52 protein-coding genes and 7 tRNA genes (1 of these 59 running past the window's edge) are annotated in these 56,354 nt (G+C 61.8%); 46 read left to right on the forward strand and 13 right to left on the reverse strand.

The window, feature by feature from the left end; all coding sequences use genetic code 11:
• The first annotated feature begins 45 nt into the window (after positions 1-45).
• A tRNA-Arg gene (locus tag QYS36_RS05415) sits at positions 46-122 on the forward strand.
• 55 nt (positions 123-177) lie between these two features.
• On the opposite strand, the gene bamE is transcribed toward QYS36_RS05415, so the two are convergent.
• Positions 178-675 carry an outer membrane protein assembly factor BamE gene (gene bamE / locus QYS36_RS05420; RefSeq protein ID WP_308838530.1) on the reverse strand — a complete coding sequence of 166 codons (498 nt, stop codon included), beginning with the start codon at positions 673-675 and terminating at the stop codon, positions 178-180.
• 307 nt (positions 676-982) lie between these two features.
• Here bamE and mgtE point away from each other — a divergent pair, with 307 nt between their 5' ends.
• Positions 983-2,431 (forward strand): magnesium transporter, encoded by a 1,449-nt coding sequence (gene mgtE, locus QYS36_RS05425; protein WP_308838531.1) that lies wholly within the window; start codon positions 983-985, stop codon positions 2,429-2,431.
• A 100-nt stretch (positions 2,432-2,531) separates the two neighbouring features.
• On the opposite strand, the gene QYS36_RS05430 is transcribed toward mgtE, so the two are convergent.
• Positions 2,532-2,864, reverse strand: coding sequence for an Arc family DNA-binding protein (locus tag QYS36_RS05430; RefSeq protein ID WP_308838532.1), 333 nt, complete (start codon positions 2,862-2,864; stop codon positions 2,532-2,534).
• Positions 2,865-3,297: 433 nt separating this feature from the next.
• On the opposite strand from QYS36_RS05430, the gene phnN reads away from it, so the two are divergent.
• Positions 3,298-3,873: a phosphonate metabolism protein/1,5-bisphosphokinase (PRPP-forming) PhnN gene (phnN, locus tag QYS36_RS05435; protein WP_308838533.1), complete on the forward strand. Its 576-nt coding sequence runs from the start codon at positions 3,298-3,300 to the stop codon at positions 3,871-3,873.
• Positions 3,874-3,890: 17 nt separating this feature from the next.
• On the opposite strand, the gene QYS36_RS05440 is transcribed toward phnN, so the two are convergent.
• The 3 genes from QYS36_RS05440 to QYS36_RS05450 form a co-directional block, all read right to left on the reverse strand.
• Positions 3,891-4,076: a PA3371 family protein gene (locus QYS36_RS05440; protein ID WP_308838534.1), complete on the reverse strand. Its 186-nt coding sequence runs from the start codon at positions 4,074-4,076 to the stop codon at positions 3,891-3,893.
• A 185-nt stretch (positions 4,077-4,261) separates the two neighbouring features.
• Positions 4,262-4,498, reverse strand: a complete 237-nt coding sequence (locus tag QYS36_RS05445; RefSeq protein WP_308838535.1) for a hypothetical protein — start codon at positions 4,496-4,498, stop codon at positions 4,262-4,264.
• 178 nt (positions 4,499-4,676) lie between these two features.
• A complete protein-coding gene (locus QYS36_RS05450; protein ID WP_111463237.1) occupies positions 4,677-5,144 on the reverse strand; it encodes an Lrp/AsnC family transcriptional regulator in 468 nt (155 codons plus the stop codon).
• A gap of 465 nt (positions 5,145-5,609) precedes the next feature.
• On the opposite strand from QYS36_RS05450, the gene QYS36_RS05455 reads away from it, so the two are divergent.
• The 4 genes from QYS36_RS05455 (at position 5,610) to QYS36_RS05470 (ending at position 11,747) form a co-directional block, all read left to right on the forward strand.
• Positions 5,610-9,077: an indolepyruvate ferredoxin oxidoreductase family protein gene (locus tag QYS36_RS05455; protein ID WP_308838536.1), complete on the forward strand. Its 3,468-nt coding sequence runs from the start codon at positions 5,610-5,612 to the stop codon at positions 9,075-9,077.
• Positions 9,078-9,155: 78 nt separating this feature from the next.
• Positions 9,156-9,230, forward strand: a tRNA-Arg gene (locus QYS36_RS05460).
• A 361-nt stretch (positions 9,231-9,591) separates the two neighbouring features.
• Positions 9,592-10,248, forward strand: a complete 657-nt coding sequence (locus tag QYS36_RS05465; RefSeq protein ID WP_308838537.1) for a DUF480 domain-containing protein — start codon at positions 9,592-9,594, stop codon at positions 10,246-10,248.
• A 170-nt stretch (positions 10,249-10,418) separates the two neighbouring features.
• Entirely contained in the window at positions 10,419-11,747 is a 1,329-nt protein-coding gene (locus QYS36_RS05470; RefSeq protein WP_308838538.1) for an MFS transporter, read from the forward strand.
• 3 nt (positions 11,748-11,750) lie between these two features.
• On the opposite strand, the gene QYS36_RS05475 is transcribed toward QYS36_RS05470, so the two are convergent.
• The 4 genes from QYS36_RS05475 to flgA all read right to left on the reverse strand — a co-directional run bounded on the left by QYS36_RS05475 (position 11,751) and on the right by flgA (position 14,388).
• Positions 11,751-12,557: a flagellar regulator YcgR PilZN domain-containing protein gene (locus tag QYS36_RS05475; RefSeq protein WP_308838539.1), complete on the reverse strand. Its 807-nt coding sequence runs from the start codon at positions 12,555-12,557 to the stop codon at positions 11,751-11,753.
• A 22-nt stretch (positions 12,558-12,579) separates the two neighbouring features.
• Positions 12,580-13,047, reverse strand: a complete 468-nt coding sequence (locus QYS36_RS05480) for a flagellar protein FlgN (RefSeq protein WP_308838540.1) — start codon at positions 13,045-13,047, stop codon at positions 12,580-12,582.
• 102 nt (positions 13,048-13,149) lie between these two features.
• Positions 13,150-13,485 carry a flagellar biosynthesis anti-sigma factor FlgM gene (gene flgM / locus QYS36_RS05485; RefSeq protein WP_308838541.1) on the reverse strand — a complete coding sequence of 112 codons (336 nt, stop codon included), beginning with the start codon at positions 13,483-13,485 and terminating at the stop codon, positions 13,150-13,152.
• Positions 13,486-13,629: 144 nt separating this feature from the next.
• Positions 13,630-14,388: a flagellar basal body P-ring formation chaperone FlgA gene (gene flgA / locus QYS36_RS05490; protein WP_308838542.1), complete on the reverse strand. Its 759-nt coding sequence runs from the start codon at positions 14,386-14,388 to the stop codon at positions 13,630-13,632.
• A 79-nt stretch (positions 14,389-14,467) separates the two neighbouring features.
• Here flgA and QYS36_RS05495 point away from each other — a divergent pair, with 79 nt between their 5' ends.
• From QYS36_RS05495 to QYS36_RS05640, 30 genes are all read left to right on the forward strand, one after another.
• Positions 14,468-15,391, forward strand: a complete 924-nt coding sequence (locus QYS36_RS05495; RefSeq protein ID WP_308838543.1) for a chemotaxis protein CheV — start codon at positions 14,468-14,470, stop codon at positions 15,389-15,391.
• A gap of 103 nt (positions 15,392-15,494) precedes the next feature.
• Positions 15,495-16,322 carry a protein-glutamate O-methyltransferase CheR gene (gene cheR / locus QYS36_RS05500; protein ID WP_308838544.1) on the forward strand — a complete coding sequence of 276 codons (828 nt, stop codon included), beginning with the start codon at positions 15,495-15,497 and terminating at the stop codon, positions 16,320-16,322.
• Positions 16,323-16,611: 289 nt separating this feature from the next.
• Entirely contained in the window at positions 16,612-17,022 is a 411-nt protein-coding gene (flgB, locus tag QYS36_RS05505; protein ID WP_308838545.1) for a flagellar basal body rod protein FlgB, read from the forward strand.
• An 11-nt stretch (positions 17,023-17,033) separates the two neighbouring features.
• On the forward strand, positions 17,034-17,477 hold the full coding sequence (gene flgC / locus QYS36_RS05510) for a flagellar basal body rod protein FlgC (protein WP_308838546.1): 444 nt from the start codon (positions 17,034-17,036) through the stop codon (positions 17,475-17,477).
• A gap of 14 nt (positions 17,478-17,491) precedes the next feature.
• On the forward strand, positions 17,492-18,163 hold the full coding sequence (flgD, locus tag QYS36_RS05515) for a flagellar hook assembly protein FlgD (RefSeq protein WP_192423226.1): 672 nt from the start codon (positions 17,492-17,494) through the stop codon (positions 18,161-18,163).
• Between the two features lie 43 nt (positions 18,164-18,206).
• Positions 18,207-19,688, forward strand: a complete 1,482-nt coding sequence (locus QYS36_RS05520) for a flagellar hook protein FlgE (protein ID WP_308838547.1) — start codon at positions 18,207-18,209, stop codon at positions 19,686-19,688.
• Between the two features lie 193 nt (positions 19,689-19,881).
• Positions 19,882-20,622 carry a flagellar basal body rod protein FlgF gene (locus tag QYS36_RS05525; RefSeq protein WP_027906147.1) on the forward strand — a complete coding sequence of 247 codons (741 nt, stop codon included), beginning with the start codon at positions 19,882-19,884 and terminating at the stop codon, positions 20,620-20,622.
• A gap of 45 nt (positions 20,623-20,667) precedes the next feature.
• Positions 20,668-21,453 carry a flagellar basal-body rod protein FlgG gene (gene flgG / locus QYS36_RS05530; protein ID WP_308838548.1) on the forward strand — a complete coding sequence of 262 codons (786 nt, stop codon included), beginning with the start codon at positions 20,668-20,670 and terminating at the stop codon, positions 21,451-21,453.
• Between the two features lie 61 nt (positions 21,454-21,514).
• Positions 21,515-22,228: a flagellar basal body L-ring protein FlgH gene (flgH, locus tag QYS36_RS05535; RefSeq protein WP_308838549.1), complete on the forward strand. Its 714-nt coding sequence runs from the start codon at positions 21,515-21,517 to the stop codon at positions 22,226-22,228.
• Between the two features lie 11 nt (positions 22,229-22,239).
• Positions 22,240-23,337 carry a flagellar basal body P-ring protein FlgI gene (locus QYS36_RS05540; protein WP_042553173.1) on the forward strand — a complete coding sequence of 366 codons (1,098 nt, stop codon included), beginning with the start codon at positions 22,240-22,242 and terminating at the stop codon, positions 23,335-23,337.
• A gap of 12 nt (positions 23,338-23,349) precedes the next feature.
• Positions 23,350-24,573 (forward strand): flagellar assembly peptidoglycan hydrolase FlgJ, encoded by a 1,224-nt coding sequence (gene flgJ, locus QYS36_RS05545; RefSeq protein ID WP_308838551.1) that lies wholly within the window; start codon positions 23,350-23,352, stop codon positions 24,571-24,573.
• Between the two features lie 6 nt (positions 24,574-24,579).
• A complete protein-coding gene (flgK, locus tag QYS36_RS05550; RefSeq protein WP_308838552.1) occupies positions 24,580-26,619 on the forward strand; it encodes a flagellar hook-associated protein FlgK in 2,040 nt (679 codons plus the stop codon).
• Positions 26,620-26,766: 147 nt separating this feature from the next.
• Positions 26,767-28,011 (forward strand): flagellar hook-associated protein FlgL, encoded by a 1,245-nt coding sequence (gene flgL, locus QYS36_RS05555; RefSeq protein ID WP_308838553.1) that lies wholly within the window; start codon positions 26,767-26,769, stop codon positions 28,009-28,011.
• Between the two features lie 164 nt (positions 28,012-28,175).
• Complete coding sequence (locus QYS36_RS05560) at positions 28,176-28,934, forward strand: class I SAM-dependent methyltransferase (protein WP_308838554.1); 759 nt, start codon at positions 28,176-28,178, stop codon at positions 28,932-28,934.
• 5 nt (positions 28,935-28,939) lie between these two features.
• A complete protein-coding gene (locus QYS36_RS05565; protein WP_308838555.1) occupies positions 28,940-29,542 on the forward strand; it encodes an HAD family phosphatase in 603 nt (200 codons plus the stop codon).
• A complete protein-coding gene (locus tag QYS36_RS05570; protein ID WP_308838556.1) occupies positions 29,518-30,189 on the forward strand; it encodes an NTP transferase domain-containing protein in 672 nt (223 codons plus the stop codon). The genes QYS36_RS05565 and QYS36_RS05570 overlap by 25 nt, the downstream gene beginning before the upstream one ends.
• Complete coding sequence (locus tag QYS36_RS05575; RefSeq protein ID WP_308838557.1) at positions 30,158-31,330, forward strand: CDP-glycerol glycerophosphotransferase family protein; 1,173 nt, start codon at positions 30,158-30,160, stop codon at positions 31,328-31,330. The genes QYS36_RS05570 and QYS36_RS05575 overlap by 32 nt, the downstream gene beginning before the upstream one ends.
• On the forward strand, positions 31,327-31,809 hold the full coding sequence (locus QYS36_RS05580) for an acyltransferase (RefSeq protein WP_308838558.1): 483 nt from the start codon (positions 31,327-31,329) through the stop codon (positions 31,807-31,809). Before QYS36_RS05575 ends, QYS36_RS05580 begins: the two co-directional genes overlap by 4 nt.
• Entirely contained in the window at positions 31,793-32,929 is a 1,137-nt protein-coding gene (locus tag QYS36_RS05585; RefSeq protein WP_308838559.1) for a DegT/DnrJ/EryC1/StrS family aminotransferase, read from the forward strand. Before QYS36_RS05580 ends, QYS36_RS05585 begins: the two co-directional genes overlap by 17 nt.
• Positions 32,920-33,336, forward strand: coding sequence for an FdtA/QdtA family cupin domain-containing protein (locus tag QYS36_RS05590; protein WP_308838560.1), 417 nt, complete (start codon positions 32,920-32,922; stop codon positions 33,334-33,336). Before QYS36_RS05585 ends, QYS36_RS05590 begins: the two co-directional genes overlap by 10 nt.
• Positions 33,333-37,757, forward strand: coding sequence for a glycosyltransferase (locus QYS36_RS05595; RefSeq protein WP_308838561.1), 4,425 nt, complete (start codon positions 33,333-33,335; stop codon positions 37,755-37,757). Before QYS36_RS05590 ends, QYS36_RS05595 begins: the two co-directional genes overlap by 4 nt.
• Before the next feature lie 256 nt (positions 37,758-38,013).
• Positions 38,014-39,174 (forward strand): flagellin, encoded by a 1,161-nt coding sequence (locus QYS36_RS05600; protein WP_308838562.1) that lies wholly within the window; start codon positions 38,014-38,016, stop codon positions 39,172-39,174.
• An 80-nt stretch (positions 39,175-39,254) separates the two neighbouring features.
• Positions 39,255-39,635, forward strand: coding sequence for a flagellar protein FlaG (locus QYS36_RS05605; protein ID WP_308838563.1), 381 nt, complete (start codon positions 39,255-39,257; stop codon positions 39,633-39,635).
• Between the two features lie 80 nt (positions 39,636-39,715).
• The gene (gene fliD / locus QYS36_RS05610; protein ID WP_308838564.1) at positions 39,716-41,134 is read left to right on the forward strand and encodes a flagellar filament capping protein FliD; all 1,419 of its coding nucleotides are present in this window, start codon (positions 39,716-39,718) and stop codon (positions 41,132-41,134) included.
• On the forward strand, positions 41,135-41,521 hold the full coding sequence (fliS, locus tag QYS36_RS05615; protein WP_230123699.1) for a flagellar export chaperone FliS: 387 nt from the start codon (positions 41,135-41,137) through the stop codon (positions 41,519-41,521). It abuts the gene before it with no gap.
• Positions 41,522-41,730: 209 nt separating this feature from the next.
• Entirely contained in the window at positions 41,731-42,111 is a 381-nt protein-coding gene (fliS, locus tag QYS36_RS05620) for a flagellar export chaperone FliS (protein ID WP_111463270.1), read from the forward strand.
• A gap of 24 nt (positions 42,112-42,135) precedes the next feature.
• Positions 42,136-42,432: a flagellar protein FliT gene (locus QYS36_RS05625; RefSeq protein ID WP_070886728.1), complete on the forward strand. Its 297-nt coding sequence runs from the start codon at positions 42,136-42,138 to the stop codon at positions 42,430-42,432.
• Positions 42,433-42,659: 227 nt separating this feature from the next.
• On the forward strand, positions 42,660-44,132 hold the full coding sequence (locus tag QYS36_RS05630) for a sigma-54 dependent transcriptional regulator (RefSeq protein WP_230123700.1): 1,473 nt from the start codon (positions 42,660-42,662) through the stop codon (positions 44,130-44,132).
• Between the two features lie 188 nt (positions 44,133-44,320).
• Positions 44,321-45,526, forward strand: coding sequence for an ATP-binding protein (locus QYS36_RS05635; RefSeq protein WP_308838565.1), 1,206 nt, complete (start codon positions 44,321-44,323; stop codon positions 45,524-45,526).
• Positions 45,527-45,529: 3 nt separating this feature from the next.
• Positions 45,530-46,930: a sigma-54 dependent transcriptional regulator gene (locus tag QYS36_RS05640; RefSeq protein WP_308838566.1), complete on the forward strand. Its 1,401-nt coding sequence runs from the start codon at positions 45,530-45,532 to the stop codon at positions 46,928-46,930.
• Between the two features lie 450 nt (positions 46,931-47,380).
• Here the strand turns inward: QYS36_RS05640 and QYS36_RS05645 are convergent.
• Positions 47,381-47,456, reverse strand: a tRNA-Asn gene (locus QYS36_RS05645).
• A gap of 65 nt (positions 47,457-47,521) precedes the next feature.
• A complete protein-coding gene (locus QYS36_RS05650) occupies positions 47,522-48,718 on the reverse strand; it encodes an amino acid aminotransferase (protein ID WP_308838567.1) in 1,197 nt (398 codons plus the stop codon).
• A 166-nt stretch (positions 48,719-48,884) separates the two neighbouring features.
• Between QYS36_RS05650 and uvrB the strand changes: the two genes are divergently transcribed.
• From uvrB to QYS36_RS05690, 8 genes are all read left to right on the forward strand, one after another.
• The gene (uvrB, locus tag QYS36_RS05655; protein WP_308838568.1) at positions 48,885-50,900 is read left to right on the forward strand and encodes an excinuclease ABC subunit UvrB; all 2,016 of its coding nucleotides are present in this window, start codon (positions 48,885-48,887) and stop codon (positions 50,898-50,900) included.
• Positions 50,897-51,412, forward strand: a complete 516-nt coding sequence (locus QYS36_RS05660) for a nucleoside 2-deoxyribosyltransferase (RefSeq protein ID WP_308838569.1) — start codon at positions 50,897-50,899, stop codon at positions 51,410-51,412. The genes uvrB and QYS36_RS05660 overlap by 4 nt, the downstream gene beginning before the upstream one ends.
• 180 nt (positions 51,413-51,592) lie before the next feature.
• The gene (gene gltX, locus QYS36_RS05665) at positions 51,593-53,074 is read left to right on the forward strand and encodes a glutamate--tRNA ligase (RefSeq protein WP_308838570.1); all 1,482 of its coding nucleotides are present in this window, start codon (positions 51,593-51,595) and stop codon (positions 53,072-53,074) included.
• A gap of 157 nt (positions 53,075-53,231) precedes the next feature.
• Positions 53,232-53,307, forward strand: a tRNA-Ala gene (locus tag QYS36_RS05670).
• Between the two features lie 59 nt (positions 53,308-53,366).
• Positions 53,367-53,442: transfer RNA gene (locus tag QYS36_RS05675), tRNA-Glu, on the forward strand.
• A 49-nt stretch (positions 53,443-53,491) separates the two neighbouring features.
• A tRNA-Ala gene (locus tag QYS36_RS05680) sits at positions 53,492-53,567 on the forward strand.
• A gap of 47 nt (positions 53,568-53,614) precedes the next feature.
• Positions 53,615-53,690, forward strand: a tRNA-Glu gene (locus QYS36_RS05685).
• Between the two features lie 220 nt (positions 53,691-53,910).
• Positions 53,911-54,345, forward strand: a complete 435-nt coding sequence (locus QYS36_RS05690) for a thioesterase family protein (protein ID WP_308838571.1) — start codon at positions 53,911-53,913, stop codon at positions 54,343-54,345.
• A 4-nt stretch (positions 54,346-54,349) separates the two neighbouring features.
• On the opposite strand, the gene QYS36_RS05695 is transcribed toward QYS36_RS05690, so the two are convergent.
• A complete protein-coding gene (locus QYS36_RS05695) occupies positions 54,350-54,739 on the reverse strand; it encodes a hypothetical protein (protein WP_308838572.1) in 390 nt (129 codons plus the stop codon).
• A 155-nt stretch (positions 54,740-54,894) separates the two neighbouring features.
• On the opposite strand from QYS36_RS05695, the gene QYS36_RS05700 reads away from it, so the two are divergent.
• Complete coding sequence (locus tag QYS36_RS05700) at positions 54,895-55,908, forward strand: tRNA-dihydrouridine synthase family protein (RefSeq protein WP_308838573.1); 1,014 nt, start codon at positions 54,895-54,897, stop codon at positions 55,906-55,908.
• On the opposite strand, the gene QYS36_RS05705 is transcribed toward QYS36_RS05700, so the two are convergent.
• On the reverse strand, positions 55,892-56,354 hold the 3' portion of the coding sequence (locus QYS36_RS05705) for an SDR family oxidoreductase (protein WP_308838574.1). The gene runs 284 nt beyond the window's last position; the window shows 463 of its 747 coding nt (coding positions 285-747); its start codon lies off the right edge, out of view; its stop codon occupies positions 55,892-55,894. The genes QYS36_RS05700 and QYS36_RS05705 overlap by 17 nt on opposite strands.

A 56,354-nucleotide genomic window follows, 5' to 3' on the forward strand; every position in this document is an offset into this window, starting at 1 on the left:
CCATGTTGTTTCAACCAGCGGTGATCTGGTCTAAAAGCGCCAAACGGACTCATAGCTCAGCTGGATAGAGTACTCGGCTACGAACCGAGCGGTCGGAGGTTCGAATCCTCCTGAGTCCGCCATATCAAAAGGGCCTGCAGCGATGCAGGCCCTTTTTCTTTGCCTGGCGTTCCTCCCCTAGCGTTTACCGGTCACGCAGTCGTTCTGGTCGAAGGTGACGGTGCGCCGCTCGTTGTTGTGCCTGCTGGCGTAGTGGTAGGTGGTCTGGCCGTTACGCGTGCTGATGCGTTCGGGCTTGCCCAGGGCACTTTCCACGTCGCTGCGTGTCATGCCGGCGCGCACCTGCTTTCTGATGATCGCCTCGCGCCTGGCGTTGCCGGTAACGGCGTTGTCGCAGCCGTCCTGCCGGCCGCCAACCACGGTCAGGCTGTTGTCGCTGCTGCTGATCCTGGGGGCGCCATCGTCGCTTCGCGGTGTTGCCAGCGGAACGGCTGCGCCGCTTCCGGGTCTTGGATTATGGGCACGCTGCTCGCGCTGTTGCTGATTTTCGCTGCAGCCATGGCGGGTGAAGGAAACATGGCCGTCGCTGTCCTCGCAACGAAACACGCTCGAGGCGGGTGAGGGGGTAGGGCAGAGCAAGATGGCGCAGATAGCTGCGCCGTGCATCCAGTGCATGGTGGCGTCCTCCTTGGCCTGTGCGGACAAGCTTAGCGGATGTCTTCGCAGCTGCCAGGTGTGGCAGCGTCGCAGCAATCGGACTCGCAAAAGCATCTCAGGAAAATGCTGCAAGCGCTTGTCTTGCCATGCCTTTGTCACTTACGTGGTCGATTGGCATGCTATTATTCGCGCCGTCAGCCCCGCCGGGGCTTGTGGATCCCTTCCATGGACTTACCCAGTAGTAACTCAGAATTCCAAGTGTGCAATCACGTATTGACTGATTGACCCTCGCTGGCGCGCGCCGCCGCTGGGGGCGGAGTGTGCCATGACCGAAGTAGAAGCCAAGAAGCCGCAAGAAAGCCTGCAGGATCGACTCGCTCAGGTCGTCGAACTGTTGCAGCGGCATCGGCTGGTCGAAGACCTGACCCATCGCCAGGACGGCCCGCACCACGACCGCGTCGAGGGTCTGGTGCACCGGCAGAATCTCGCCGAGCTGCAGCGCAAGCTCGACGAGCTGCACTCTGCCGACGTTGCCTACATCCTCGAAGCCCTGCCGCTGGAAGATCGTCTGGCCATCTGGCAGCTGGTCAAAGCCGACCGCGACGGCGATATCCTCCTCGAAGTATCCGATGCCGTCCGTGAAACCCTGCTGGCCGACATGGAGGATCACGAGATCCTCGCGGCTGCCAAGGAGATGGATGCCGACGAACTCGCCGACCTGGCCTCGGAGCTGCCGCGCGATGTCGTGCACGAGCTCATGGAAACCCTCGATGCGCAGCAGCGTGAGCGGGTGCGCTCGGCGCTCTCCTACGAGGAGGAGCAGGTCGGTGCGCTGATGGACTTCGAGATGGTCACCATCCGCGAGGACGTGAGCCTCGAAGTGGTGCTGCGCTATCTGCGTCGCCTCAAGGAGCTGCCAGGGCATACCGACAAGCTGTTCGTGGTCGATTACGACGGTGTGCTAAAAGGGGTACTGTCGATCAAGCGTCTGCTGGTCAATGACCCGGAGAAGCAGGTCGCCGAGGTCATGGCCAATGACCCGGTGAGCTTCCACCCTGACGAGGATGCCTACGACGCTGCCCAGGCCTTCGAGCGTTACGACTTGATCTCGGCGCCAGTGGTGGACAAGAACGGCAAGCTCATCGGTCGTCTGACCATCGATGAGATGGTCGACCTGATTCGTGAGGAAAGCGAAAGCGAAGTCCTCAATATGGCGGGTCTGCGCGAAGAAGAAGATATCTTCGCCTCGGTCTGGAAGTCGGTGCGCAACCGTTGGGCCTGGCTGGCCGTCAATCTGGTCACGGCGTTCATGGCCTCGCGGGTCATTGGTCTGTTCGAGGGTTCCATCGAGAAGCTGGTGGCCCTGGCCGCGCTGATGCCTATCGTGGCCGGTATCGGTGGCAACTCCGGCAACCAGACCATCACCATGATCGTGCGTGCCATGGCGCTCGATCAGGTCAGTACCGGCAATGGCAATACCTCACGGCTGATCCGCAAGGAGCTGGGCGTGGCATTGATCAACGGTCTGGTCTGGGGTGGGGTGATCGGGGTCGTGGCCTACGGCCTGTATGACAGCTGGTCGCTGGGAGTGGTGATGACTGCGGCGATGACCCTCAACCTGTTGCTTGCCGCCTTGATGGGCGTGCTGATTCCCATGACCCTGATGCGCATGGGGCGTGACCCGGCGATGGGCGCCAGTGTGATGATCACTGCGGTGACCGACAGTGGCGGCTTCTTTATTTTCCTGGGCCTGGCGTCGCTGTTTCTGCTCTAGGGGTCTGTTGGCTGCCAACAAAAAAACCGGCCTTGAGCCGGTTTTTTTCATCGCCCGCAAGTGGCGTCAGGGGCGTTCCCCGAGTGGTGCCGGTGCCGAGCTAGTCGTCGTTGCCGGCGGCCATCTCGGCGTCGTGCGCGATCAGGGCGACGAGGGCGTTCTGCTGGCGGCGCGACAGCTGTCGAAAACGCTGCAGCAGCTCTCGCTCGTGCAGCGACAGTTCGGGGCTGTCGAGGCGGACGCCGAGCTCATCATCATCCAGGGCACCTTCCTGAAGCATGCTCTGCTCCAGGCGAGCGATGATTTCGGAGTTCATGCTGCGATGGTGTTGGCGAGCCACATCAGCGATGCGTTCGCGCATGCCGTCGGGCAACCGAACGACGAATTTGTCAGCCGTGCGGCTGGAGTAGATAGCCTGTTTCATAGGGCGCATACATCAACCAAATTAGTTCAGGGAAACGAAGCTGTAATGGCATATAGCTACGGAAGGTCTGGGTTCTGACCATCTTTCGCGCCTGCCGTTCAACGACGTCGGCATTTTGTCTGGTGATCGTACATCTTTACATCGGATATTTGACGCCAATTACGTGTCGTATTCTGGCCTGTGTACCGGCTTATTGCCAGCACAACTTATCGAAATTGATTCCGATTGCGCGCAGCGTCGCATTTCTTGTGGATGGCAGTGGGCCGCACTTGGCAAATTTCGCGCGTTATCGAGATAAAAAATTCGTTTTTATGCAGGTGAGTGCGCTGTCAGCTCTTGTGCCGGCGAACTGGGTATCATCGATGGCGCCGTGTCGATCATCGCCAGCGGCGATGCAGGCGGTTCGATGCAGGTGAATTTTCGCTCGAGATGAGGTGTGCGCATGAACGAGGGCAGGCTGGTCTACCTGATGGGACCTTCCGGTGCCGGCAAGGACAGTGTGCTTCAAGGTTTGCAGCAGCATCTGCATGGGCGCCGCTGCCGGATTGCGCGCCGCGTCATCACACGGTCGGCCGAGGCGGCGGGCGAAGAAGCGCTTGCCGTTTCAGCGCAGGCCTTCGACGACCTGGAATCGGCTGGAGCATTCGCCATGGTGTGGCGTGCCAATGGCTTGGCCTATGGCATTCCCAGGGAAATCGATACCTGGCTGCTGGAGGGTTATCAGGTGGTGGTCAATGGATCACGGGGCTACCTGGAGCAAGCGCGCAAGCGCTATTGGACCCTGCTACCAGTCCTGCTGGAGGTCGAACCCGCCATCCTCAGGGCCAGGCTCAATGCGCGCGCCCGTGAGAGCGCCGATCAGATCGAGGCGCGGTTGGCGCGTAGCGCTGCGTTCACCGATGACCGCTCGCTACGTGAGGATCCGGGCATCGTTCGGGTTGATAATTCGGCAAGCCTCGAGGTCACGGTGAGGCGGCTGCTGGAGATCATCGAAAGCCACCCGACCGCTGAGGGATAAGCCGGATGGTGCGCTTTTCAGCGCAGCACAGGGTCGAACTTGACGCGCTTGCCAATCAGCAAGGCCACTGCCAGTGCCACGCCGCTCACCGCCAGGGTGATCTTGGCGGCGGCCATGAGCCATTGAGCTTGATCGGGTACGGCCAGCAATCCGGCGGATAGAAACGCGATCAGCAGAAACGCTACAGCGGGTTTAGACATCATGTGCTCTCCTCGCGCGGCAGGGTTGCCATCTAGAAAAAGGGATCGTGGGGGCCATTGTGCTCATCGTTCGAGTTGTGCGGTGGGACGCCATCCGCGAGCCCATCGATCAGCCAGATGGCAGCACAGGTAATGGTGGCCAGTAGCAGGACGAAACCAGGGAAGAATACGCTCCACATGATCAGTGCTCAGAACGTGAAGCGCTGTTGTGGACGAGGCTGCCATTCACCGGTGGTCAGCGGCTTGGCCGCGAACTGGCCGGGCTCGACCGTGGTGGCGTGCTCGAATTGCACCGGGGTGGCGCGCATCTGCTGCACCAGCTGCATGGCGGTTGCCTGTTGCTGATTGTTCTGGAAGTTGGCGAATGCGGCCCCTGCAAGCAAGGTCAGGGCGATGGCGGTGGCCAGGGCGATGAGGCTGTTCATGGGGTGGGTTCTCGCATTCGAATTCTATGCAAGTGAAATAGCAGTTCCCGTGCCAGGAATTTAATTAAAAAATATCCTTTAAAATCAATATCTTGTAATTGTTTGGGGTGGCTGTCTCCGTGCATCTTGCAAGGTGGCCGAATTGCCGCATTGCAAAATGCAAGATGGGCCGGACAGCTCAATCCAGAGGCAGTTCAGTGGTGCGCTTGACTTCGCTCATCGCGATGCCTGAATGGGCCTCTTGAACGTGGGGTCGTTGCAGTAGCTGGTCGCGCAGAAACCGCTCGTAACTGGCGATATCCCGCGCTATCACCTTGAGCAGGTAGTCCGAGCTGCCGGCCATGGTGTAGCACTCGATGACCTGAGGGTACCCGGCAATCGCGCGCTCGAATTCATCGAGGTTGCTGCGCCCGTGGGCCGACAGTTTGATGCTGACGAATACCGTGATGGTGAAGCCGAGACGCTTGTGGCTGAGCAGCGCCACCTTGCGCTCGATGAAGCCCTCTTCCTGCAGGCGATTGATCCGGCGCCAGCACGGCGACTGGGAGAGCTCGACCTTCTTGGCGATTTCCGCCGCACTGAGATCGGCGTTGCGTTGCATCAGGCGAAGGATGCGGCGGTCGATGACGCTCAGGGAGTCATGCATGTTCGTTTCCTATTTTTGCTTATTTTCGAAACGTTCATGTGCAGTATTGGCATTGACGGCATAAATGGGAAAGAAAAAATCATCCTGCTCCGGTCTATGCTTAAGACAGCCATCCACACAGTGATACTAGGGTCTGTTGACGTTTCACGCACGGCCGCGCCGGAGCCCGTTTTTGCGCGAGGCAAGGCACGAGATGCGAAGTTTGGTGGGCCAAATGAGCCATCGAGTAACGCCGCATCGCGCAAAAACGGGCCCGGCCCTTCGGGTTGCGCGAGAAATCTCGCCATGCGTTGTTGGAGGACTTGGCAAGGGAACAACCATTGCCTGCGTCCTCCGCCTAGCCTGGCGAGATTTCTCGCGGCAACGCGGCTCGCGTTGAAACGTCAACAGACCCTAATGGATGCGGGCAGGTGATTAACCGTGTCACCTGACAGGTCGCTATAAAAACAACAGGAGCGCCGTCTTATGTCTCTGGCCGAAATCCGTCTGGACGACAAATACCGTCTCGCGACGGGTCATTTGTACCTCACCGGCACCCAGGCGCTCACGCGTCTGCCCATGCTGCAGAAGCAGCGGGACGCGGCCGCCGGATTGAACACCGCCTGTTTCATCTCCGGCTATCGCGGCTCACCCCTGGGTGGGCTGGACAAGAGCCTGTGGGAGGCCCGCGAGTTTCTGCAGCAGAACGCCATTCATTTCCAGCCGGGGGTCAACGAGGAGCTCGGGGCCACGGCGGTGTGGGGCAGCCAGCAGACCAATCTGTTTCCCGGCGCTCGCTACGACGGCGTATTCGCCATGTGGTACGGCAAGGGCCCAGGTGTGGACCGCAGCGGCGACGTGTTCAAACACGGCAACTCCGCTGGCGTATCGCCCCATGGTGGCGTGCTGGTGTTGGCCGGTGACGACCATGGCTGCAAGTCCTCGACCATCGCACACCAGAGCGAGCACGCCTTTATCGCCGCCTCGATGCCGGTGCTCAACCCGGCCAACGTTCAGGAAATTCTCGATTACGGCATCATCGGCTGGGAACTGTCGCGCTACAGCGGCTGCTGGGTGGCGCTGAAAACCATCGCCGAAAACGTCGACTCTTCGGCGGTGGTGGATGTCGACCCGCAACGTATTCAGGTCACTCTGCCAGATGACTTCGAGCTGCCCGAAGACGGCGTGCACATTCGCTGGCCCGATCCGCCCCTGGCGCAGGAAAAGCGTCTCAACGTCTACAAGATCTACGCGGCCCGGGCCTTTGCCCGTGCCAATGGCCTGAACAAGGTGATGCTCGATTCGCCCAACCCGCGGCTGGGGATCATCACCACCGGCAAGTCCTACCTGGACGTACGCCAGGCGCTCGACGACCTGGGACTGGACGAGGCGCTCTGCGCGCAGATTGGCCTGCGGGTATTGAAGGTCGGCATGAGCTGGCCGCTGGAGCCGGTGTCGGTGCACGGCTTTGCCGAGGGCCTGGACGAGATTCTCGTCGTCGAGGAAAAACGCAGCATCATCGAGGATCAGCTGACCGGGCAGCTCTATAACTGGCCGGTGGGCAAGCGGCCCAGGGTGGTCGGTGAGTTCGACGAGCAGGGCCAGTCCCTGCTGCCCAACCTCGGTGAGCTGACCCCGGCGATGATCGCCCGGGTCATTGCCCGGCGCCTGGCGCCGATCTACACCAGCGCCGCGATCGAAGCGCGCCTGGGCTTTCTCGAGGCCAAGGAAAAGGCCCTGGCGGCGCGCAGTTACAACACCGTGCGCACGCCGCATTTCTGTTCCGGCTGCCCGCACAACAGCTCCACCAAGGTGCCCGAAGGCAGTCGCGCGATGGGTGGCATCGGTTGCCACTACATGACCCAGTGGATGGACCGCAGCACCGAAACCTTCACCCAGATGGGCGGCGAAGGGGTGACCTGGATCGGCCAGGCACCGTTCACCGATACCCCCCACGTGTTCCAGAACCTCGGCGATGGCACCTACTTCCATTCCGGGCACCTGGCGCTGCGCGCCGCCGTCGCGGCGGGGGTGAACATCACCTACAAGATTCTCTACAACGATGCGGTGGCCATGACCGGCGGGCAGCCCGTGGATGGCGAGCTGCGTGTCGACCAGCTCAGCCAGCAGGTGTTCGCCGAGGGGGTCAAGCGCATTGCGGTGGTCAGCGACGAGCCGGACAAGTACCCGAGTCGCTCGACCTTCGCGCCGATCACCAGCTTTCATCATCGCCGCGAGCTCGACGCCGTGCAGCGCGAGCTGCGCGAGTTCAAGGGCGTGTCGGTGATCATCTACGACCAGACCTGCGCGACCGAGAAACGTCGCCGTCGCAAGCGTGGCAAGCTGGTCGATCCTGCGCGCCGCGCATTCATCAATGCCGCGGTGTGCGAAGGCTGCGGCGACTGCAGCGTGAAGTCCAACTGCCTGTCGGTGCTGCCGCTGGAAACCGAATTGGGGCGCAAGCGGGAAATCGACCAGAACGCCTGCAACAAGGATTTCAGCTGCCTGGATGGTTTCTGCCCGAGCTTCGTCACCGTGCACGGCGGCCAGCTGCGCCAGCCCCAGGCGCTCGGCGCCGGGGCGCTGTTCGTGGCCTTGCCGGAGCCGCGGCAGCCGTCCCTGGAGCGGCCCTGGAACATCCTGCTGCCCGGTGTCGGCGGCAGCGGCGTGACCACCGTGGGTGCGCTGCTGGGCATGGCCGCGCACCTGGAAAGCAAAGGCTGCACCGTGCTCGACCAGGCCGGCCTGGCGCAGAAGTTCGGTCCGGTGAACACCCATGTGCGCATCGCCGCCCGGCAGGCGGATATCTACGCCGTGCGTATAGCGGCCGGGGAGGCCGACCTGCTGATCGGCTGTGACCTGGTGGTGGCCGCCGGTGAAGACGCCTTGGCCAAGCTCAACGAGAAGGTCTCCCACGCGGTGATCAATGAGCACGAAGCCGCCACCGCGGAATTCACCCGTAACCCTGACGCCCAGGTGCCCGGGCCGGCCATGCGCCAGGCACTGATCGACGCCGTCGGGGCGGAGAAGACCTGGTTCGTCGATGCCACCAACCTGGCAACCCGTTTGCTTGGCGACAGTATCGCCACCAACCTGTTCATGCTCGGCTACGCCTATCAGAAGGGCCTGGTGCCCCTCAGTGCACAGGCCATCGACAAGGCCATCGAGCTGAACAACGTGGCGGTCGAGTTCAACCAGCAGGCCTTTCTGTGGGGCCGCCGTGCCGCCTATGACGCTGCCGCCATCGAGCGCCTGGTGCGCCCGCAGGGGGCCGAGAGCAAGCGTTGCAGCACGCTCGATGCGATCATCGAAGATCGCGTGGTGCGTCTGACGGCTTACCAGAACGCCCGCTATGCCGAGCGCTATCGGCAGTTGGTCGGGCGCGTCCGCGCCCGCGACAATGATCCGCAGCAGCGTCTGAGCGAGGCGGTGGCGCGCTATTACTTCAAGCTTCTGGCCTACAAGGACGAGTACGAGGTGGCGCGCCTGTACAGCGATGCGGCATTCAGCGAGGCACTGCATGCGCAGTTCCAGGGTGATTTCCGCCTGCAGTTCCACCTGGCACCGTCCTGGCTGAGTCGCACCGATCCGGTCACGGGAGAACCCCGCAAACGCAGCTTCGGCCCCTGGATGCTCAGTGCCTTCAAGGTACTGGCCAAGTTGCGCGTACTGCGAGGCACCTGGCTGGATCCGTTCGGGCATAGCGAGGAGCGCAAGCTGGAGCAGGCGTTGATCGGCAACTACGAGCGCAGCATCGGTCAGTTGCTGGAGGCGCTGGATGCCAGCAATTATGAAACCGCGCTGGCCATCGCCGAGCTTCCGGAGCAGATCCGTGGCTATGGCCACGTGAAGGAGAAGGCGGTGCAGCGCATGCGCACGCAGGAGCAACAGTTGCAGGCGAGGCTCGCGAGCGGCAAGGCAGTGGTCGTGAAGCTGTTCGAGCCCGCCGCCTGAGTTACTGCACTGACATGACAAATCCGGCTGCGCTGGGTAACATGCCGGCCGGCGCCCTAAGGGCGCCGGATCGATCGGGTCTCCTTAGTTCAACGGATAGAATAAGCCCCTCCTAAGGGCTAGATGCTGGTTCGATTCCAGCAGGGGACGCCATGATCCGCATGCCCGACCTCAATGGCGGTCGTGTCGCCAGTTTGCGTTAGCCTGAAAAAAAGCAAAAAAAGACCCGGCAAAAAGCCGGGTCAATAACCGTGATTAGCCTGATGAGGAGATAAACTGGAAGCAACCGACCAGGAAGCATTCAGATTATCAACCAGCCTCGCGGCTGGTGATGTAGATAATACTCATTCTCGATTGATAGTCAATAAAAATAGTTCTCATTTATTCTTTTCCTTGCCGTTGATTTTTTGTGTATTGAAAATCAGCGACTTGCATGCGCACTAAATCCGCTTCGTGCATGTCAACTTCACCGCACTCAGGCTACGCTAGGGCAATCCCCAGCCTGGTGAACGACATGAGCGAAGACAGCGACGACACTTCCCGCCCCGAACCGTTGACTGCCGCTGAAGCGCGCATCCTGGGCTGCCTGATCGAAAAGCAGGCCACCACCCCTGAAGCGTACCCGCTGACCCTGAATGCGCTGGTGCTCGCCTGTAACCAGAAAACCAGCCGTGACCCGCTGATGAACCTTACCCAGGGTGCAGTAGGCCAGGGGCTGCGGAACCTGGAGGAGCGCGGTTTCGTGCGCCTGGTCATGGGCAGCCGTGCCGATCGCTGGGAGCATCGGATCGACAAGGCGCTCGAACTGGTGGCGCCGCAGGTGACCTTGCTCGGTCTGTTGCTGCTACGGGGGCCGCAGACCACCGGTGAGCTGTTGACGCGCAGCAGCCGCCAGTATGATTTCGACGACACCCAGCAGGTGCAGCACAACCTCGAGCGAATGATCGGTCGACAGCTGGTGGCCCTGGTCAGTCGTCAGGCGGGGCAGCGTGAGGATCGTTATGCCCAGCTGCTCGGTGATCCCGAGCAACTGCAGGCGCAACTGCAGGAACGGGCGCAGCGCCAGGAGCCGTCGAGTGCTGGCTCGACGGAGCGCCTTGAGGGCCTCGAAGCGCGTATCAGTGCCCTGGAGGCGCGCCTGGCGATGCTGGAAAGCAAGGCTGCCGACTGAGCCGTGGCCAATTGCTCGCACGGTGCTTGAAATGAGTGAACTGTGCCCGGCGGGCACCATCCATATGGCACAGCGGCAGCTTGGTAGCCCTGGATGCTGGGCGGCTTGCCAGCGCGCCCGTCGAACATAGGCCTGCTCTCAAAGCGGGTACAAGGAGTTGTTGCAGCCCAATGCGCCTGATCTGGAAATCCTTCAGTTCCCTCTATATCGCCACCGTCCTGATGTTGCTGGGCTCCGGCCTGTTGAGCACCTATCTGGCGTTGCGCCTGGCCGAATCCGGTGAAGGGGTATGGGCCGGTGCGCTGATGGCGGCCAATTATTTCGGCCTGGTGCTGGGCGGCAAGATCGGCCACCGGTTGATCGCCCGGGTCGGTCATATTCGCGCCTACGTCGCCTGTGCCGGCGTGGTGACGGCGGCAGTGCTTGGCCATGGCCTGCTCGACTGGTTGCCCGCGTGGCTGGTACTGCGGGTACTGGTCGGCCTGGGCATGATGTGCCAGTACATGGTGATCGAGAGCTGGCTCAACGAGCAGGCGGAAACCAAGCAGCGTGGCCTGGTGTTCGCCGGTTACATGGCGGCGTCCTATCTGGGTCTGGTGCTCGGCCAGCTGGTCCTGGTGGTGCATCCGACCCTGGGGCTGGAGCTGCTGATGCTGGTGGCGTTGGCGTTCGCCCTGTGTCTGGTTCCGGTGGCGCTGACCCGACGCCTGCACCCTGCGGCCTTGCACCCGGCACCTTTGGAGATGCGCTTCTTCTTCAAGCGAGTGCCGCTGTCGCTGACCACCATCGGTGTGGCGGGCCTTATGATTGGCTCCTTCTATGGCCTGGCGCCGCTCTACGCGGCCGAGATGGGGCTGGCGACCGAGCAGGTCGGTATCTTCATGGGGTGCTGCATTCTCGCCGGCCTGATCGTTCAGGCACCGCTTGGCTGGCTGTCCGATCGCTTCGACAGGGTCAAGCTGATCCGCGGTATGGCAGGGATCATGGTGGTGGTCGCCGCACCACTGGCCCTATTGTCCGAGGCTCCCTTGTTGTTGCTGATTTCGGTGGGTTTCACCGTCAGCATGCTGCAGTTCAGCCTCTATCCGCTGGCCGTGGCGTTCGCCAACGACCACGTCGAGACCGATCGGCGCGTGTCGCTGACCGCCATGCTGCTGGTGACCTTCGGCGTCGGTGCCTGTATCGGGCCGTTGCTGGTTGGCGTGCTGATGCGCTTTTTCGGCGCCAACATGCTGTATGCCTTCTTCTGCGTCTGCGGGCTGTTCCTGGTCTGGCGGGTGCGTTCGAACATCGTTACCCACCTGCACCAGGTCGACGATGCGCCGCTGCACCACGTGGCCATGCCGGTGAACATGACGGCCTCGCCATTGATTGCTGCGCTGGACCCACGCGTCGACGAGCTGGACGTGCAGGAGCAGATGCAGGAGCCCGTGGCAACCGAGCATGCCGAGGGCGAAGAGAGCGCATCGGAGCCGCCAGCAGCAGCTCCTCAGGCTTGATTCCTAGAGAAAGGTATCGCTCTCGAAGCGCCGTGCCTCGCGTTGCAGCTGGTAAACGAAGCGTTCGATCAGCCGTTGCTGCAGGCCGCTGAGGTTGTCGAAATGCAGGCCGGCAAAGGTGACGTCGAGCTTGTCGTCGTAACGCACGTGGCGCAGTTCGATGGCCGTTTCCAGCTTGCCGACCGGCAGTTGTGCACAGAACGTCTCGTAGATCTGCCCGGGCTGCAGCTGCTTGCTGACGTCGCCGGCGAAGCGAGCCTTGCAGCCCGATGCCGAGATATCCAGCATCAGGCCGTCGAGGGGCGTGCGCAGGCGTGTTCCGCCGAGCTGCACCTTGACCTGTTCCGACTGCTTGAGGGGGGCACGAAAGGCGTTGCGGCGCTGGTGGTAAAGCACCTCGCCAGGGATGGCGCCAACGTAGCAGCGTTCTCCCTGGTGCTCACCTTTACGCATGCCGGCCGGGCAATCCCAGGCGATGCGTACGCCGTCATGTTGCGACTCGACGCTGAAGGCTTCGCCATTTTGCAGATAGCGTTCGCCATCGCTGGGAATCATCTCATCGAGAACCAGCAGGTTACGCTCTCGATCAATCTCGATCACGTAGCTCTGGAAGCGCTGGTTGCGCTCATGGAATGTAAGGGTCAGCGGGTCATGGTGTTGTTGCAGGATACGGAGGTTGGCAATGATCTCCACGGGCGCCTTGAGCACCTTGGGAGGTTGCGGCCCACTGTCCTGAGCGAAGGGGTTGGACACGGTCCAGTGATCTCCGGGGGCAAGGTACTGCAGCGTTAGGTGAAGCACTGTGTGCATCACCGCGCATCTTGTCGTTATGTCAGGCCTGACTGAGCGGGCGCTTGTTGCCGATCTTAGCGGTACTGCCGCTGCTGTCATAGAGGGACGGCGTTTCGGCGCCACGCAGAATGCCGAGCATGCCGGCCGTGGACTTCTGGCTGGAGCGAATGACTCGGCCATTGCGCAGGTTGGCTTCCTGGCAGCGTTCGAGCAATTCGCTCAACCGCTCGCTGAGCTGGAGCAGCTCGTCACCCTTATCCGAGCGCTCGGCGAGCGCTTGCAGGCCTGCCCGATCAGGGCTCAATTGCAGGCTGAGCAGCGCTTGGCTGCGGTTCCTGCCGTGTTGCTCGAGCGTGGCCAGCAACGGTTGTTTGCTGGCCAGAATGTCCTGCAGTTTGCTCAGGTCATGTTCGCCAAGGGCGTCATATTCGGCGTCGATCAACTCAAGCAGTTGCGCTGCGTGGCCGATATCCTCGTTGAACAGGTCGAGCAGGGGCGTGATGTTCATGATTCAGGCTCTCTGGGGTGAAACCTCCAGGCGCGTCTACATGGCAGCAGACTGGCGTCAGGTTGGTTTCCGGGCGTCCAACACCCCAGAGCGAGCCGAAGACTAGCGCTGGGATTCGAAGTTGAGCAGCTTGCTGGCGACGCGCTGGCTGTCGACCTGGTAACTGCCGTCAGCGACCGCCTGTTTCAGCTTGGCCACTCGATCACTGTCGACGGTAGGCTGGTCACGCAGCTTGTCGACGGTTTTCTGCAACTGTTGTGCTTCGCTGCTCAGCTGCACGGACTCGCCGCTCTTGCTGCCTGCAGCTGTCGGCTGAGCCGCAGCGGTGCTGCCGGCGGCCTTGTTGTCGATGGCTTCGTTCTTGCCGCCCTGGGTGCTGCCTGCACGGGTCGTGCTGGCTGGCGTGGAGCTGTTGAGTCGGTTGAAGTCGATGACCATGATGCAAAACCTCTGACGGTGTGTGGACGCTTGCCTAGTGTGTCGGCTGTGCCTGGAAAAACTTTAGGCAAAAAAATTCGCGTCGCTGACACAGTCTAAAGCAGCCTTGTCCGCTCGTCAGCCAGTGCGTTGCGCGAGCCGTTCTCACATCGATACTTCCACCTGCCCGGGGCCCACCACGCGCGCGCGCACCACCCGTTGCGAACGCTGGTTGCGCACGCTGATCTGCTTGCCCACCGTGCCATCGGAAAGCGCTTCGCCGGGCATGCGCACGCTGATTCCGCCGCTGCGTGCGCTGATCACCACCTGATCGCCACGGCGGATGACCTCCGCCTGGCGGATGAAGGTGGGTGACAGTACCTGATCGGGCTGCAGCGGGCGGGTGGTCTTGCGGCCAAGCGCCTGCTCCAGGTCGATCAGATAACCCTGGTTGAGCAGGCCGACGTCGCGCTCGGCGAGCGTCAGGTCGCCTTCGCCGAGTACCCCTTCACGCTTGACTGGGCGTACCACGGTGACCACCTCGCGGTACAGGCGCACCTGGCCGGGAACGAATACGGTCCAGGGGGAGGTGCCATCACAGCGCACCCGCACCGTGACCCGACCAACGGGTTCGGCCGGTGTTTCCAGGGTGGGCGTCAGCGGCTTGTCGCACAGCGGCAGGCGCAGGCGCGGGTCGAGGCGATTGATCTGCACCTCGTGGCGCGCCTGGATACTGCTGCGCTGCAAATAGTCTGCAACTGCCTGCTCAAGAAAGCGCTGGGTCTCGCCGATAAGCTGATCGGGCAGGGTGACGGAGGCAGTTGTCAGCGTGCTATAGCCGAGCGCCAGCAAAGCAGGTAAAACTGCCAGGCAACGAAGGCTCTTGGCTTTCGCGCGTCGGATAATTGTCATTTGTGCATTCATGTCTGGTTCGAAGCAAGGCGCGTGCCGCCTGCTACGCTAACCAAATCTGATGTGTTACTGGAATCTTGGGAGCCCGTACATGGCCGGTGTGATGGATTCGGTCAACCAGCGAACTCAGCTGGTTGGGCAAAATCGCCTCGAACTGCTGCTGTTTCGTCTCGACGGCTCTCAGCTGTACGGGATCAACGTCTTCAAGGTGAAGGAGGTGTTGCAGTGTCCGAAACTCACCATCATGCCCAAGTCGAGCCCGGTGGTGCGCGGCGTGGCCAATATTCGCGGCGGCACGATTCCGATCCTGGATCTGTCCATCGCCACTGGCAAGCGGCCGCTGGCTGACCTCAATGGCAGCTTCGTGATCATTACCGAATACAACACCAAGGTGCAGGGTTTCCTGGTGCGCTCGGTGGAGCGCATCGTCAACATGAACTGGGAAGAGATCCACCCGCCACCCAAGGGCACCGGGCGTGATCACTACCTGACGGCGGTTACCCGGCTGGATGACAAGCTGGTCGAGATCATCGATGTCGAGAAGATTCTCGCCGAGGTGGCGCCTACCTCCGAGGCGATTTCGGCAGGTGTGATCGATGACGAAGTGCAGACCAAGGCCGTCAGCCAGCACGTGCTGATCGTCGATGATTCTTCGGTCGCCCGTAAGCAGGTGATGCGCTGCCTGCAGACCGTTGGCGTCGAGGTCACGGCGCTCAACGACGGACGCCAGGCGCTGGAGTTCCTGCGCACGATGGTCGAGGAGGGCAAGGCGCCGGAGCAGGAATTGCTGATGATCATTTCCGATATCGAGATGCCGGAAATGGACGGCTATACCCTGACCGCGGCGATCCGATCCGATCCGCGCATGCAGAAGCTGCACATTCTCCTGCATACTTCACTGTCTGGCGTATTCAACCAGGCCATGGTGAAGAAAGTGGGGGCCGACGACTTCCTGGCGAAGTTCCGCCCGGATGACCTGGCTTCCCGCGTGGTGGAGCGCATCAAGGCTGGCTGAGGTTTTAGCGTTATCAGGGCTGGCGTTTAGCGTCAGCCAAACCGGCGAGCGTTTCATGGAGCGTTCGTCGTATCCGATTCAGTAGATGGGCGAGGCCTCACGAGTGTCTTCAGGTAATTTGGATTTTGAGCAATTCCGGATCTTTCTGGAAAAGGCCTGTGGCATCGTGCTGGGCAGCAACAAGCAGTACCTGGTCTCCAGCCGGCTGAACAAGCTTATGGAGACCGCCGGCATCAAGTCCCTGGGCGAGCTGGTGCAGCGCATGCAGAACCAGCCGCGCAGTGGTTTGCGCGAGCAGGTGGTCGATGCCATGACCACCAACGAAACCCTGTGGTTTCGCGACACCTATCCCTTCGAAGTGTTGAAGAATCGCGTGTTGCCCGAGCTTATCAAGGCGTATCCCGGGCAGCGCCTGCGCATCTGGTCGGCCGCCTGCTCGTCGGGGCAGGAGCCCTATTCGCTGTCGATGAGCATCGATGAATTCGAACGCAGCAATATCGGCCAGCTCAAGGCGGGCATCCAGATCGTGGCCACCGACCTGTCGCCCACCATGCTGAACAACTGCAAGTCAGGCGAATATGACAGCCTGGCCATGGGCAGGGGCCTTGCCCAGGAGCGTCTGCAGCGTTATTTCGACCCCAAGGGGCCGGGGCGCTGGGTGGTCAAGCCGGCCGTCAAGAGCCGTGTGGAATTCCGGCCGCTCAACCTGCTCGACAGCTACGCCAGCCTTGGCAAGTTCGACATCGTGTTCTGCCGCAACGTGTTGATCTACTTCTCGGCCGAAGTGAAGAAGGACATCCTCACGCGTATTCACGCCATGCTCAAACCGGGTGGTTACCTGTTCCTTGGTGCCTCGGAGGCGCTTAACGGCCTGCCCGAGAAGTATCAGATGGTGCAGTGCAGCCCAGGCATCATCTACAAGGCCAAGTGATCTAGCTGCAGCGTGAAAAAACGGGAGGCCTTGGCCTCCCGTTTTGTTTGGCTCACGTGCAGTTCGGCTGACAGTGTTCTGTCGCCGCCGCGTCAGAAAAGCGGCAAGTCCTCGTTGATTTTGCCGCTCCCTCCTTGCCAAACGGCGGAAAAGCTTTGCCGCCTGGCCTCTCGAAGCCGCCTGTTTTTCAGCGAACAGCCTGATTTACAAGTAAAAAAATAAATTGGCACGTGCCTTGCTGTGGTGTTTGCACGAAAACAGGCGAGCCGCTACGGCAAAGGTTCCTGAGATGAGCATCAGTTTCGATAAGGCACTTGGCATCCACGAGAAGGCATTGGGCTTCCGCGCCCAGCGTGCCGAGGTATTGGCCAACAACATGGCCAACGCCGACACCCCCAACTACAAGGCCCGCGACCTGGATTTCGCCTCGGTGCTGGCACAGCAGGCAGCCAAGGGCAGCAGCACTGGCAATTCCGGGCTGCAAACCACCAACAGTCGGCATATCGCAGCAGAAGGCGTGCCAATGGGCGATGCGGCCCTGGCTTATCGCATCCCTACTGCTCCATCGATCGACCAGAACACCGTCGATGCACAGGTGGAGCAGGCCAATTACGCCGAGAACGCGGTGGCCTTCCAGACCAGCTTCACGCTGCTCAACAGTAAATTCAAAGGGCTCATCAGTGCCCTGCGTGGTGAATAAAGGAGCCTGATATGTCCCTGACCAGTGTGTTCAATATCGCCGGAACCGGCATGAGTGCCCAAAGTACGCGCCTCAATACCATTTCCAGCAACATTGCCAACGCCGAAACCGTCTCGTCGAGCATCGACCAGACCTATCGCGCCCGCCATCCGGTGTTCGCCACGGTTTTCCAGAATGCCCAGGGCGGTAACAACGGTTCGCTGTTCGCCGATCAGGATCAGTCCGGTGCCGGCGTGCAGGTGCTGGGCATCGTCGAGGATCAGAGCAGCCTGATGCCGCGCTACGAGCCCAATCATCCGGCGGCCGATGAGGCGGGCTACGTGTACTACCCCAACGTCAACGTGGTCGAGGAGATGGCGGACATGATCTCCGCCAGTCGTGCCTTCCAGACCAACGTGGAAATGATGAATACCGCCAAACAGATGATGCAGCGCGTGCTGACCTTGGGTCAGTGAGCCGGGAGTGAACGATGAGCACCGTTGATGGCGTAGGCTCCAGTTCCGTACTGGACAAGTACCAGGTCAAGCAGGACAGCACGCAGAACAAGGAGCTGGGCAAGGACCAGTTCCTCAACCTGCTGGTGGCCCAGCTGAACAACCAGAACCCGCTGGAGCCCCAGGGCAACGGCGAGTTCATCGCGCAGCTGGCGCAGTTCAGCACCGTGGAGGGGGTCGAGAAGCTCAATTCGAGCATGGAGACCATCCTGTCCGGGTACCAGTCTTCCCAGGCGCTGCAGGCGTCCTCGCTGGTCGGTCGCAAGGTGATCGTGCCGGTCGACAAGGCCGTCGTCGATACCAGCGAGAGCTTCAAGGCCAGCGCCGTGCTGCCGACCAGCAGCAGCAACGTGTACGTCAACGTTTACGACAGTGCCGGAACGGTGGTCAATCGCATCAACCTGGGCGAGCAAAAGGCCGGCAACGTCAGCTTCATCTGGGACGGCAAGGACTCCAGCGGCAACGTGATGAAGCCGGGTACCTACAAGTTCGAGGCCCAGGCCACGTACGGCAACGAAACCAAGGGGCTGTACACCATGCTGCCGGCCAACGTCGACAGCGTCACCCTGGGTGGCAACGAATTGATGCTCAACCTGGCGGGGATCGGCAACGTGCCGTTGTCGCAGGTGCAGGTCATTGGTCAGTAACTAACAGGCTGTAACTGCCGGGTTTTCGGCAAGGAGAATTTTCATGTCGTTCAATATCGGTCTTAGCGGCCTGCGTGCTGCGACCAGTGACCTCAACGTGACGGGTAACAACATCGCCAACGCCGGCACTGCGGGCTTCAAACAGTCGCGTGCCGAGTTTGCCGACCTTTATGCTTCGTCGATGCTCAGCAGCGGCTCCAACCCGATCGGTAGTGGTGTGCTGCTCAGTGACGTTTCCCAGCTGTTCAGTCAGGGCAACATCAACTACACGAAGAACTCGCTGGATCTGGCCATCAACGGCAGCGGTTTCTTCCGCACCAGCAACAACGGCGATATCAGCTACACCCGTGCCGGCTATTTCGGCACCGACCGTGAAGGCTTCATCGTCAACAACTTCGGGCACAACCTGCAGGGTTACGGGGTGGATGCCAATGGCAACCTGCAGAACGGCATCATCGGCGACCTGCGGGTGGAAACCTCCAGCCAGGCGCCGCGCTCGACCAGCACCATTACCCAGCCGTTCAACCTGAACTCGACCGAGACCGTGCCGGTACTGCGCCAGAGCGCGTATGACGGTGCCTACCAGACGGCGTTCAACGGTTCGCTGTTGCCAGGCAACCCCAACCCGACGCCGGCGGAAATTGCCGCAGCGACCGCGGCGGCTACCCCGGCACAGCTGGCAGCTGCCAATGCGGCGGGTGCTGCAGCGGGCACCACGGCGGCCAACGCTTCGTTCAATCCAGCGGACCCGACCAGTTACAACCGCTCCACCTCGGTGAACATCTATGACGCCCAGGGTAATGCGCATTCCTTCACCCAGTATTTCGTCAAGACCGGGGCCAACAACTGGGACGTGAAGATTCTGGTCGACGGCCGTAACCCGCTGAACCCAGCCAATACCCAGCCGCTCTCGGCCAACATCAGCTTCGACGCTGCTGGCAAGTTGCAGACCGTCGATCCGGCTGGCCTGAGCGCCGGGCTGAGTGTCAATCCGGACGGCACCATCAGCATGAACGGCTGGATTCCGGCGGCGCCCACCAATGCCGAAGGCACCACCTGGGCCGCCAACGGCTCCGAAGCCAGTGACGCGGTGAAGTTCGACTTCCGCGGCTCCTCCCAGTACAACAGCACCTTCTCGGTGGCCAAGGTCGTCCAGGACGGCTACAGCACGGGTGAGCTGGCGGGCCTGGAAATCGACGAGAGCGGTGTTCTTTTCGCTCGCTACACCAACGGCCAGACCAAGGTGCAGGGCCAGCTGGTGCTGGCCAATTTCGCCAACATGCAGGGCTTGACCCCGGTCGGCAAGACCGCCTGGGTGCAATCCTCGGAATCCGGCGAGCCGGTGGTTGGCACACCGCGGAGCGGCACCCTGGGTAGCCTGCAATCGGGCGCGCTGGAGGACTCCAACGTCGAGCTGTCAGACCAGTTGGTCAACCTGATCGTGGCGCAGCGCAACTACCAGGCCAACGCCAAGACCATCGAAACCGAAAGCGCCATTACGCAAACCATCATCAACTTGCGCTGATAGCGTCAGGGAGCCGTTGCCGGAACCGGCAACGGCTCGCCGAACGACAAATTACAGGCTCCCTCGGGAGCCTTTTTGTTTTATTGAATTCCTTTTAATTCAGCTGCTTAGCTTTATTTTTGCGATGTGGCACGTGTATTGCTTTTGAGGTGTGGACAGAGCCGCGGGCACGTTGCCCACCTCGGAGGAAAACATGGACAAGATGCTGTACGTCTCCATGACTGGTGCCCACAACAATACGTTGGCCCAGCGTGCCCACGCCAACAATCTGGCGAACATCTCCACCACCGGTTTTCGCCGTGATTTCGAGCAGGCGCGTTCGATGCCGATTTTTGGCGAGACCCAGCCTTCCCGTGTATTCGCCATGAGCGAGCGGCCAGGCACCGACTTCACGCCGGGTACGCTGCAGGAAACCGGGCGTGACCTGGACGTGGCCATCGGTGGCAAGGGCTGGTTGGCCGTGCAGGCGCCGGATGGCACCGAAGCCTACGTGCGCACCGCGAGCCTGAACGTTGACGCCCAGGGCATGCTGCGCACCGGCAATGGCATGCCGGTGATGGGCAATGCCGGGCCGATCGCCGTGCCGCCGGAGCAGAAGATCGAGATCGGCCAGGACGGCACCATCAGCATCCGTGCCCTGGGCGAGGCGCCCCGCGTGCTGGCCGAGGTCGACCGCCTGCGGCTGGTCAATCCCGATCTCAAGCAGATGCAAAAGGGTACCGACGGCATGATCCGCTTCAACGGCCCGCAGCCGCCGGAAGCAGATGCCACGGTGCAGATCACCTCGGGTTTTCTCGAGTCGAGCAACGTCAATGCGGTCGAGGAGATGACCTCGATCCTGGCGCTGTCCCGGCAATTCGAGCTGTCCGTCAAGATGATGCGCACGGCAGAAGATAATGACACCGCCATGGCGCGCGTCTTGCAAATGAGCTGATAACCAACACGCGGTGCCATGAATCCGGCACCCGAGGAGAACGCTATGCTTCCGGCACTTTGGGTCGCCAAGACGGGCCTGTCTGCTCAGGACATGAACCTGACGACCATTTCCAACAACCTGGCCAACGTGTCCACCACGGGCTTCAAGCGCGATCGTGCCGAGTTCGAGGACCTGCTGTACCAGATCCGTCGTCAGCCAGGCGGCCAGTCCAGCCAGGACAGCCAACTGCCGTCCGGCCTGCAGCTGGGTACCGGTGTGCGTATCAACGGCACCCAGAAGATCTTCACCGCCGGCAGCCTGCAGACCACCGAGCAACCGATGGACATGGCCGTCAATGGCCGTGGCTTCTTCCAGGTACTGATGCCCGATGGCACGGTGTCCTACACCCGTGATGGCAGCTTCCACCTCAATTCCAACGGCCAGGTGGTCACCTCCCAGGGTTTTGCCCTGGAGCCCGCCATCGTGCTGCCGCCGGAAGTGCGTACCTTCACCGTTGGCGAGGACGGCACCGCGTCGGTCACCACCACCGGTAACCCGCAGCCGCAGGTCGTCGGCAACCTGCAGATCGCCGACTTCATCAACCCTGGTGGTCTGGAAGCGATCGGCAACAACCTGTTCCTGGAAACCGCTTCCAGCGGTGCGCCGCAGGTCGGTACGCCGGGCCTCAACGGCCTCGGTACCACCCTGCAGAACACCCTGGAAAATTCCAACGTCAGCGTGGTCGAGGAGATGGTCAACATGATCACCACCCAGCGCGCCTACGAGATGAACTCCAAGGTCATCTCCACCGCTGACCAGATGCTGTCCTTCGTTACCCAGAATCTTTAAGACCCCGGGGTAGGGCACCGGCCCGCCCTCTGATACGCCTGAACGCTGTGAGGTAGTGGTTATGAACCGCTTGGTGTGTGTGTTCTCGATGCTCGGCAGCGTAGTGCTGAGTGGTTGCGTGGCGCCTGTCGCCAAGCCCAACGATCCCTACTACGCACCCGTTCTGCCGCGTACGCCATTGCCGGCCGCGCAGAACAATGGCTCGATCTTCCAGTCCGGGTTCGAAAACAACCTGTACGGCGATCGCAAGGCCTTTCGCGTGGGTGACGTGATTACCATCAGCCTCAGCGAGCGGATGCAGGCCAGCAAGAACGCCAGCTCGCAGATATCCAAGGACAGCAACGCCAACATCGGCCTGACCTCGTTGTTCGGCGGTGGCGTATCGATCGACAACCCGAGCTCCGGCCTCAACCCGCTGAAGGCCGAGAACCTCGGGCTCAGCGCCCAGTACGGCGCGCAGCGCGACACCAACGGCTCCGGCCAGGCGGGGCAGAGCAACAGCCTGACCGGCTCGATCACCGTGACCGTGGCCGAAGTGCTGCCCAACGGCCTGCTGGTGGTGCGCGGCGAGAAGTGGATGACCCTCAATACCGGCGACGAGCTGGTGCGTATCGCCGGCCTGGTGCGCTCCGATGACGTGGCTCGCGACAACACCGTGGCCTCGACCCGTATCGCCGATGCGCGCATCACCTATTCCGGTACCGGCGCCTTTGCCGATGCCAGCCAGCCAGGTTGGCTGGACCGCTTTTTCGCCAGCCCGCTGTTTCCGTTCTGAGGTTCATGACCATGCGTAAATGGATCATCACCGTTGCTGCGCTGTTGCTGGCCTCGACCGCTCAAGCCGAGCGGCTCAAGGATCTGGCCAGCATCCAGGGCGTGCGCAGTAACCAGTTGATCGGCTACGGCCTGGTGGTCGGCCTCAATGGCAGCGGCGACCAGACCACCCAGACGCCGTTCACCGTACAGACCTTCAACAACATGATGGCGCAGTTCGGCATCAAGGTGCCGGAAGGCGGCAACGTGCAGCTGAAGAACGTCGCGGCGGTGTCCATCCATGCCGACCTGCCGCCGTTCGCCAAGCCCGGGCAGACCATCGACATCACCATTTCCTCCATTGGTAATGCGAAGAGCCTGCGCGGTGGCAGCCTGTTGATGACGCCCCTCAAGGGTATCGACGGCAACACCTACGCCATCGCCCAGGGCAACCTGGTGGTGGGCGGCTTCGACGCCAGCGGCGCCGACGGCTCGCGCATCACCGTCAACGTGCCGTCGGCCGGGCGCATCCCCGGTGGCGCCACGGTCGAACGCCCGGTGCCGAGCGGTTTCGATCAGGGCAACACCCTGACCCTGAACCTCAATCGCCCGGATTTCACCACCGCCAAGAACATCGTCGATCACATCAACGAGCTGCTCGGCCCGGGTGTCGCCCAGGCGCTGGATGGTGGTTCGATTCGCGTCAGCGCGCCGCTGGATCCGAGCCAGCGGGTCGACTACCTGTCGATCCTGGAAAACCTCGAGGTCGATGTCGGGCAGGCGGTGGCCAAGGTGATCATCAATTCGCGTACCGGCACCATCGTCATTGGCCAGAACGTGCGGGTGCAGCCTGCCGCCGTGACCCACGGCAGCCTGACGGTGACCATCACCGAAGACCCTATCGTCAGCCAGCCGGGCGCGCTGTCCGGCGGCGAGACTGCGGTGGTGCCGCGCTCGCGGGTGGGCGCCGACGAAGAAATGAAGCCGATGTTCAAGTTCGGCCCCGGCACCACCCTCGACGAGATCGTGCGGGCGGTGAACCAGGTAGGCGCTGCGCCTTCCGACCTGATGGCCATCCTGGAGGCGCTCAAGCAAGCCGGCGCTCTGCAGGCCGACCTGATCGTGATTTAAAGGACACGCGACATGGATACTCGACTCTCGGCCGCCGGCACCAGCACCGTTGATAGCGGTGCCTACACCGATCTCAATCGCCTCAACCAATTCAAGGTGGGTGGCGACAACGAAGAGAACATTCGCAAGGTTGCGAAGGAGTTCGAGTCGCTGTTCCTCAACGAAATGCTCAAGACCATGCGCTCGGCCAACGAGGTGTTCGGTGAAGGCAACTTCATGAACAGCAACGAGGCCAAGACCTACCAGGACATGTACGACCAGCAACTGTCGGTGACCATGGCCGGCAACAAGAACGGCATCGGCCTGGCCGACGTGATGGCGCGGCAGATGTCGAAGATGAAGAACACCAGCGAGCGGCCCAACCCGTTCGCCCAGGTCGATGCGCCCGTGCCGGCGGCGCCGAGCAAGCCGCTGGCACGTGGCGAGGCGGCTGCCGATGTGGCACCGACCCGAGTCGAGAAGATCACCGCCGCGGTCGACCCTGAGCGCAACGACGTGACGCTGATCAACCAGCGCCGCCTGTCGTTGCCAGGCAAGCTGGCCCAGCGCATCCAGGCCGGCATCGTGCCGGGCGCCGAAGCCGCTACGGCGACCACCGTCGCCAATACCCCGGCTGGCGACGCCGTTGGCAAGCCACTGGCCAAGGGCGACTGGCTGCCGGCCAAGGCCTACGCCGCACCGGCCGAGCGCCGCCTGAACATCAACGGCAGCGAAGAGATCGCCAGCCGCACCTCGTTCAAATCGGCCAAGGAATTCATGGAAACCATGTTGCCGATGGCCGAGAAGGCCGCGGCCAAGCTGGGCGTCGACCCGACCTATCTGGTCGCACAGGCGGCGTTGGAAACCGGCTGGGGCAAGTCGATCATCAAGCAGGGCGATGGCAGCAGCAGCTACAACCTGTTCGGCATCAAGACCCACAACACCTGGAGCGGCGATTCCGCTCGGGTGATGACCACCGAGTACCAGAACGGTAAGCCGGTGAAGGAAGCGGCCTCGTTTCGCTCCTACGAATCCTTCGCCCACAGCTTCGAGGATTACGTGAGCTTCCTGCAGAGCAACGGACGCTACGAAAAGGCGCTGAGCTCCACCGCCAACCCCGAGCAGTTCGCCCGCGAACTGCAGAAAGCCGGCTATGCCACCGATCCGCAGTACGCCCGCAAGGTGTCGCAGATCGCCCGCAAGCTGTCGACCTACCAGATGATCGCCGCCAACGGCGCGCCCTCGAACCGGGGATGATGAAGCATGGCTGACTTACTGAACATTGGCCTGTCGGGCTTGGCGGCGAACAAGACTTCGCTGGCCGTTACCGGCCATAACATCACCAACATCAACACCCCCGGGTTCTCGCGCCAGGACACCATCCAGGCCACGCGTACGCCGGAATTCAGCGGTGCCGGCTACATTGGCAGCGGCACCTCGCTGGTGGACATTCGCCGCAGCTACAGTGAGTTTCTCACCACCCAGCTGCGCAGCAGCACCGCGCTGAGCAGCGACGTGAAGGCCTACAAGAGTCAGATCGACCAGCTCGATGCGTTGCTGGCCGGCACCACCACGGGCGTTACGCCGTCGCTGCAGAAATTCTTCTCCTCATTGCAGACGGCCGCCGAGGATCCTTCCAACCTGCCGGCCCGGCAGTTGGTGCTGTCCGAGGCAGAGGGCCTGAGCCGGCGTTTCAATACCGTCTACGACCGCCTGAGCGAGCAGAACAGCTTCGCCAACAAGCAGATGGGCGCCGTTACCGAGCAGATCAATCGGCTTTCTGGCTCCATCGCTCGCCTCAACGAATCCATCGCGATTGCCCAGTCCAATGGCAGCCAGCCCAACGACCTGCTGGATGCGCGTGAAGAAGCACTGCGCCAGCTGTCGACGTTCGTGGGCGTCAACGTCGTGGCGCAGAACGACGGCACCCAGAACGTCTTCATCGGTTCCGGCCAGCCGCTGGTGATCGGCAGTAACGCCGCGCGCCTGGAAGTGGTGCCCGGCGCCAATGATCCGAATCGCGCCGAGATCCAGTTTATCGTCGGCGCCTCCCGGCAAACCATCACGACCCAGGTGACCGGGGGAGAGCTGGGCGGCCTTCTGCGTTATCGCGAAGAGGTGCTGGACAAGACCTTCAACTCCCTCGGGCGCCTGGCGCTGTCGATCAGCGACCAGGTCAACAGCCAACTGGGGCAGGGTCTGGACCTGAAGGGGCAGGTGGGTACCAAGCTGTTTGGTGACTTCAACGAAGAGTCGCTGGCGCGCTTGCGCGTGTTGCCGTCCACCACCAATAGCAGCAATGCCTCACCGATCCTGAACATCAGCGACAGCTCCGTGCTGACCACCAGCGACTATCGCCTGGAGTTCGACGGCACCAATTATTCGGCCCGTCGCCTGAGCGACAATCAGCCGATGACCGTGACGCAGAACCCTCCCGGTACCCTTAGTTTTCAGGACAGCGGTGGGCGCAACCAGGGTTTCCAGGTCGTGCTCGGCACGCCCGCACCAGCGGCTGGCGATTCGTTCGTGCTGCAGCCAACCCGCATTGGCGCCTCGACCATGTCGACAGTCCTCGACCAGGCCGATCAGCTGGCCTTCGCGGCGCCGATTCGCGCCGAGGCCAACCTGCAGAACCGCGGTAATGGCGTGATCAGCCAGCCGACGTTGCAGTCCAATGGCAGCAATATCGATCCAGCGGCCCTGCAGGCTACTTTCCCGCCACTCACGCTGACCTACGACTCGGCCGCTGGCAACTTCACCGGTCTGCCTGCCGGTGCGACGCTGACCCGTGTCGACAATAAAGGGCAGCCGATCACGCCAGCGCCGACGCCTCTTTTCACGCCGGGGCAGCAGAACAACTTCCAGTTGACCATGGCAGACGGCACCAGCGTCAACATGAGCCTCAGCGGCCGGCCGGAAAACGGTGATCGCTTCAGTATCGGCTTCAACCAGAACGGCGTCTCCGACAACCGTAACGCCCTGGCGCTGGTCGGCCTGCAGAGCAAGCAGGTGGTGGGCGTCGATCCCAGCGTAACGGGCATCGCCACCGGCTCCAGTTTCACCGACAGCTATGGCGATCTGATCGAGCGGGTCGGCACCCTGACTGCCCAGGCGCGGCAGGATAACGACGCCACCGGTGCTATCCTCAAACAGGCGCAGGACAACCGTGACTCGCTCTCCGCGGTCAACCTCGACGAAGAGGCGGCCAACCTGATCAAGTTCGAGCAGTACTACAACGCCTCGGCCCAGGTGATTCAAGTTGCCCGCTCTTTGTTCGATACCCTGATCGGGGCATTCAGGTAGTGGCGTGAACGCGCTCGGCTGGTAGGGTGGGCTTCAGCCCACAAACACACGATCAACCATCCAGCGCTGGCCGGATGGTGAACAAATCCCCAAGCGGGTGCGGCGCTGGCAAACAGACCAGGTACCGCTCGAGAAGGTGAGGCAGTTATGCGTATTTCCACTCTCCAGGCATTCAACAACGGCGTTCAAGGCCTGCAGCGCAACTACGCCAATGCCATTCGCACCCAGGAGCAGATCAGTACCGGCAACCGCATCCTCACGCCTGCCGATGATCCGGTGGCATCGGTGCGCCTGCTGCAACTCGAGCAGCAGCAGAACGTGCTGACCCAGCATAAGGAAAACCTGAATGCGGCGGATAACAGCCTGGTTCAGGAGGAAAGCGTTCTGCAGTCGGTAAATACCGTACTTAACCGGGTACAGGAGCTGGCTGTCACTGCCGGTAACGGCGCACTGGCTCCCGAGCAGCGCAAGGCGATCGCCGCGGAATTGCGTGAACGTGAAGACGAACTGCTCGGCTTGATGAATACCAAGAATGCCCGTGGTGAATATCTTTTCTCGGGTTTTCAAGGCAAAGCCGAGCCTTTCGTACGCAATGCCGATGGCACTTACAGCTATCAGGGTGATGAAGGGCAGCGCAGGCTGGAAATTGCCAGTTCGCTCAGCGTACCGATCAGCGACAACGGCAAGAAGGTCTTTCAGGACGTTATCAATGCCGGTCGCCTGGATGCAGCCGTTGCCGCCCAGCCTGGGTCGACCCTGCGTGCCTCCACCCCGCTGGTTCAGGATGAGGTGGCATTTGGCGCTACACCGCGTTTCCCGGATGGGGGCGTGGATATCGTCTTCGGCAACCCGGATGCCAATAGCTACGAGGTGTTTGCCGCTGGAACCACCGCCCCGGCACTGGCCACCGGCGCCATGGACGACAAACCAGAGGATAGCGACAAGCTGGTATTTCGCGGCGTGGTGATCAACTTCGATGGAGCCCCTGCGGCAGGCGATACGGTAACCGTCACCTCCGACCCCAACCGACAGAAACAAGGCGCGCTCGATACCATCGCCAGCCTGCGCAAGTCGCTCGAGGAGGCGCCGGCAACGCCGGAGGGTAACCTTCAGATTCGCGATGCCGTCGCCCAGGCGATGACCAACCTGTCGCATGCCAGCGTCACGGTCGACGCCACCCGTGGCGACATTGGTGCGCGCCGAAACATCATCGAAAGTACGCTGACCAGCAACGAAGACACCGCCCTCGCCAACAAGTCGGTGCAGGCCGAACTGCGTGAGCTGGACTATCCCGAGGCGCTCTCGCGCCTGTCATTCCAGACGCTGATTCTCGAGGCTGCGCAGCAGAGCTACGTGAAGATCAGTAGTCTGAATCTGTTCAATAAGCTTTGATCCCTCCGCGGGTAGTGCCACATTCTGCTTTTGCAGGTGGCAATCAGTAGCAGCTTCTCTGCAGTTGGCTAATCTTTTGCTTGATTGCCTTTGAATGTCGGAAGATTGACGCAGAGTCGATCGCCAGTGGCGCGTCGCGCCTACCATGCCCGTGTGGAGAACGAATGAGCACTCAAGGCCGGATAAAAGGAACCAACATTCCTATCGACTACGAGGCTACACAGGCCTTTTTCGAGGAGAGAGGCCGGCGAGAATATGCCAGTGCTCTAAGTACCACGATGTATCAGGACAATGACCCCGAGCTGGTCATGCAGCGCGATCAGGCCGAAAAAGCCGTGCTGGCACCACAGCTGCAGCTTCCTGCAGCAGCCCGGGCTCTCGATATCGGCTGTGGGGTTGGGCGCTGGGGCTGGTTTCTTCATCAGACCGCTCCCGGCATCGACTACCTGGGTATCGATTTCTCGGCAGCTCTGATTCAGAAGGCCAGGCAGGAAGCCCAGCAGCGGGGGGACAACTCGTTGCGCTTCCAGACCATGTCGGCCATCGATATCCAGCCAGACGAATTGCTGGTCAGGCCACCCTTTGATCTGGTGATCATCTCGGGGCTGCTGATTTATCTCAATGACGATGACTGCATAAAGGTGTTGCGTTCAGCCTGCGAATTATGTGCGCCCGATGGAAAGATCTACCTGCGCGAACCCGTGGGTGTGCAAGAGCGCCTGACGCTTGATCGATTCTATTCAGAAGAATTGAGGTACGAGTATTCGGCCATTTACCGCACGGTTGCCGAGTTGGAAGAGTTGCTGGCGCAGGCGCAGCTCTTGCCGGCCTTTGCTATCCAGGTATCTGCATGCCTGTTTTCCGCTGATCTGGAAAAAAGAGCGGAAACTCGGCAGCACTATTTCATCCTTCAAAAAAGTTGAGCGCTATGGCCACAGCCTATTGCTTCGATCTCGATGGCACCCTGACTCAGCAGGAGCTGCTGCCATTGATCGCATCGTCCGTCGGTTTGGAGGATGAGATATCGGTACTGACCGAAGCGACCATCAATGGAATTCTCCCATTCGAAAAATCCTTCAAGCTGCGCGTTCGCTTGCTGCGTGATGCGAATATCGACTGGATTCACTCAGCGCTTCTGGAGCAGGTCGAATTCAACGCGGACATGATCAAGTTCATCGCCAGCCGACCTGATCAGTGCTTCGTGGTAACAGGCAACCTCGATGTGTGGGTCAAGCCCGTACTTGATCGCCTGGGTATTCAGAGCTTCACGTCGATAGCGCAGATGAACGGTTCCCGCATCGAAGGGATCGAGCATATCTTGCACAAGGGCGATGCCGTCCTTGGCCTGCGCGATCGCTTCGACCGTATCATCGCCGTCGGCGATGGCATGAACGATGTGCCGATGTTCGAAATGGCAGACTGGCGCATCGCGTTTGGCGGTGCCCACAGCCCGAATCACCTCCTGGTGAAGTTGAGTGACTTTGTCGTGAACGACGGAGGTGCGTTGTGTCGCCTATTAAACACGTTGTAATCAGCGCCGCCGGGATTGGCTCCAGGCTGGGGTTGAACAAGCCCAAGTGCCTGGTCGAAATAGCAGGGCGCACGCTGCTCGACTATCACCTCGAACGCCTGAGTTGGGCGGAGAATATCTGGCTGGTTGTCGGCTTCGAAGAAACCGACGTCATCCGCCACGCAATGTCCTTGCGTAACGACCTGATCATCGTTCGCAACCCGGACTACGCGAGGACCAATACGCTCCAGAGCATCCATCGTGTATCGCGGCATTTGCAGGAGCGATTTCTGGTCATCGATGCCGATACCGTCGTCGAGCCGGCATCATTCAACGCCTTCATGGCGGCAGCCAACGAGTGCACGCAGTTGATCGGTATTTCCCGTTATACGACCAGCGATGGTGTTCGCGTGCTCCTCGACGAAGCCGGCGCGTGCGTCACCGCGTTCACGCGGGCGCCAGAGCATGCCTGGGAATGGACCGGCATTGCCGTCATCGATCCGACGGTTGTGGTGGACAAACCCATCTACGTCTACCAGGCACTTGAAGCGTCTCTGCCCATGCGCGCTGCCGAGATCAAGGCATTCGATATCGACACGATTGCCGACCTTGATATGGCGCGCCAGGTTCTTGCAGATGGATGGCTCGATAGAGATAACTATGCATAACGACTCGATCAACACCGCCAAAAAGCACCTGTTAATCCTTCATCAACTGCCTGAGTCCTGGGCCAATGTACGGTCCGTCTGGGAGGCCGCTCGGGCTGACGATGCAGTCGACGTCTCGGTGATATTGCTGCCATTCATCCATCGCGATTACCAGTGGCAGCGCGACCAGGCTGAGGCGCACCTGCGCGCGCTTGGCGTGCCGTTCGTGCCGTGGGATACCCATGTGCTCGATGGCGAGCGGATTGACGCCGTGCTGTACACCTCGCCTTATGATGAGACCAGGCCGGCCGCCTATAAATTTGCCGAGCTTCGCCAACGTGTGGGGCTTACCGCGTACATCCCCTATGGTCTGGAAGTGGGGGGCGGCGAGCAGAACTACGTCTACCAGTACGGCCAGCCCGTCACCGCTCATGCGGATGCCGTTTTTGTAAGGTCGCAAAGTGTTCGCGAGATGTTCGCCCGCCATTGCCCGACGGGTGCCGGCCATGTCCACGTCACCGGGCATCCGCGTATGGATGGGCTGGTCGATATCGCGCAGTTTCCAGTGGACCCAGCGCTGCTGGCGGCGATTGGCGAGCGCAAGGCCGTGCTGTGGAACGCGCACTTTTCATTCGATGGCGACCTGTGGTCGACCTTCGATCAACTGGCGGCCGGCATTCTCGATGCGTTCGCCTCGCGTCCGGATCTCGTGCTGCTGTTGCGCCCCCATCCGCTGTTATGGAAAAAGCTGATCAACCTGAACATTCTGAACGAGCACGAGATAGCGGATCTCAAGGTGCAGTTGAGCGCGTTGGGCGTGATCATCGATGAGCGCTCTGATCACCGCCATGCCTTCGCCGCCAGTTCGGCGATGATGAGCGATGCCGGGTCTTTCCTGATGGAGTACCTGGCGACCGGCAAGCCGGTGCTGTACCTGAAAAACCCCCATGGCCTGGGTCTCAATGAAGAGGGCGCTGCGGTGGTACGTCAGTATCAGAGCGCTGTGGATACCGAGCAGGTCGCCGCGTTTCTCGATCAATTACGGCGAGACGAGGATCCACTGCTCCACAGTCGCAGCGCAGCGATCAGGCACTTCTTCCACCAACTCGATGGTGGCGCCGGGCGCCGTGTACTGGACGTGCTCAAGGGGCTGATGGCATGACAACCCTTCATCCGCTCGCGGACATCCAGAGTCGCCAGATAGGCGATGGCTCGCGGATATGGCAGTTCGTGGTGGTCTTGGCCGATGCCGTCATCGGTCGTGACTGCAATATCAACGCGCATTGCTTCATCGAGAATGATGTGGTGCTGGGCGACCGGGTCACATTGAAATGCGGCGTTTATCTGTGGGATGGCCTGCGGGTCGGTGACGATGTGTTCATTGGCCCGAACGTCACCTTCACCAATGATCCGTTTCCACGCTCGCGGCAACGGCCCGAGCGCTTCCTGCCGACACACATCGAGGCCGGTGCTTCGATCGGAGCCGCGGCGGTGATCCTGCCCGGCTTGACCATCGGTGCCGGGGCGATGGTCGGTGCCGGCTCGGTCGTCACCCGGGATGTGCCCGCCCATGCGCTGGTCGTCGGCAACCCTGCACGAGTCGTGCGTTATCTGGATGATCGCCATGCGCCCGTTTCTTGACCTGAAAGCGCTCATGGCGCGCGATGAGCATGCCCTGCATGCGGCATTCACCCGTGTTCTACATTCCGGGTGGTACGTGCTGGGGCCTGAGGTCGAGGCGTTCGAGCACGAATTCGCGCAACTGTGCGGCGTTGATCATGTGGTCGGGGTGGGCAATGGCCTGGATGCCCTCACGCTGATCCTGCGCGCCTATCGCCAGCTCGGACGGCTTGCTCCGGGCGCGGAGGTGATACTGCCAGGCAACACCTTTATCGCCACGGCGTTGGCCGTTACCGAAGCCGGCCTGGTTCCGGTGCTGGTCGAACCTCAGGAGAGCGACTTTGCCATTTCGGTTGCCGCCGTCGAGGCCGCGATCACCCCCCGAACAGGGGCGGTGATCGCCGTTCATCTCTATGGGCGACTGGCTGATATGCCTGGCTTGCGGCAGCTGGCGCAGCGGCACGATCTGTTGCTGATCGAGGATTCGGCGCAGGCCCATGGCGCATGTGACGAGCACGGCCGTGTGGCGGGTTCGCTGGGGGATGCCGCGGGATTCAGTTTCTTTCCGGTGAAGAACCTGGGTGCGCTTGGCGATGGTGGCGCGGTTGCCACCAATGATGGCGTGCTTGCTGAGCAAGTACGCAAGTTGCGCAGCTATGGCTCCTCCGAGAAATACGTTCACGACGCGAAAGGCGTGAACTCGCGCCTGGACGAGCTGCAGGCGGCGTTGCTGCGGGTCAGGTTACGCAGGCTGGGTGAAGACGCCGAGCAGAGGCGGGCCATTGCGAATCGCTACCTGGAGGGCATAGCCCACCCGGCGATCACCCTGCCGAGCCAACCTTCGTGGCCGCTCAGCCATGTCTGGCATCTGTTCGTGCTGAGCTGCGCGCAACGCCAGTCGCTTCAAGCGCATTTGCAGCGTTGTGCAATTCCCACCCTGATTCATTACCCCGTGCCGATTCATCGACAGGCTGCCTATTCCGAGCTTTCCAGCCTTTCCCTTCCAGTGGCGGAACGCATGGCTGGGCAAGTGCTGAGCCTGCCTCTCTATCCCGGGATGCCAGAGGACTACGTGGCGTCGGTGATCGATGCGTGCAACGATTTTCCGCATGACGAGAGTGGAGAGGGTTCATGTCGCTAAAAGATTGCAAGATCATTGATCTGCCAAAGATCGAAGACCCGCGCGGCAACCTGACTTTCGTCGAAGGCGGCCGGCATATTCCGTTCGACATCCAGCGTGTCTATTACCTCTACGATGTGCCGGGTGGCTCCCATCGCGGTGGCCATGCACACAAGGGGCTGCACCAGTTGCTGATCGCCATGTCGGGCAGCTTCGATATCTTGCTGGACGATGGCCGCACCCGATTCAAATATCACATGAACCGTTCCTACTACGGCCTCTACATTCCGCCCATGATCTGGCGTGAAATCGACAACTTCTCCAGCGGCTCCGTGTGCATGGTCATGGCTTCGCAGTTCTACGACGAAGATGACTATTTCAGGGATTACGATGCATTCAAAAAGGCGTTACAAGGACCTTCGGCATGAGCTCTGTCAGTTCTAACGTTCCACCACTCGAGCGTTTGCTCGATGGGTTGGCGAGTCTCAACGGGCTGAAGGCTTCACGACGTGGCCAGGCGGGCATTCGCTACGATGTCGATGTCACCGTTACCGTCATGTCCTATAACAATGCCCCCTACCTGGCGCAGACGATCGAGTCGGTGCTGTCCCAGGAAGGCGTAAGCCTCGAGCTGCTGGTCTTCGATGACCGCTCCACCGATGACAGTGTCGAGGTGCTGAAGGGCTACGTTGGCGATCCGCGCTTCAGTTTTCAGGTCAACCCGGTCAACCTGGGGATGGCGGGTAATTACAATCGCTGCGTTCAATCGGGAAGTGGCCGGTACCTGGTGGTTCTGGGCTCCGATGATGTTCTCTATCCGGGCCATCTGGCATCCCTCGTGGCGGCCATGGATGCCTGCCCGGGTGCAGCGCTCGGGTATGCCCAGTGCAACTGGATTGATGAGAATGGCACGTTCATCCGCTACGCCGATCATCCGGGCCACCGCCAGCAATCCTACTCCGGCGGGCGTGACGAGGTCGCGGACCTGCTGACCTTCGACAGTTACATCACCCCCTCGGCGGCGATCCTGCGACGCAGCGCGCTGCCTCATGTCGCCTTGCCCGAAGGGGGGATCCACCGGCACGACCTGCTGGCGGGTGATTGGGAGCTGTGGATTCGCCTGGCGCGCCAGTTCCCTGACTTCGTCTTTCTGCGCCAGGCGAGCGTGGGTTACCGCATTCATTCCGGGCAGATATCGAACAGCTTTTACGGCAGCGAGCGCCCGCTGCGCGAACACACCGAAATTCTGGAAATGAACCTCGCCGATGCGCCTACGCGCAGGCGCATGATCGCCAACGGTGATGCCATCTGGGCCTTGTATCAGCAGCGGATAAACGCTTATCCGGCTGAAACCACGGCGTCCTATCAACGCAGAATTGATGCGATACATACTGCGCTGATGGCCAAGGGCGAATTGTCCATGGCGCCATCGCAGTTCCTGTTCTCGATTGTCATGACCACCTACAACAGGCGCGAACTGCTGCGCTTCGCGCTGGACAGCGTCAAGGCTCAGACGCTGCAGGATTTCGAGGTCATTCTGGTGAATGACCATGGGCAGGGTGTCGAGTCGCTTCTGGAGCAGTATCCCTACTGTATTACCTACCTGCGCCAGGGGCGCAATGCCGGGCCGGCGGCGGCGCGCAATGCTGCGCATGGCCTGGCCCGCGGTCAGTACCTGGTTTATCTCGACGACGACGACATCTTTCTGCCGGACCACCTGCAAGCCCTGGCAGACGCGCTGCAGGAGCACCCGGGGGAAGTGGTGTACAGCGACGCCTTGTTCATTGCAGAGCGCGTTGAGAACGGGGTGCGCCACATCGTCAATCAAGAGCAGCGTTATCCCCATGGGGCTTACTCGCGCGAACGTCTGCTCGTCGACAACTACATCCCGATCAATACCTTTGCCTGGCCGCGTTCCGCTGCGCTGGAGGTTGGTGGGTTCGACGAGACCTTGTCAGGCCTGGAGGACTGGGATTTTCTGATGCGCCTCGCCGCGCGGCTGCCGTTCCACCACCTGCAGCAGGAAACCGTGCAGGTGCGCATGCGCGCTGACGACTCGTCCGCCGAGCGACGCTCTCAGCAAGCGCTGAAGGACTATCCGGCGTTGTATATGGAGATGTACCGGCGCCACGCCGACGCGGGCAGTGCTGCGGTCAAGGCGGGTCGGGCGAACCTGCTGCAGCGCCTTGGGGTTGAGGTCGAGGTCACCCGCCAACCGCCAAGCATGCAGGCATGGCTGCAGCGGCGCGCCTTGACACCTGCTCAGAAAACCCTGGTGGACGAGCGCCTGCAAGGGCAGGGCGGGGCGCCACACTTCGGTATCCTGATCGTCGATCTGCAAGGGGATCATGCAGCACTGGCACGTACGCTCGCCTCCCTGAACAGCGCGCGCAACAACTATGAGCGGCTGCAGGCATTGGTGCTGACCAGCGCTGAAGGCAGCGTCAATTCGGCATCCTGCCAGGTTTTGACGGTGCGGCCTGATGAATGGATCGCGCCCCTTAATGAGCTTCTGGCTGCCTCGTCTTTCGACTGGTGCCTACTGCTACGCGCCGGCGATGAGCTGACCCCTTCAGGCCTTATGATGGCGGGGCTGGAACTGCTGACCGCGCCGGATTGCCGTGCGATCTATTGCGATGAGATGTTCCGCCAAGATGGGCAGCTAGCAGCCGCGTTGCGGCCGGCCTTCAACCTCGACTATCTGTTGAGTTTCCCGGCGGGAATGGCCAGGCACTGGCTGTTCCGTCGAGACGTGGTAGTGGCTGCCGGCGGCTTCGACCCTGCCTTCGAGCAGGCGGCAGAGTTCGAGCTTATCCTCAGGCTGATCAATGAAGGCGGCCTCGATGGTCTGGGCCATGTGGCTGAACCCTTGCTGATCACCGAGGCTCCTGCACTGGCCGATAACGCTGCCGAGCAGCGGGCGATCACCCTGCATCTGCAGCAGCGCGGGTATCAGAATGCCGTGGTCAGCTCCAGCAAGCCCGCTCGCTACCAGATCGACTACCGGCATGGGCAAGCTCCGCTGGTGTCGTTTCTGATTCTCCCCGAGGAGCGTCTCGAGCACCTGCAGCGTTGTGTGGAAAGCATTCTCGAAAATACCCGTTACCCGAACTATGAGTTGCTGTTGATTCAGCAGCATCGGCAGGCTGATGAGGTCGGTACCTGGCTCAGCGCGTTGGCCTCCCTTGGCGAAGCGCGTATTCGGGTACTGCCTGCCGGGCAGCAGGCGCTGGCGCCTCAGGCGCTGCTCAATCAGGCTGCCGAGCAGGCGCTTGGGGATTACCTGCTGCTGCTGTCGGCCGAAACGGCGGCGATCAGCGAGGACTGGCTGGACGAGCTGGTCAATCACGCACAACGTCCGGAGGTGGCCTGCGTCGGCGCCAAGCTGCTGTCGGCAGACGGGACAATCGCGCGGGCCAGCCTGATCCTCGGGCTCGAGGGGCCGGTGGGCAAGCCCTATGTCGGTGAGCCCCTGGATGCGCCGGGTTATATGCAGCGCCTGCAGGTGGCACAGAACAGCAGCGCCGTCGGCCATGAGTGCCTGCTGGTTGCCAAGGCCGTGTTCATGCAGCAGGGTGGGCTGAGCGAGGACGAGATGCCGTGGCGCTATGCGGGTGTCGACCTCTGCCTGAAGGCGCGCCAGGCCGGCTATCTGACCGTGTGGACACCCTTCTCGCAGTTGATGCTCGACCCGCTAGACAGCACCCGGGGCACTACCGCCGAGCATGACGCCCTGTATGCCAGGTGGCTGCCGGTGCTGGCCCGCGATCCTGCCTACAACCCGAACTTCTCGCTCTCCCAGCCGGGGGGCTTCAAGCTGGCCGACACGGCGTTATCGTGGCGGCCCCTGTCGTCATGGAAGCCGGTGCCCACCGTGCTGGCCCATCCGTCCGACAACTACGGTTCGGGGCACTATCGAGTGATTCAGCCATTTACCGCCTTGCAACAGGCCGGGTTGATCGACGGCGGGCTGTCGCCGGGGCTGATGCACGTGACGGATCTGGAGCGCTACGACCCGGACGTGATCATTTTGCAGAAGCAGATCGGCGATGAGCGCTTCGATGCGATGCGCCGCATGCAGGCCTTTTCGCGCGCGCTCAAGGTCTATGAGCTCGACGACTACCTGCCTAACTTGCCGGTAAAGAGCGTCCACCGCGCGCAGATGCCCAAGGACATCCTGAAATCCATGCGTCGCGCCCTGGGCTACGTCGACCGTTTCGTCGTGTCGACTCAGGCCCTGGCCGATGCCTGCAGCGGCTTGCACGACGATATCCGGGTGATCGAGAACTGTTTGCCGCCTGCCTGGTGGAAGGGGCTTGCCACCGGGCGAAGCCGCTCGGGGAAACCCAGGGTCGGTTGGGCGGGAGGCATCGGGCACACCGGTGACCTGGAGATGATTGCCGATGTCGTGCTGGCCCTCGCCGATGAGGTCGATTGGGTGTTCATGGGCATGTGCCCCGACAAACTGCGGCCTGCCGTCAAGGAGGTTCACGAGGGTGTCGATATCAGTGTCTATCCGCGGGCATTGGCAGCGTTGAATCTGGATCTGGCCTTGGCGCCACTGGAAGAAAACCTGTTCAACGAATGCAAGAGCAATCTGCGCCTGCTGGAGTACGGGGCCTGTGGATTTGCCGTGGTGTGCAGTGACGTGCGCAGTTATCAGGGAAACCTGCCGGTGACCCGGGTCAAGAACCGTTATCGGGACTGGGTAGAGGCCATAAGAATGCATGTGGCCGATCTGGACGCAACGGCTCGCGCCGGTGAAGCGCTGCACGCGCAGGTCATGCGTGACTGGATGCTGGAGGGCGACAACCTGCTGGCCTGGCAGCGCGCCTGGCTGCCTGACTGAGACGTCGATGCCTTGGCGCGGTTTTAATGGCGGGCTCAAGGAATCAACACAGGTGCCGATACGCTATTCAGGAAGAGGTTGAAGGATGATGGCTCCCGGGTTGTCAAGGGAGTCGCAAAAAAATCAACTTCTCTCCTAAAGCTTCGCAGAGTCAGGTCGATAAAGAGTATGAAAGCGAACTCAATGTTGCCTGAGCATTGCAGGCCAGAGTCGCAAGCCCAGGCAAACAGTTAGTGTCCGATGGAGGACAAACATCATGGCTTTGACCGTAAACACCAACATTGCGTCGTTGAACACTCAGCGCAACCTGAACACCTCGTCCAACGCGCTCAACACCTCCCTGCAGCGTCTGTCGACCGGTTCGCGCATCAACAGTGCCAAGGACGATGCGGCTGGCCTGCAAATCGCCAACCGTCTGACCAGCCAGGTCAACGGCCTGAACGTTGCGGTGAAGAACTCCAACGACGGCATCTCCATGGCGCAGACCGCTGAAGGTGCCCTGCAGCAGTCGACCACCATCCTGCAGCGTATGCGTGACCTGTCCCTGCAATCGGCCAACGGCTCGAACAGCGAAGGCGAGCGTAAGGCACTGAACTCGGAAGTGACCGAGCTCAAGAAAGAGCTGAACCGTATCTCCAACACCACCACCTTCGGTGGCAAGAAACTGCTCGATGGCAACTTCGGTACCACCACCTTCCAGGTCGGTAGCGCCGCCAACGAAACCATCAGCGTGAAGATCGACGAAATGAGCACCTCGTCGCTGAAGGGTAAGTACTACGAAGGCTCCGTTGCTGCTGCTACTGGTACCGCCAGCGCTTCGGGCACCATCACCGTTTCCGGCACCGTAAACGGTACCGATTTCTCGGTTGAAGTTGCTGTTGCCAGTGGCGCCACTGCAAAAGAGGTCAGCCAGTCGGTTGCCACTGCGATCAACGATGCCAACATCGGTGTGGGTGCGTTCGTGGACGATGCTGGTGCTACCAACCTGATCTCCGGTCAGAATACCGCTGGTACCGCCAACGCCCTGTCTTCCCTGAGCATCAGCGGTACGGTGGCAGGCATCACCAACGGTGCTTACACCGCTGCAACGGCTGTAACCGAAACGGAAATGACCAACATCGACGTCAGCACCGTGCAAGGTGCCCAGGAGTCGGTCATCGTCATCGACCAGGCGATCTCGGCGATCGACAAGCAACGTGCCGACCTCGGTGCTGTGCAGAACCGCTTCGAGAACACCATTGGTAACCTGCAGAACATCGCAGAGAACGTTTCGGCAGCACGTGGTCGGATTCAGGATACGGACTTCGCGGCAGAAACTGCGAACCTGACCAAGAACCAGATCCTGCAGCAGGCCGGTACCGCGATCCTGTCCCAGGCCAACCAGCTGCCGCAGGCGGTGCTCAGCCTCCTGCAGTAAGCCGAATCGGCTAGGCTGCTCTAAACTCCGGGGGGAAGTGCATAGCGCTTCTCCCCGTTTTGCCTTGCGAGGTAAAAGAAATGGATATCGCAGTAAACAGTTTGTCACCGGTGCTGGCCAAGCCTACTGGCTCGCCTGTCTCCGGTACTTATGCCAGAACGGGGGCTTCTGCTGGAGCAGCTGGTGATAAGCCTGCTGCAAGTCAGGGCCAGGCCCCGACGGAAGATCCTGAGCAGATTTACGAGCAGGTGGACAACGCGGTCACGTCCATCCAGAGTTTCGTGCAGAACATCCGGCGTGACCTGAATTTCAGTGTCGATGATTCAAGTGGCAGGGTTGTGGTCAAGGTGACTGATCGCGCTTCCGGCGATGTGATTCGTCAATTGCCTTCCGAAGAGGCCTTGCGCCTGGCGGAAAGCCTGGAAGAAGTGCGAAGCCTGCTGTTCAAGGCCGAAGCCTGACATGGCGCGGTTTTTGAATATGAACCACAGGATTGCAGAAACTCGCGCAGGAACGTCAACATCGTGACGGAGTAGAATTTATGGCTATTGGTGGAATTCAGACGGGCATCAACTCAGGGCTGCCGATCGGTGACCTGGTCAAGGCGATGGTCGATGCCGAAAAGGCCCCCAAGGAAGCGCAACTGGCGCGTCTGTCGAGCTCGACTACCGTCAAGCTGACCGGCCTGGGCAAGCTGAATACCGCGCTTGGCGAGTTTCAGACTGCGCTCAAGGATCTCAATAGCCCGGCACTGTTCGAGAAGCGCACCGCCACATCCTCCAATACCAGTGCATTGACGGCCACTGCCGGAAAAACGGCATCGGCTGGCAACTACCAGGTTGAGGTGAAGAGCCTGGCTTCGGCCAGCAAGGTCGCGACCAAGGCGCTCGACGGTACCTTCACGAGTGGCGGCAGTGACGAGGTACTGAGTGTCAAACTCGGTGAGAGTGGCACCGCTGTCGACGTGAAGATCACTGCAGGTTCTGACCTGGCCAGCATTCGTGATCAGCTCAATACCGCGCTCAAGGACAAGGGCGTAACCGTCAGCACCATCAACGATCCTGCCACTGGCAAGTCTCGCCTGGTGTTCAGTGGTAGTGAGACGGGTGACGGCAAGGACGTGATCGTTTCCGGGAATGGCGACCTTGCCGCGCTTAGCGTCGATGGTCGTACCCAGCTCGCAGCCGGTGATGCTTCTGCTTCGGGGTATATCGTGCAGGCCGCCAACGCCAAGTTCTCCATCGATGGTCTGGCGCTCAGCAGCCCTACCAACACGGTCAAGGGGGCGATTGCCGATGTCAATTTCGACTTGCTCGCCACTACCGAGGCCAACAAGCCACTGACCCTCAAGGTTGGTGAGGATAACGCCGGTGTCAAAGCGGGTATCAAGAAATTCGTCGAGGCCTACAACAAGCTGATCAACACCACCAACGATCTGACCCGGGTGACCAAGGTCGGCGAGGATGGCACTCCGCTGGTCGGCGGGCTGGTAGGTGACTCGACAGTGCGAAATCTTGTCGGCGGTGTTCGCAACGAATTGGTGAACCCGGTTGGCGGCGATGGCGTGAGGGTGCTGGCGGATCTCGGCATCACCACCCAGAAGGACGGCACCCTGAAAATCGAGGACACCAAGCTCGATGCGGCGCTGAAAGACAACTTCGATGCCGTCGGTTCGTTTTTCCTCGGTGATACCGGTTTGATGAAGCGTCTGGATGGGCAGGTGGCGTCCTACAGCCAGACCGGTGGGATTCTTTCCCAGCGCATGTCGGCGCTGCAATCCACCGATGCCGACATAAAGAAACAGACCGAGGATCTCAAGCTGCGGGTCGACAGCATGCAGAAGCGATTGCTCGCCCAGTTCAACGCGATGGATTCTCTGGTCGGTCAGTTGAACGGTACCAGCAATCAGCTGCAGAACACGCTGTCCAATCTACCTGGCGTCGTTAGGAAGAATAATTAAATGAGCGATCCCATCGATACCTACAAGAGTGTCAAGACCAGCCAGGTCGTGACGCCTTACCAGGCGGTAAACCTGCTGCTGGACGGCGCCATCGAGCGAATCTCCCTGGCGCTTCTGGCCCAGCAACAGCACAACCCCGGTCTACGCGGGGAGGCGGTCAGCGGCACGATCTCGATCATCGCGGTGTTGCAGTCGAGCCTGGACAAGGACCTCGGCGGTGAGCTGGCGCAGAATCTCGACAATCTGTACGACTACATCAACCGTCGCCTGGTTGGCGTAGCGCTCGACGATACGCCGCGCCGCCTGGAAGAGGTGCAGGAGCTGCTGACGCAGATCCGCGATGCCTGGAAAGCCATCGGCCCTGAGGTCGAATCTGGCGGCGAGTGAGCGGACCCGCGCCTACGGCTGACGGTGATGCGCCGCCAGTATCGATTGTCGCCATAAGCGGGGCTTGCGCCCCGCTTTGCTTATGCTGTGCGCCATTCGCACCCTCTGCCGCGGTGCCCATAGCGACATTGATGATTAATCTTTCCTAAAGCTCAGGCCCCTCGTGCCGATACATGAAGTATTCCCGCTGTACACTGGAGTACATCTGCATGAATGCCATGGCCGCTATGCGTCAGTATCAAAACGTCAACACTCAGGCTCAGGCTGTAGATGCCAGCCCGCATCGTCTGATCCAGATGCTGATGGAAGGTGGCCTGACTCGCCTTGCGCAAGCGCGTGGCGCCATGGAGCGCGGGCAGTTTGCGATGAAGGGTGAGTTGATCGGCAAGGCCATTGGCATCATCGGTGGCCTGCGCGCTGGCTTGAACCTCGAAGAAGGTGGGGAGCTGGCCGAGAACCTGGACAACCTCTACGACTACATGAGCCGCCGTTTGCTCGAGGCTAACCTGAAGAACAGCGTCGAGCCGCTCGATGAAGTGGCAGACTTGCTGCGCAACGTGAAGACCGGCTGGGATGCAATTGCCCAGTAATCGGCATGCTGTAAGGAGTTTTCCATGAATACATCTGTTCAGCGTCTCCAGAATACCGGTACGGCCATGCGCCAGGCATTGTCGACCCAGGACTGGGCAGCCATTGGCGAGCTCGATCTGCAGTGCCGGCAGGCTGTCGAAGAGGCGATGGTGGATGCCGCCGATGAGGACGGTGCCCTGCGTGCACGCATGCAGGAGCTTCTGGATCTCTACAAGGATCTGGTCAGTGCGTGTCAGGCCGAGCGGCAACGTCTGGCCAACGAGCTCGTGCAATTCAACCAGTCACAGCAGGGTGCCAAGGTCTATCAGCTTTTTGGCTGAGTGACCTGTCAATCCAATCTGGCTGTGCTAGGTTTGCTGCGTTGATGGTGTTTTGCTGCTTTTCCCCTGCGCTCTCGAGTTCTCGAGGGCCTGCCCAAGTGGGCATGGTCAGCTTCTTGCAAATATTCCCGCCATAAAATTGACTAAGCGCCAATAATTTACTTTACTGCTGGCCATATGCCGGCGCTTTGGTGGTCGGTGGCTTTTTCTTTCTGGGCCGAACAACTATGTGGCGTGAAACCAAGCTTCTGCTAATCGACGACAACCTTGAACGTCGCCGTGACCTGTCGGTGATTCTCAATTTTCTCGGGGAAGATCATCTCGCTTGTGGCAGCGGCGACTGGCGCAAGGTGGTCGAGCAGATCGATTCCAGCAGAAGCATCCTGGGTGTGCTGCTTGGCGAGGTACAGCTCAAGGGCGGTGCATTGGATCTGCTCAAGGAGTTCGCTGCCTGGGACGAGTACCTGCCCGTGCTGATGCTGCATGAACATGCCACTCATGAGTGGCCGGAAGAGTTCCGCCGTCGCGTCTTGGCGACCCTGGAAATGCCGCCCAGCTACAACAAGCTCCTTGATTCCCTGCACCGCGCCCAGGTCTATCGCGAGATGTATGACCAGGCCCGCGAGCGCGGCCGGCAGCGTGAGCCCAACCTTTTCCGTAGCCTTGTCGGCACTAGCCGGGCCATCCAGCAGGTCAGGCAGATGATGCAGCAGGTGGCCGATACCGAAGCCAGCGTGCTGATCCTCGGTGAGTCGGGTACCGGCAAGGAAGTGGTGGCGCGCAACCTGCACTATCACTCCAAGCGACGCGAAGCGCCATTCGTGCCGGTCAACTGCGGTGCCATTCCGGCCGAGCTGCTGGAAAGTGAACTGTTCGGCCATGAGAAGGGCGCCTTCACTGGCGCCATCACAACCCGGGCCGGGCGCTTCGAGCTGGCCAACGGCGGTACGCTGTTCCTCGACGAGATCGGTGACATGCCGCTGCCCATGCAGGTCAAGCTGCTGCGCGTTCTGCAGGAGCGCACCTTCGAACGGGTGGGCAGCAACAAGACCCAGAATGCCGATGTGCGCATCATTGCCGCCACCCACAAGAACCTCGAGAGCATGATCGAGGGCGGCAGCTTCCGTGAGGATCTGTACTACCGCCTCAACGTGTTCCCCATCGAGATGGCGCCGCTGCGTGAGCGCATCGAAGATATCCCGCTGCTGATGAACGAGCTGATCTCGCGCATGGAGCATGAGAAGCGCGGCTCGATCCGCTTCAATTCCGCAGCCATCATGTCGCTCTGTCGCCATGACTGGGCGGGCAACGTTCGTGAGCTGGCCAACCTGGTCGAGCGCATGGCGATCATGCATCCCTATGGGGTGATCGGTGTGGGTGAGCTGCCGAAGAAGTTCCGCCATGTCGATGACGAAGACGAGCAACTGGCGGCCAGCCTGCGTGATGAGCTGGACGAGCGCGCGGTACTGACCTCGCCATCGCCCGCGTCGATGTCGCCGGCGATGCTGCCGGCCGAGGGCCTGGATCTCAAGGACTACCTGGGCAATCTGGAGCAGGGGCTTATCCAGCAGGCGCTGGATGATGCCGGCGGTATCGTGGCCCGCGCCGCCGAGCGCCTGCGCATTCGCCGTACCACGCTGGTCGAGAAGATGCGCAAGTACGGCATGAGTCGCCGCGAAGATGAGGTTGGCGACGACTGAGTCGCCGGGGTGGGCGAACGCCCACCGGTTCCCCGAGCATTGCCGTTCTACCAGTCAGTCGATTGACGGCTCGCCCTCGATTAAATACTTATCTTTTTGAAAATAAAGGCTTTTATTTTCAGGCATGAGTATTGCTATCTCCTTGGCAAATGACCGCCTTCTGACGGCTCGCCACGCGAGAGAGTGCAATGAAATCAAGCCCGCAACGCCATGTCCCTCTGGATGCCTCATCGCCGGTACAGGCGCAGCGTGGGGATCTTGAGCAGTCGCTGGCCTTGTTCGAGCAGATGTCGAGCCGGCTGGGCAACTCCTACAGTCTCCTGGAAAACCGCGTCAATGAACTGACTGGGCAACTGGCCCAGGTCAGTGAGCAGCGCGTGCAGGAGTTGAACGAAAAGGAGCGCCTGGCTCACCGCCTGCAAAGCCTGCTGGACCTGCTGCCCGGTGGCGTGGTGGTCATCGATGGCCATGGCGTGGTCCGCGAAGCCAACCCTGTGGCGCGGGACATGCTGGGTGAGCCGCTTCTGGGGCGCCTGTGGCGTGATGTGATCGCGCAGCGTTTTGCCCCCCGGCGCGATGACGGCCATGAGATCTCCCTGGCCGATGGCCGGCGGCTGTCGATTTCCACCCGCTCATTGCAAGGCGAGCCGGGGCAGTTGGTGCTGCTGACCGATCTGACGGAAACCCGGCGCTTGCAGGATCAACTGTCACGGCATGAGCGGCTGAGCGCCATGGGGCGGATGGTCGCTTCCCTGGCTCACCAGATTCGTACGCCGCTGTCGGCGGCGCTGCTGTACGCCAGTCACCTGACCGAGCAGGTGCTGCCGGCCGAGCAGCAGCAGCGTTTTGCCGGTCGCCTGAAGGAGCGGTTGCATGAGCTCGAGCACCAGGTGCGCGACATGCTGGTATTCGCCCGCGGTGAGCTGCCGCTACCCGATCGGCTCGATCCTGTTCAGTTGTTCGAGGCGCTCAGGCATGCCGGTGACTCGGTGGTGCAAGGCGTCAATGTTCGCTGGCAGTGCGACGCCCGGCGTGGCGAGCTGGTCTGCAACCGCGACACCCTGGTGGGCGCGCTCCTGAACCTCATCGAGAATTCGATCCAGGCGGCGGGGCAGGGGGTGCATCTCAAGGTGCACGCCTACCGCCGCGGCGCCACGTTGCGCCTGTGTATCAGTGATAACGGCCCCGGTATCGACGCGCTGACGCTGGCACGCCTGGGTGAGCCGTTCTTCACCACCAAAACCACCGGCACCGGTCTCGGGCTGGCGGTGGTCAAGGCAGTCGCCCGTGCCCACCAGGGCGAGCTGCGTCTGCATTCACGGCCAGGTCGCGGTACCTGCGCCTTGTTGATTCTGCCGCTGATCACCCCAGCGCGCCCCACGATTCAGGAGTGACCCATGGCTGCCAAAGTCCTGCTGGTTGAAGACGATCGCGCGCTGCGCGAAGCCCTGGCTGACACCCTCGAGCTCGGTGGCCACGATTACCGCGCCGTCGACTGTGCCGAGGCGGCGCTGCTCGCCATTGCCGAGGAGCCGTTCGGCCTGGTGATCAGTGACGTGAACATGCCGGGCATGGATGGTCATCAGCTGCTGTGCGCCATCCGCGAACGACAACCGCAGTTGCCGGTGCTGCTGATGACCGCTTTCGGCGCTGTCGAGCGTGCTGTCGAAGCGATGCGCCGTGGCGCGGCCGATTACCTGGTCAAGCCATTCGAGCCCAGAACACTGCTTGCGCTGGTGGCGCGCCACGCGCTCGGGCGGGCCAGCGAGGTGGAGCAGGATGGGCCGGTGGCCTTTGAACCGGCCAGCTTGCAGCTACTCGAGTTGGCGGCGCGGGTCGCTCGCAGCGATTCCACCGTGCTGATCACCGGCGAGTCCGGAACCGGCAAGGAGGTGCTGGCGCGTTATCTTCATCAGCAGTCTGCGCGGGCCAAGGGGCCGTTCATCGCCATCAACTGCGCGGCGATCCCGGACAACATGCTGGAGGCTACCCTGTTCGGCCACGAGAAGGGTGCCTTCACCGGCGCCGTTGCCAGCGCGCCGGGCAAGTTCGAGCTGGCCGAGGGCGGCACCATCCTGCTCGATGAAATCTCTGAAATGCCGCTCGCCCTGCAGGCCAAGCTGCTGCGTGTGCTGCAGGAGCGCGAGGTCGAGCGGGTCGGTGCCCGCAAGCCGATCAGCCTGGATATCCGCGTGCTGGCGACCAGCAACCGCGACCTGGCGGCAGAGGTGGCGGCAGGGCGTTTTCGTGAAGACCTGTTCTATCGCCTTTCGGTTTTTCCCCTGGCCTGGCGACCGCTGCGTGAGCGCCCGGCGGATATCCTGCCGCTGGCCGAGCGACTGCTGGCCAAGTATGTGAAGAAAATGAACCTGGCACCGCTGCGCCTTTCGGCCCAGGCGGTCGCCTGCCTGACCAGCCACGCCTGGCCGGGCAACGTGCGCGAGCTGGACAACGCCATCCAGCGCGCAGTCATTCTCCAGCAAGACGGTGTTATCGAACCCCACGACCTGTGCCTGACCGCGCCGATCGGTTTCGCTCAACCGTCCCAGCCTTCGCTGGCGGTGGTGCCGAGCATGGCGATGCCGGCAGTGCCGGACACCATCGTGGCGGATGGCGCGCTGGGCGAAGACCTGCGGCGCCGCGAATATCAGGTGATCATCGATATCCTGCGCGCCGAGCGCGGGCGTCGCAAAGAGGCGGCCGAGCGGTTGGGCATCAGCCCGCGAACCCTGCGCTACAAGCTGGCACAGATGCGTGATGCCGGAATGGATGTCGAGGCTTATCTGTACGCCAGCTGAATAGCGGGTCGCCGGGGTTGAGCGAATCGATACCCGGGGCCAGCAGCGCTTCGCGGGCATGGCCCGCTCCCACAGGGCTGCTTAGCCCGATGGGTCGGGCCGCGTAGGTGAAACCCATCAAATGGCGGGTGTGGATTGCCCCCGGCACCACGGATTGCACGCGTTTCGGCGGGCAATAAAAACCCGGCCTGTTGGCCGGGTTTCTTGAGTTTCGCCCCGTGACCTTGACTCGACAGCGCAGTTAAGTGCGCTTCAGCCAGGTAGCCTGGGTTGAGCGAAGCGATACCCGGGACAGCTTGTGCGGGCTTCGGATCGCTTGGTGGGTTACGCGCCGCTCCGAGCAAGTGGCGCCAGTTATGGTGTTGGCTGGCGGCACTCACCCACCCTACGGATTGCAAGCGTTTCGACGGACAATAAAAAACCCGGCCTGTTGGCCGGGTTTCTTGAATTTGGCTCCGCGACCTGGACTCGAACCAGGGACCCAATGATTAACAGTCATTTGCTCTACCGACTGAGCTATCGCGGAACAACGACGCGTATCCTACTGATTACGAAGGGGAAGTCAAGCATCTGCCGACTTCCCCCGGCAACTTAGAGAACGGCGGCAATCGCCTTGGTCACCACCGGCAGGTTGCGCGTGTTCAGGGCGGCCACACAGATGCGGCCGGTGCCCACGGCGTAGATGCCGAACTCGCTGCGCAGGCGCTCGACCTGTTCGGTGGTCAGCCCCGAATAGGAGAACATACCGCGCTGCTCGGCGACGAAGCCGAAGTCGCGCTTGGCGTTCAGGTCTGCCAGCTGCTCGACCATGGCCAGGCGCATGGTGCGGATGCGATCGCGCATTTCGCCCAGCTCGGTTTCCCACATCACCCGCAGCTCGGGGTTGTTGAGTACGGCCGCAACCACGCTGGCGCCATGGGTCGGTGGGTTGGAGTAGTTGGTGCGGATCACCCGCTTGACCTGGGACAGCACGCGGCTGCCTTCATCCTGGTCGCCAACCACGATGCTCAGGGCGCCGACGCGTTCGCCGTACAGCGAGAACGACTTGGAGAACGAGCTGGAGACGAAGAAGGTCAGGCCAGATTGGGCGAACAAACGTACCGCCGCGGCGTCTTCTTCAATACCGTCGCCAAAACCCTGGTAGGCGATGTCGAGGAAGGGCACATGCTCGCGTTCGCGCACGATTTCCAGCACCGCCTGCCAGTCTTCGGGCGTCAGGTCGACGCCGGTCGGGTTGTGGCAGCAGGCGTGCAGCACGACGATGGAGCGAGCCGGCAGGTTCTTCAGGTCTTCGAGCAGGCCGCCACGGTTCACGCCATTGCTGAAGGCGTCGTAGTAGCGGTAGTTGCGCACCGGGAAACCGGCGGCTTCGAACAGGGCGCGATGGTTCTCCCAGCTCGGGTCGCTGATCGCCACGGTGGCGTCGGGCAGCAGACGCTTGAGGAAGTCCGCGCCGGTCTTCAGGGCGCCGGTGCCGCCAATGGCCTGGGTGGTGATCACGCGGCCTTGCTGGATCAGCGGCGAGTCGTTGCCCAGCAGCAGCTTCTGCACGGCCTGGTCGTAGGCGGCAATGCCTTCGATCGGCAGGTAGCCACGTGGCGCGCGGGCGGCGGTGAGTGCCGCCTCGGCTTCGACCACGGCGCGCAGCAGCGGGATGCGACCTTCTTCGTTGGTGTAAACACCCACGCCAAGGTTGACCTTGTCAGGGCGTTTATCGGCGTTGAATGCTTCGTTGAGGCCCAGGATGGGATCGCGCGGAGCCATTTCGACGGCGGAGAACAGACTCATGGGGGCGGCAGCTCTGTGGTGGGGTGAGTATCGAGCAACCCGGCAACTGGATTAGGGGTTGCGCAAGCGGGCCGTTAGTATAGCGGCCCATATTCGGTGTCGCGACAGCGTACATCAGGTATGACGCACGTGTTGTCGTGGCGTCACAGCCTTTGCAGAGGTATTTATGTCCGAGTTCCAACTGGTCACCCGTTTCGAGCCTGCCGGCGACCAGCCCGAGGCGATCCGGCAGATGATCGAGGGCCTTGAAGCCGGGCTTTCGCACCAGACGTTGCTCGGCGTGACGGGCTCCGGCAAGACCTTCAGCGTGGCCAACGTGATCGCCAAGGTGCAGCGCCCGACCCTGGTGTTGGCGCCCAACAAGACCCTGGCGGCGCAGCTGTATGGCGAGTTCAAGTCGTTCTTCCCGAACAACGCGGTGGAGTACTTCGTTTCCTACTACGACTACTACCAGCCCGAGGCCTACGTGCCTTCGTCGGACACCTTCATCGAGAAGGACGCCTCGATCAACGACCACATCGAGCAGATGCGGTTGTCGGCGACCAAGGCGCTGATCGAGCGCAAGGACGTCATCGTAGTCTGCACCGTTTCGTCGATCTACGGCCTGGGCAGCCCCGAGGAGTACCTGAAAATGGTGCTGCACCTCGACCGCGGCGACAAGATGGATCAGCGCGATCTGTTGCGCCGCCTGGCCGAACTGCAGTACACCCGCAACGACATGGATTTCGCCCGGGCGACCTTCCGGGTACGTGGCGACGTGATCGATATCTTCCCGGCGGAATCCGATCTGGAAGCCATCCGCGTCGAGTTGTTCGATGATGAAGTGGAGAACATCAGCGCCTTCGATCCGCTGACCGGTGAGGTGCTGCAACGCCTGCCGCGGTTTACCTTCTACCCCAAGAGCCACTACGTGACGCCCCGCGACACGCTGCTCGAGGCCATGGAGAAGATCAAGGTCGAGCTTCAGGAACGTCTGGATTACCTGCGTGGCGCCAACAAGCTGGTCGAAGCGCAGCGTTTGGAGCAGCGCACGCGCTTCGACCTGGAGATGATTCTCGAGCTGGGTTACTGCAACGGCATCGAGAACTACTCGCGCTACCTGTCTGGCCGCCCCTCGGGAGCGCCGCCACCCACGCTCTACGATTACCTGCCGGCCGAAGCGCTGCTGGTGATCGACGAGTCCCACGTCAGCGTGCCGCAGGTCGGCGCCATGTACAAAGGTGACCGTTCGCGCAAGGAAACCCTGGTCGAGTACGGCTTCCGTCTGCCCTCGGCGCTGGACAACCGCCCCATGCGTTTCGAGGAGTGGGAGGGGGCCTGCCCGCAGACCATCTTTGTTTCCGCCACGCCCGGCCCCTACGAAGCCGAACATGCGGGCCGGGTGATCGAGCAGGTGGTACGGCCCACCGGCCTGGTCGACCCCGAGGTCGAGGTGCGCCCTGCACGTACCCAGGTCGATGACCTGCTCTCGGAAATCCACAAGCGCGTGGCCCTTGAGCAGCGCGTGCTGGTCACTACCTTGACCAAGCGCATGGCCGAGGATTTGACCGATTACCTCGGTGATCACGGCGTCAAGGTGCGCTACCTGCACTCGGACATCGATACCGTCGAGCGGGTGGAGATCATCCGTGACCTGCGTATCGGCACCTTCGACGTGCTGGTCGGCATCAACCTGCTGCGCGAGGGCCTGGATATGCCCGAGGTCGCCCTGGTGGCGATTCTCGATGCCGACAAGGAAGGCTTCCTGCGCAGCGAGCGTTCGCTGATCCAGACCATCGGCCGCGCCGCGCGTAACCTCAATGGGCACGCGATTCTCTATGCCGATCGCATCACCGGCTCGATGGAGCGGGCCATTGGCGAGACCGAACGCCGTCGCGAGAAACAGCTGGCCTTCAACGAGGCCAACGGCATCGTGCCCAAGGGCGTGTTCAAGGACGTCAAGGATATTCTCGAAGGCGCCGTGGTGCCGGGGGCGCGTAGCAAGAAGCGCAAGGGCATGGCCAAGGCGGCCGAGGAAAGCGCCCGCTACGAAGCCGAGCTGCGCTCGCCTGCGGAAATCACCAAGCGCATCCGCCAGCTCGAGGAGAAGATGTACCAGCTGGCCCGAGACCTCGAGTTCGAAGCGGCGGCGCAGATGCGCGACGACATTCAGAAGCTGCGTGATCGGTTGTTGGCGGTATGAGAGCGGCAGGTCAGCCCAAGGTCTACCTGGCCGGTTTCGACGTGTTCAGGAGGGATGCCGTCGAGCGGGGCGAGTACCTCAAGCGCCTGTGTCGCAACCAGGGGCTCGAAGGGCTCTATCCGTTCGATAACGAGGTGCCCGAGGGCCTGGCGCCCGCCGAGCGGGCGGCGCGGATCTGTCAGCTCAACCTGGCGATGATCCGCGGCGCCGATGCCGTGCTGGCCAACCTCAACCCCTTTCGCGGCTTCGAACCGGATTCCGGCAGCGCATTCGAGGTGGGGGCAGCGGTGGCCCTGGGCAAGCCGGTGTGGGCGTACTTCCAGCCCCAGGGCAGCATGCGCCAGTGGATGCCCGGTGACGAAGCCGGCCGTGATGCCGAAGGTTATTTCATCGAGGATTTCGGCCTGCCGCGCAACCTGATGCTCGCCTGCTCCTGGGCCGGCTGCAGCGCCAGCGTGGAGGAGGGCGTCGCGGCCCTGCGTCACTACCTGGATGGCGCCTCCGGCGCCTGACGCGGCGCGGCGCTGGTCAGCGGCAGGCCTCCCGGTTCGCTGGAGCCAGCCGGGGCTGGCCTGTTAATATTCGCTCCCTTCGCTTTCTCGCGTCATCCATGGCGCCTGCGCCGGTCGCTCACGCTGCCGCTCGCAGGCCCGGCCCATGCCATTTTCAGTCTTACTTGCTCGGGACTCCCCATGACCACCGTTCGCACTCGCATCGCCCCGTCGCCCACTGGTGACCCTCACGTCGGCACTGCCTATATCGCCCTGTTCAACCTGTGCTTCGCCAGGCAGCACGGCGGCGAGTTCATCCTGCGTATCGAAGATACCGATCAGGTGCGTTCGACCCGCGAATCCGAACAGCAGATCTATGACGCTCTGCGCTGGTTGGGCATCGAGTGGAACGAAGGCCCGGACGTGGGCGGCCCATACGGCCCGTATCGGCAGAGCGAGCGTGGCGAGATCTACCGCAAGTACGCCCTGGAACTGGTCGACAAAGGCCATGCCTTCTACTGCTTCTGCACCCCGCAAGAGCTCGACCAGATGCGCGCCGAGCAGATGGCCCGTGGCGAAACGCCGCGTTATGACGGCCGCGGCCTGCTGCTCTCCGCCGAGGAAGTGCAGCGTCGCCTGGCGGCCGGCGAGCCCCACGTGATCCGCATGAAGGTGCCGAGCGAGGGCGTCTGCGTGGTGCCCGACATGCTGCGCGGCGACGTGGAAATCCCCTGGGATCGCATGGACATGCAGGTGCTGATGAAGACCGATGGCCTGCCGACCTACTTCCTGGCCAACGTGGTCGACGACCACCTGATGAAGATCACCCACGTGCTGCGCGGCGAGGAATGGCTGCCGTCGGCGCCCAAGCTGATCCTGCTGTACGAATACTTCGGCTGGGAAAAACCGCAGCTGTGCTACATGCCGCTGCTGCGTAACCCGGACAAGAGCAAGTTGTCCAAACGCAAGAACCCGACCTCGATCACCTTCTACGAGCGCATGGGCTTCCTGCCGCAAGCGATGCTCAACTACCTGGGCCGCATGGGTTGGTCGATGCCCGACGAGCGCGAGAAATTCACCCTCGACGAGATGATCGCCAACTTCGACGTGCAGCGGGTTTCCCTGGGCGGGCCGATCTTCGACCTGGAGAAGCTGTCCTGGCTCAACGGCCAGTGGATGCGCGACCTGAGCGTCGAGGAGTTCGCCGCTGGCGTGCAGAAATGGGCGTTCAACAGCGACTACCTGATGCAGATCGCACCCCATGTGCAGGGCCGGGTGGAAACCTTCAGCCAGATCGCCCCGCTGGCCAGCTTCTTCTTCGCCGGTGGCGTGCAGCCGGACAAGGCGCTGTTCGCCCACAAGAAGCTTTCCGACGACCAGGTGCGCCAGCTCATGCAGTTGATCCTGTGGAAGCTCGAAGCGCTGCGCCAGTGGGAGAAGGAGCGCATCACCGCTTGCATCCAGGCGGTGGTCGAACACCTGGAGCTGAAACTGCGCGATGCCATGCCGCTGATGTTCGCCGCCGTCACCGGCCAGGCCAGCTCGGTGTCGGTGCTCGATGCCATGGAGATTCTCGGCCCGGATCTCACCCGTTTCCGTCTGCGCCAGGCCATCGAATTGCTCGGTGGCGTATCGAAGAAAGAGAACAAGGAGTGGGAAAAGCTGCTGGCCAGCATCAACTGACCGGAGCCGGTTTCCAGGCCGCCGGTCGCCGTGGCGGGCTGGCAGCCCAGGGTTTGCGGTAAGTGTTTGTTATGTCAGTGAAAAAAAATTAGCCGCCGACTAATTTTTTGTTGACAGGGTGAGGGGGCGCACTTAACATGCGCCCCGTCCTCGAGATGGGGCTATAGCTCAGCTGGGAGAGCGCTTGCATGGCATGCAAGAGGTCGACGGTTCGATCCCGTCTAGCTCCACCAATCTCGGATGCCACAACCGGTTCCTCGGAGCAGGTTGAGTTGTAAAGAAGGGCATTTGCGTCCCCTTCGTCTAGTGGCCTAGGACACCGCCCTTTCACGGCGGTAACAGGGGTTCGAGTCCCCTAGGGGACGCCATTATTTCCAGGTGCAGTGCCTCGGCATTGCAGCCAGACCGCAAGGTTCTGGGGCTATAGCTCAGCTGGGAGAGCGCTTGCATGGCATGCAAGAGGTCGACGGTTCGATCCCGTCTAGCTCCACCAATCCACGACGGGCCAGCCTAGTGCTGGCCTTGTTCTTCGAAGGTTTCGTCCCCTTCGTCTAGTGGCCTAGGACACCGCCCTTTCACGGCGGTAACAGGGGTTCGAGTCCCCTAGGGGACGCCATTTTTGCCCGCTCTGCGGGATTTTTAAGGGTCACTTCTCACGAAGTGGCCCTTTTGTTTTTGTGCGCTCGAAACGTGCTGGCCGGTTTGTCGATGCAGTCCTTGCGTTGCAGCAGGCAAAACTCCTAAGGTCAGGCTCGTTCCATCGCCAAGGGAGGTCACCGCATGAAGCTGACTCACACTGCTGCATCGTTGCGCGCATCCGCGCCTGGGCGTCTGTCGTGAGCTGGGATCGCCCCGATCCGTTCACCATCGACCTGGTGGTCGGCGGCGAGGATATCGACGGCCTCGGCCACGCCAACAATGCGGTTTACGTGACCTGGCTGGAGCGCTGTGCCTGGCGGCATTCGCAGTCGCTGGGGCTGGATCTGGTCGAGTACCGGCGCCTCGATCGCGCCATGGCGGTGGTACGCCACGAGATCGACTACCTGAGCAGTGCCTACGAAGGCCAGGAGCTGGTCATGGGCACCTGGATCGTCGAGTCCGACCAGCGCCTGAAGATGGACCGTTGCTTCCAGCTGGTGCGCCCGCAGGATGGCACCACCTTGCTGCGCGCCCGCACCACCTTCGTGTGTATCGAACTGTCCAGTGGGCGACCCAAGCGCATGCCCGCCGAGTTCGTCGAGGGCTATGGCAGGGCGTTGCTTCCCGCCTGATGGGTCATGGCTGCGGCGCCAGAAACAGCTTCTGCTCTTCATAGACCGCCTGGTAACGCCTGGCCTCGCCGGGTTGCAGCAGGATCGACTGGCTGCTTACCAGGCCGATCTCGGCGCAGAAGCCTTCCCGCGAGGGTGTCAGAACAACGGTTCTTTCGCCGCTGGGCACGTCCAGCGTGACGCTTTCGCCGGCTGGCAGGGCCACCACCAATTGCTCGTCGACGCGCAGCTGCAGGTCGCAGGCATTGGGGGCATTGCGGTCACGGCTGACGATCAGCTTGGCCGCGGCGGCGGGGTCGACGGGCACGCCTTCGGAAATCGGCGTGACGGCCAGGGCGCTGCTGGCAACCAGCAGCAGGGCGAGCGGTGTGCCGCGCAACAACAATAGGCTCATGGCGATTCCAGTTCGGCAGTGGTCACTGCAGTGGACTACTGGCCGTGGCAGGTGTTCAGCCAGCGCCGCTGGGCTGATGCGAGTCGCGCCGCTACACTACGCGCCGTTTTCCTCCGGCATGCCGATGCCGCCACTATCTTTTCGAGAATACCGCCATGCAGATCGCCCTGGCGCCCATGGAGGGGCTGGTCGATGAAATCCTCCGCGACGTGCTGACCCAGGTGGGCGGCATCGACTGGTGCGTGACCGAATTCATTCGCGTGACCGATCGCGTGCTGCCCAGGTCGACCTATCGCAAGCTGGCGCCGGAGCTGTTCAATGGCGCCCGCACCGCTGCCGGCACGCCCCTGCGCGTGCAGCTGCTCGGCTCGGATCCCAAGTGCCTGGGGGACAACGCCGCCTATGCCTGCATGCTCGGTGCGCCGGTGATCGACCTGAATTTCGGCTGCCCGGCCAAGACGGTGAACAAGTCCCGCGGCGGGGCGGTGCTGCTCAAGGAGCCGGAGCTGCTGCATGCCATCGTGCGTGAAGTGCGGCGCAGCGTGCCGGCAGCCATTGCCGTGACAGCCAAGATGCGCCTGGGCTTCGACCACAAGGACCTGGCCCTGGATTGCGCGCGGGCGCTGGCCGAAGGTGGCGCCGCGCAGATCGTCGTGCATGCGCGCACCAAGGTCGAGGGCTACAAACCGCCTGCCCACTGGGAATGGGTGGCGCGGGTGCAGGAAGTGGTTGCCGTGCCGGTGTACGCCAATGGCGATATCTGGTCGCTGGATGACTGGCGGCGCTGCCGCGAGGTGAGTGGTGCGCAAAACTTCATGCTCGGCCGTGGCGTGGTGGCGCAGCCCGACCTGGCCCGGCAGATCGCGGCGGCCAAGGCCGGCCAGGATGCCGGGGTGATGACCTGGGCGCAGCTACAGCCGCTGTTGGCCGAGTTCTGGTTGCAGGCACGCCGCAAGATTTCCCCGCGTTATGCCCCGGGGCGGCTCAAGCAGTGGTTGGCGATGCTCACCCGCACTTACCCGCAGGCGGTCGAGCTGTTCGCGCTGGTGCGGCGCGAGACCAGCTGCGAGGCTATCGACGCGCTGCTCGGGGTGAGTGTTACCGCGACGGACTTGCAGCGACTGCATGCGCCAGCGGCTGCTGACGAGGGCTTCAGCGACCGCCGCTGACGTCCAGTAGCGAGCCGGTGGTGTAGGAGGCCTGTTCGCCTGCCAGCCACAGGATGGCTTCGGCCACCTCTTCGGCGCGCCCGCCGCGCCCCAGTGGGATGCTGGCCGCCACGCGCGCCACCCGCTGTGGCTCGCCGCCGCTGGCGTGGATCTCGGTGTCGATCACCCCCGGGCGCACCGCGTTGACGCGAATGCCGTCGTCGGCGAGTTCCTTGGCCAGGCCCACCGTCATGCTGTCGACCGCGCCCTTGGCTGCGGCGTAATCGATGTATTCCCCGGGTGCGCCGAGCCGTGCGGCAATCGACGACACATTGACGATCGCGCCGCCGCGGCCGCCCTGGCGGGTCGACATGCGCGCTATCGCCTCGCGGCTGCACAGGAAGCTGCCGTACACGTTGGTGGCGAACACCCGTTGCCAGCGCTCCAGGCTCATCCGTTCCAGGCGC

The sequence above is a fragment of the Pseudomonas sp. G34 genome (genome assembly GCF_031119625.1).
Lineage (GTDB): Bacteria > Pseudomonadota > Gammaproteobacteria > Pseudomonadales > Pseudomonadaceae > Aquipseudomonas.

Bases quoted from the DNA above. Each gene is read 5' to 3' on its own strand.
- bamE (WP_308838530.1), bottom strand. From the start codon at position 675: ATGCACTGGATGCACGGCGCAGCTATCTGCGCCATCTTGCTCTGCCCT.
- mgtE (WP_308838531.1), top strand. From the start codon at position 983: ATGACCGAAGTAGAAGCCAAGAAGCCGCAAGAAAGCCTGCAGGATCGA.
- QYS36_RS05430 (WP_308838532.1), bottom strand. From the start codon at position 2,864: ATGCGCCCTATGAAACAGGCTATCTACTCCAGCCGCACGGCTGACAAA.
- phnN (WP_308838533.1), top strand. From the start codon at position 3,298: ATGAACGAGGGCAGGCTGGTCTACCTGATGGGACCTTCCGGTGCCGGC.
- QYS36_RS05440 (WP_308838534.1), bottom strand. From the start codon at position 4,076: ATGATGTCTAAACCCGCTGTAGCGTTTCTGCTGATCGCGTTTCTATCC.
- QYS36_RS05445 (WP_308838535.1), bottom strand. From the start codon at position 4,498: ATGAACAGCCTCATCGCCCTGGCCACCGCCATCGCCCTGACCTTGCTT.
- QYS36_RS05450 (WP_111463237.1), bottom strand. From the start codon at position 5,144: ATGCATGACTCCCTGAGCGTCATCGACCGCCGCATCCTTCGCCTGATG.
- QYS36_RS05455 (WP_308838536.1), top strand. From the start codon at position 5,610: ATGTCTCTGGCCGAAATCCGTCTGGACGACAAATACCGTCTCGCGACG.
- QYS36_RS05465 (WP_308838537.1), top strand. From the start codon at position 9,592: ATGAGCGAAGACAGCGACGACACTTCCCGCCCCGAACCGTTGACTGCC.
- QYS36_RS05470 (WP_308838538.1), top strand. From the start codon at position 10,419: ATGCGCCTGATCTGGAAATCCTTCAGTTCCCTCTATATCGCCACCGTC.
- QYS36_RS05475 (WP_308838539.1), bottom strand. From the start codon at position 12,557: ATGCACACAGTGCTTCACCTAACGCTGCAGTACCTTGCCCCCGGAGAT.
- QYS36_RS05480 (WP_308838540.1), bottom strand. From the start codon at position 13,047: ATGAACATCACGCCCCTGCTCGACCTGTTCAACGAGGATATCGGCCAC.
- flgM (WP_308838541.1), bottom strand. From the start codon at position 13,485: ATGGTCATCGACTTCAACCGACTCAACAGCTCCACGCCAGCCAGCACG.
- flgA (WP_308838542.1), bottom strand. From the start codon at position 14,388: ATGAATGCACAAATGACAATTATCCGACGCGCGAAAGCCAAGAGCCTT.
- QYS36_RS05495 (WP_308838543.1), top strand. From the start codon at position 14,468: ATGGCCGGTGTGATGGATTCGGTCAACCAGCGAACTCAGCTGGTTGGG.
- flgB (WP_308838545.1), top strand. From the start codon at position 16,612: ATGAGCATCAGTTTCGATAAGGCACTTGGCATCCACGAGAAGGCATTG.
- flgC (WP_308838546.1), top strand. From the start codon at position 17,034: ATGTCCCTGACCAGTGTGTTCAATATCGCCGGAACCGGCATGAGTGCC.
- flgD (WP_192423226.1), top strand. From the start codon at position 17,492: ATGAGCACCGTTGATGGCGTAGGCTCCAGTTCCGTACTGGACAAGTAC.
- QYS36_RS05520 (WP_308838547.1), top strand. From the start codon at position 18,207: ATGTCGTTCAATATCGGTCTTAGCGGCCTGCGTGCTGCGACCAGTGAC.
- QYS36_RS05525 (WP_027906147.1), top strand. From the start codon at position 19,882: ATGGACAAGATGCTGTACGTCTCCATGACTGGTGCCCACAACAATACG.
- flgG (WP_308838548.1), top strand. From the start codon at position 20,668: ATGCTTCCGGCACTTTGGGTCGCCAAGACGGGCCTGTCTGCTCAGGAC.
- flgH (WP_308838549.1), top strand. From the start codon at position 21,515: ATGAACCGCTTGGTGTGTGTGTTCTCGATGCTCGGCAGCGTAGTGCTG.
- QYS36_RS05540 (WP_042553173.1), top strand. From the start codon at position 22,240: ATGCGTAAATGGATCATCACCGTTGCTGCGCTGTTGCTGGCCTCGACC.
- flgJ (WP_308838551.1), top strand. From the start codon at position 23,350: ATGGATACTCGACTCTCGGCCGCCGGCACCAGCACCGTTGATAGCGGT.
- flgK (WP_308838552.1), top strand. From the start codon at position 24,580: ATGGCTGACTTACTGAACATTGGCCTGTCGGGCTTGGCGGCGAACAAG.
- flgL (WP_308838553.1), top strand. From the start codon at position 26,767: ATGCGTATTTCCACTCTCCAGGCATTCAACAACGGCGTTCAAGGCCTG.
- QYS36_RS05560 (WP_308838554.1), top strand. From the start codon at position 28,176: ATGAGCACTCAAGGCCGGATAAAAGGAACCAACATTCCTATCGACTAC.
- QYS36_RS05565 (WP_308838555.1), top strand. From the start codon at position 28,940: ATGGCCACAGCCTATTGCTTCGATCTCGATGGCACCCTGACTCAGCAG.
- QYS36_RS05575 (WP_308838557.1), top strand. From the start codon at position 30,158: ATGGATGGCTCGATAGAGATAACTATGCATAACGACTCGATCAACACC.
- QYS36_RS05580 (WP_308838558.1), top strand. From the start codon at position 31,327: ATGACAACCCTTCATCCGCTCGCGGACATCCAGAGTCGCCAGATAGGC.
- QYS36_RS05585 (WP_308838559.1), top strand. From the start codon at position 31,793: ATGCGCCCGTTTCTTGACCTGAAAGCGCTCATGGCGCGCGATGAGCAT.
- QYS36_RS05590 (WP_308838560.1), top strand. From the start codon at position 32,920: ATGTCGCTAAAAGATTGCAAGATCATTGATCTGCCAAAGATCGAAGAC.
- QYS36_RS05595 (WP_308838561.1), top strand. From the start codon at position 33,333: ATGAGCTCTGTCAGTTCTAACGTTCCACCACTCGAGCGTTTGCTCGAT.
- QYS36_RS05600 (WP_308838562.1), top strand. From the start codon at position 38,014: ATGGCTTTGACCGTAAACACCAACATTGCGTCGTTGAACACTCAGCGC.
- QYS36_RS05605 (WP_308838563.1), top strand. From the start codon at position 39,255: ATGGATATCGCAGTAAACAGTTTGTCACCGGTGCTGGCCAAGCCTACT.
- fliD (WP_308838564.1), top strand. From the start codon at position 39,716: ATGGCTATTGGTGGAATTCAGACGGGCATCAACTCAGGGCTGCCGATC.
- fliS (WP_230123699.1), top strand. From the start codon at position 41,135: ATGAGCGATCCCATCGATACCTACAAGAGTGTCAAGACCAGCCAGGTC.
- fliS (WP_111463270.1), top strand. From the start codon at position 41,731: ATGAATGCCATGGCCGCTATGCGTCAGTATCAAAACGTCAACACTCAG.
- QYS36_RS05625 (WP_070886728.1), top strand. From the start codon at position 42,136: ATGAATACATCTGTTCAGCGTCTCCAGAATACCGGTACGGCCATGCGC.
- QYS36_RS05630 (WP_230123700.1), top strand. From the start codon at position 42,660: ATGTGGCGTGAAACCAAGCTTCTGCTAATCGACGACAACCTTGAACGT.
- QYS36_RS05635 (WP_308838565.1), top strand. From the start codon at position 44,321: ATGAAATCAAGCCCGCAACGCCATGTCCCTCTGGATGCCTCATCGCCG.
- QYS36_RS05640 (WP_308838566.1), top strand. From the start codon at position 45,530: ATGGCTGCCAAAGTCCTGCTGGTTGAAGACGATCGCGCGCTGCGCGAA.
- QYS36_RS05650 (WP_308838567.1), bottom strand. From the start codon at position 48,718: ATGAGTCTGTTCTCCGCCGTCGAAATGGCTCCGCGCGATCCCATCCTG.
- uvrB (WP_308838568.1), top strand. From the start codon at position 48,885: ATGTCCGAGTTCCAACTGGTCACCCGTTTCGAGCCTGCCGGCGACCAG.
- QYS36_RS05660 (WP_308838569.1), top strand. From the start codon at position 50,897: ATGAGAGCGGCAGGTCAGCCCAAGGTCTACCTGGCCGGTTTCGACGTG.
- gltX (WP_308838570.1), top strand. From the start codon at position 51,593: ATGACCACCGTTCGCACTCGCATCGCCCCGTCGCCCACTGGTGACCCT.
- QYS36_RS05695 (WP_308838572.1), bottom strand. From the start codon at position 54,739: ATGAGCCTATTGTTGTTGCGCGGCACACCGCTCGCCCTGCTGCTGGTT.
- QYS36_RS05700 (WP_308838573.1), top strand. From the start codon at position 54,895: ATGCAGATCGCCCTGGCGCCCATGGAGGGGCTGGTCGATGAAATCCTC.